General features: G+C 71.0%; 42 protein-coding genes and 1 pseudogene (1 of these 43 running past the window's edge). 29 read left to right on the plus strand and 14 right to left on the minus strand.

Annotated elements, in window-relative coordinates; translation table 11 throughout:
- Window positions 1-137: 137 nt before the first annotated feature.
- Complete coding sequence (locus tag ACFYMP_RS11450; protein ID WP_388854331.1) at window positions 138-419, minus strand: HPr family phosphocarrier protein; 282 nt, start codon at window positions 417-419, stop codon at window positions 138-140.
- Between the two features lie 170 nt (window positions 420-589).
- On the opposite strand from ACFYMP_RS11450, the gene ACFYMP_RS11455 reads away from it, so the two are divergent.
- The 4 genes from ACFYMP_RS11455 (at window position 590) to ACFYMP_RS11470 (ending at window position 6,172) form a co-directional block, all read left to right on the plus strand.
- Window positions 590-3,517, plus strand: coding sequence for a GNAT family N-acetyltransferase (locus tag ACFYMP_RS11455; RefSeq protein ID WP_388854334.1), 2,928 nt, complete (start codon window positions 590-592; stop codon window positions 3,515-3,517).
- Between the two features lie 71 nt (window positions 3,518-3,588).
- The gene (locus ACFYMP_RS11460) at window positions 3,589-4,215 is read left to right on the plus strand and encodes a DUF5998 family protein (RefSeq protein ID WP_388854337.1); all 627 of its coding nucleotides are present in this window, start codon (window positions 3,589-3,591) and stop codon (window positions 4,213-4,215) included.
- Window positions 4,215-5,408, plus strand: a complete 1,194-nt coding sequence (locus ACFYMP_RS11465; RefSeq protein WP_388854340.1) for an alkaline phosphatase family protein — start codon at window positions 4,215-4,217, stop codon at window positions 5,406-5,408. Before ACFYMP_RS11460 ends, ACFYMP_RS11465 begins: the two co-directional genes overlap by 1 nt.
- Before the next feature lie 113 nt (window positions 5,409-5,521).
- Window positions 5,522-6,172, plus strand: a complete 651-nt coding sequence (locus ACFYMP_RS11470) for a thymidine kinase (RefSeq protein ID WP_388854343.1) — start codon at window positions 5,522-5,524, stop codon at window positions 6,170-6,172.
- Window positions 6,173-6,211: 39 nt separating this feature from the next.
- Here the strand turns inward: ACFYMP_RS11470 and ACFYMP_RS11475 are convergent, their stop codons facing one another.
- On the minus strand, window positions 6,212-6,931 hold the full coding sequence (locus ACFYMP_RS11475) for a VOC family protein (protein WP_388855139.1): 720 nt from the start codon (window positions 6,929-6,931) through the stop codon (window positions 6,212-6,214).
- 300 nt (window positions 6,932-7,231) lie between these two features.
- On the opposite strand from ACFYMP_RS11475, the gene ACFYMP_RS11480 reads away from it, so the two are divergent.
- Window positions 7,232-8,059, plus strand: coding sequence for a sulfurtransferase (locus ACFYMP_RS11480; protein WP_388854346.1), 828 nt, complete (start codon window positions 7,232-7,234; stop codon window positions 8,057-8,059).
- Window positions 8,060-8,231: 172 nt separating this feature from the next.
- Here ACFYMP_RS11480 and sepH read toward each other — a convergent pair whose 3' ends face one another.
- Window positions 8,232-9,299: a septation protein SepH gene (gene sepH, locus ACFYMP_RS11485; RefSeq protein WP_388854349.1), complete on the minus strand. Its 1,068-nt coding sequence runs from the start codon at window positions 9,297-9,299 to the stop codon at window positions 8,232-8,234.
- A gap of 606 nt (window positions 9,300-9,905) precedes the next feature.
- On the opposite strand from sepH, the gene ACFYMP_RS11490 reads away from it, so the two are divergent.
- Entirely contained in the window at window positions 9,906-11,189 is a 1,284-nt protein-coding gene (locus ACFYMP_RS11490; protein WP_388854352.1) for a hypothetical protein, read from the plus strand.
- 145 nt (window positions 11,190-11,334) lie between these two features.
- Here ACFYMP_RS11490 and ACFYMP_RS11495 read toward each other — a convergent pair whose 3' ends face one another.
- Both ACFYMP_RS11495 and ACFYMP_RS11500 read right to left on the minus strand, forming a co-directional pair.
- Window positions 11,335-12,657 carry a D-arabinono-1,4-lactone oxidase gene (locus ACFYMP_RS11495; protein WP_388854355.1) on the minus strand — a complete coding sequence of 441 codons (1,323 nt, stop codon included), beginning with the start codon at window positions 12,655-12,657 and terminating at the stop codon, window positions 11,335-11,337.
- Window positions 12,614-13,912, minus strand: a complete 1,299-nt coding sequence (locus ACFYMP_RS11500; protein WP_388854358.1) for an MFS transporter — start codon at window positions 13,910-13,912, stop codon at window positions 12,614-12,616. Before ACFYMP_RS11500 ends, ACFYMP_RS11495 begins: the two co-directional genes overlap by 44 nt.
- Before the next feature lie 307 nt (window positions 13,913-14,219).
- On the opposite strand from ACFYMP_RS11500, the gene ACFYMP_RS11505 reads away from it, so the two are divergent.
- Together ACFYMP_RS11505 and ACFYMP_RS11510 are read left to right on the plus strand one after the other, a co-directional pair.
- Window positions 14,220-15,332 carry a ferrochelatase gene (locus ACFYMP_RS11505; protein WP_388854361.1) on the plus strand — a complete coding sequence of 371 codons (1,113 nt, stop codon included), beginning with the start codon at window positions 14,220-14,222 and terminating at the stop codon, window positions 15,330-15,332.
- Window positions 15,333-15,391: 59 nt separating this feature from the next.
- Complete coding sequence (locus ACFYMP_RS11510) at window positions 15,392-16,192, plus strand: inositol monophosphatase family protein (protein WP_388854364.1); 801 nt, start codon at window positions 15,392-15,394, stop codon at window positions 16,190-16,192.
- Between the two features lie 153 nt (window positions 16,193-16,345).
- Here the strand turns inward: ACFYMP_RS11510 and ACFYMP_RS11515 are convergent, their stop codons facing one another.
- Complete coding sequence (locus ACFYMP_RS11515; RefSeq protein WP_388854367.1) at window positions 16,346-16,543, minus strand: hypothetical protein; 198 nt, start codon at window positions 16,541-16,543, stop codon at window positions 16,346-16,348.
- Between the two features lie 412 nt (window positions 16,544-16,955).
- Between ACFYMP_RS11515 and ACFYMP_RS11520 the strand changes: the two genes are divergently transcribed.
- The 4 genes from ACFYMP_RS11520 to ACFYMP_RS11535 all read left to right on the plus strand — a co-directional run bounded on the left by ACFYMP_RS11520 (window position 16,956) and on the right by ACFYMP_RS11535 (window position 20,510).
- Window positions 16,956-17,609: a response regulator transcription factor gene (locus tag ACFYMP_RS11520; RefSeq protein WP_388854370.1), complete on the plus strand. Its 654-nt coding sequence runs from the start codon at window positions 16,956-16,958 to the stop codon at window positions 17,607-17,609.
- A 2-nt stretch (window positions 17,610-17,611) separates the two neighbouring features.
- Window positions 17,612-18,889 carry a sensor histidine kinase gene (locus tag ACFYMP_RS11525; RefSeq protein ID WP_388854372.1) on the plus strand — a complete coding sequence of 426 codons (1,278 nt, stop codon included), beginning with the start codon at window positions 17,612-17,614 and terminating at the stop codon, window positions 18,887-18,889.
- A gap of 394 nt (window positions 18,890-19,283) precedes the next feature.
- The gene (locus ACFYMP_RS11530; RefSeq protein WP_077970787.1) at window positions 19,284-19,580 is read left to right on the plus strand and encodes a DUF4193 domain-containing protein; all 297 of its coding nucleotides are present in this window, start codon (window positions 19,284-19,286) and stop codon (window positions 19,578-19,580) included.
- Between the two features lie 12 nt (window positions 19,581-19,592).
- A complete protein-coding gene (locus tag ACFYMP_RS11535) occupies window positions 19,593-20,510 on the plus strand; it encodes a hypothetical protein (protein ID WP_388854375.1) in 918 nt (305 codons plus the stop codon).
- Between the two features lie 20 nt (window positions 20,511-20,530).
- Here the strand turns inward: ACFYMP_RS11535 and ACFYMP_RS11540 are convergent, their stop codons facing one another.
- Window positions 20,531-20,989, minus strand: coding sequence for a DUF3093 domain-containing protein (locus tag ACFYMP_RS11540; RefSeq protein ID WP_388854378.1), 459 nt, complete (start codon window positions 20,987-20,989; stop codon window positions 20,531-20,533).
- A 109-nt stretch (window positions 20,990-21,098) separates the two neighbouring features.
- Here ACFYMP_RS11540 and dut point away from each other — a divergent pair, with 109 nt between their 5' ends.
- From dut to ACFYMP_RS11580, 8 genes are all read left to right on the plus strand, one after another.
- Window positions 21,099-21,614 (plus strand): dUTP diphosphatase, encoded by a 516-nt coding sequence (dut, locus tag ACFYMP_RS11545; RefSeq protein WP_388854381.1) that lies wholly within the window; start codon window positions 21,099-21,101, stop codon window positions 21,612-21,614.
- 1 nt (window position 21,615) lies between these two features.
- Window positions 21,616-22,380, plus strand: a complete 765-nt coding sequence (locus tag ACFYMP_RS11550; protein ID WP_388854384.1) for a DUF3710 domain-containing protein — start codon at window positions 21,616-21,618, stop codon at window positions 22,378-22,380.
- Window positions 22,381-22,649: 269 nt separating this feature from the next.
- A complete protein-coding gene (locus tag ACFYMP_RS11555; protein ID WP_388854387.1) occupies window positions 22,650-23,354 on the plus strand; it encodes a TetR family transcriptional regulator in 705 nt (234 codons plus the stop codon).
- A 7-nt stretch (window positions 23,355-23,361) separates the two neighbouring features.
- Window positions 23,362-24,132 carry an SDR family NAD(P)-dependent oxidoreductase gene (locus ACFYMP_RS11560; protein ID WP_388854389.1) on the plus strand — a complete coding sequence of 257 codons (771 nt, stop codon included), beginning with the start codon at window positions 23,362-23,364 and terminating at the stop codon, window positions 24,130-24,132.
- A 276-nt stretch (window positions 24,133-24,408) separates the two neighbouring features.
- Window positions 24,409-26,991 (plus strand): ATP-binding protein, encoded by a 2,583-nt coding sequence (locus ACFYMP_RS11565; RefSeq protein WP_388854392.1) that lies wholly within the window; start codon window positions 24,409-24,411, stop codon window positions 26,989-26,991.
- Complete coding sequence (locus ACFYMP_RS11570) at window positions 26,988-27,671, plus strand: response regulator (RefSeq protein WP_388854395.1); 684 nt, start codon at window positions 26,988-26,990, stop codon at window positions 27,669-27,671. The genes ACFYMP_RS11565 and ACFYMP_RS11570 overlap by 4 nt, the downstream gene beginning before the upstream one ends.
- A 127-nt stretch (window positions 27,672-27,798) precedes the next feature.
- A complete protein-coding gene (locus tag ACFYMP_RS11575; protein ID WP_363146369.1) occupies window positions 27,799-28,200 on the plus strand; it encodes an OB-fold nucleic acid binding domain-containing protein in 402 nt (133 codons plus the stop codon).
- 5 nt (window positions 28,201-28,205) lie between these two features.
- Window positions 28,206-29,015, plus strand: a complete 810-nt coding sequence (locus ACFYMP_RS11580; RefSeq protein ID WP_388854399.1) for a DUF3159 domain-containing protein — start codon at window positions 28,206-28,208, stop codon at window positions 29,013-29,015.
- A gap of 171 nt (window positions 29,016-29,186) precedes the next feature.
- On the opposite strand, the gene ACFYMP_RS11585 is transcribed toward ACFYMP_RS11580, so the two are convergent.
- On the minus strand, window positions 29,187-29,882 hold the full coding sequence (locus tag ACFYMP_RS11585) for a potassium channel family protein (protein ID WP_388854402.1): 696 nt from the start codon (window positions 29,880-29,882) through the stop codon (window positions 29,187-29,189).
- Window positions 29,882-30,550 carry a potassium channel family protein gene (locus tag ACFYMP_RS11590; protein WP_388854405.1) on the minus strand — a complete coding sequence of 223 codons (669 nt, stop codon included), beginning with the start codon at window positions 30,548-30,550 and terminating at the stop codon, window positions 29,882-29,884. The genes ACFYMP_RS11585 and ACFYMP_RS11590 overlap by 1 nt, the downstream gene beginning before the upstream one ends.
- Before the next feature lie 250 nt (window positions 30,551-30,800).
- Between ACFYMP_RS11590 and ACFYMP_RS11595 the strand changes: the two genes are divergently transcribed.
- The gene (locus ACFYMP_RS11595; protein ID WP_388854408.1) at window positions 30,801-32,876 is read left to right on the plus strand and encodes an APC family permease; all 2,076 of its coding nucleotides are present in this window, start codon (window positions 30,801-30,803) and stop codon (window positions 32,874-32,876) included.
- Between the two features lie 297 nt (window positions 32,877-33,173).
- On the plus strand, window positions 33,174-34,517 hold the full coding sequence (locus ACFYMP_RS11600; RefSeq protein ID WP_388854411.1) for a class I SAM-dependent RNA methyltransferase: 1,344 nt from the start codon (window positions 33,174-33,176) through the stop codon (window positions 34,515-34,517).
- Between the two features lie 3,549 nt (window positions 34,518-38,066).
- On the opposite strand, the gene ACFYMP_RS11605 is transcribed toward ACFYMP_RS11600, so the two are convergent.
- The 4 genes from ACFYMP_RS11605 to cas7u are packed head-to-tail and all read right to left on the minus strand — an operon-like array spanning window position 38,067 to window position 44,848.
- Window positions 38,067-39,143 (minus strand): hypothetical protein, encoded by a 1,077-nt coding sequence (locus tag ACFYMP_RS11605; protein ID WP_388854414.1) that lies wholly within the window; start codon window positions 39,141-39,143, stop codon window positions 38,067-38,069.
- Window positions 39,144-39,145: 2 nt separating this feature from the next.
- Entirely contained in the window at window positions 39,146-42,181 is a 3,036-nt protein-coding gene (cas3u, locus tag ACFYMP_RS11610) for a type I-U CRISPR-associated helicase/endonuclease Cas3 (RefSeq protein ID WP_388854417.1), read from the minus strand.
- Window positions 42,178-43,650, minus strand: coding sequence for a type I-U CRISPR-associated protein Csb2 (gene csb2 / locus ACFYMP_RS11615; RefSeq protein WP_388854420.1), 1,473 nt, complete (start codon window positions 43,648-43,650; stop codon window positions 42,178-42,180). The genes cas3u and csb2 overlap by 4 nt, the downstream gene beginning before the upstream one ends.
- A gap of 4 nt (window positions 43,651-43,654) precedes the next feature.
- Window positions 43,655-44,848 (minus strand): type I-U CRISPR-associated RAMP protein Csb1/Cas7u, encoded by a 1,194-nt coding sequence (gene cas7u, locus ACFYMP_RS11620; RefSeq protein WP_359967531.1) that lies wholly within the window; start codon window positions 44,846-44,848, stop codon window positions 43,655-43,657.
- Between the two features lie 507 nt (window positions 44,849-45,355).
- Between cas7u and ACFYMP_RS11625 the strand changes: the two are divergent.
- The 6 genes and pseudogenes from ACFYMP_RS11625 to ACFYMP_RS11650 all read left to right on the plus strand — a co-directional run.
- Window positions 45,356-45,906 (plus strand): annotated as a pseudogene (locus ACFYMP_RS11625) (transporter); the annotation flags it as partial.
- A gap of 12 nt (window positions 45,907-45,918) precedes the next feature.
- Window positions 45,919-47,226: a UvrD-helicase domain-containing protein gene (locus ACFYMP_RS11630; RefSeq protein ID WP_388855142.1), complete on the plus strand. Its 1,308-nt coding sequence runs from the start codon at window positions 45,919-45,921 to the stop codon at window positions 47,224-47,226.
- A gap of 830 nt (window positions 47,227-48,056) precedes the next feature.
- The gene (locus ACFYMP_RS11635; protein WP_359967525.1) at window positions 48,057-48,560 is read left to right on the plus strand and encodes a hypothetical protein; all 504 of its coding nucleotides are present in this window, start codon (window positions 48,057-48,059) and stop codon (window positions 48,558-48,560) included.
- Window positions 48,561-48,629: 69 nt separating this feature from the next.
- Window positions 48,630-49,778: a helix-turn-helix domain-containing protein gene (locus ACFYMP_RS11640; protein WP_388854425.1), complete on the plus strand. Its 1,149-nt coding sequence runs from the start codon at window positions 48,630-48,632 to the stop codon at window positions 49,776-49,778.
- A gap of 1,000 nt (window positions 49,779-50,778) precedes the next feature.
- Window positions 50,779-51,651 carry a hypothetical protein gene (locus ACFYMP_RS11645; RefSeq protein WP_388854428.1) on the plus strand — a complete coding sequence of 291 codons (873 nt, stop codon included), beginning with the start codon at window positions 50,779-50,781 and terminating at the stop codon, window positions 51,649-51,651.
- Window positions 51,636-55,142, plus strand: a complete 3,507-nt coding sequence (locus ACFYMP_RS11650; RefSeq protein WP_388854430.1) for a DEAD/DEAH box helicase — start codon at window positions 51,636-51,638, stop codon at window positions 55,140-55,142. Before ACFYMP_RS11645 ends, ACFYMP_RS11650 begins: the two co-directional genes overlap by 16 nt.
- Window positions 55,143-55,657: 515 nt before the next feature.
- Here ACFYMP_RS11650 and ACFYMP_RS11655 read toward each other — a convergent pair.
- The gene (locus ACFYMP_RS11655; protein ID WP_388854433.1) at window positions 55,658-56,437 is read right to left on the minus strand and encodes a hypothetical protein; all 780 of its coding nucleotides are present in this window, start codon (window positions 56,435-56,437) and stop codon (window positions 55,658-55,660) included.
- A gap of 689 nt (window positions 56,438-57,126) precedes the next feature.
- On the opposite strand from ACFYMP_RS11655, the gene ACFYMP_RS11660 reads away from it, so the two are divergent.
- A protein-coding gene (locus tag ACFYMP_RS11660) for a tyrosine-type recombinase/integrase (RefSeq protein ID WP_388854436.1) crosses the window boundary here: on the plus strand, window positions 57,127-57,671 show its 5' portion. Its footprint extends 88 nt past the window's final position; only the first 545 of its 633 coding nucleotides appear in the window; it begins with the start codon at window positions 57,127-57,129; its stop codon lies beyond the right edge, outside the window.

Raw genomic sequence — 57,671 nt, forward strand, 5'->3', positions numbered from 1 at the left:
GGCTGTGGGGCGGGGGGGGCGCCCCGCCGACCTAAAGAACCCGCTACATGGGCGGCCCCGCGGCGGGGCGCCGGGGGGGGGGGCGCCCGCCCCCCCCCCCCCCCCCCACGGCGTCTCCCGAAGCGCGCGCCGCCCGCTCAGACCGTCTCGGGCAGTTCGTCCAGACCCTCGGTGACGAGTCTGGCGAGCCGGTCGAGGGCGGCCTCGGCCCCCTCCGCGTCGGCGTGGAGCGTGATCTCCTGGCCGCCCTCGACCCCGAGGCCCAGGACGGCGAGCATCGAGGCGGCGTTCACCGGCTGCCCCCCGTCCTTGGCGATGGTCACCGGGATTCCGGCGGCCGTGGCCGCGCGGACGAAGATGGAGGCGGGACGGGCGTGGAGGCCCTCTGCCCAGCCGACGTTGACGCGACGTTCAGCCATGTTGCAGCCCTTCAGAATCCGGGTCGTCAGGAACCCTCGTTTGTCTAGACCAATCGCCCCATGGTGGCACAGGGCCTCGCCCGGCGGCACGGTCTCGCCGGTACTCCCCGCTCACACTGCTCCCCGCCCGGCGCGCCCGCTACTCGCACAGGCGGTCGTACGCTGACCTCATGGAGACCCCGGAGGACCGGCATGGCTACCCCGCGCACTGGGAGGCCGATGTGGTGCTGCGCGACGGAGGCACCGCCCGGATCAGGCCGATCACCACGCAGGACGCCGATCGGCTGGTCAGTTTCTACGAGCAGGTCTCGGACGAGTCGAAGTACTACCGATTCTTCGCGCCCTACCCGAAGCTGTCCGACAAGGACGTCCACCGCTTCACCCACCACGACTACGTCGACCGGGTGGGACTCGCGGCGACCGCGGCCGGGGAGTTCATCGCCACCGTCCGCTTCGACCGCGTCGACTCCCGGGGCGTGCCCGCCTCCGCCCCGGCCGACGAGGCCGAGGTCGCCTTCCTCGTCCAGGACGGCCACCAGGGGCGCGGTGTGGCCTCCGCCCTGCTCGAACACATCGCGGCCGTCGCGCGCGAGCGCGGCATCCGGCGGTTCGGCGCCGAGGTGCTGCCCGCCAACACCAAGATGATCAAAGTGTTCACCGACGCCGGGTACCAGCAGGAACGCAGCTTCGAGGACGGGGTCGTCCACCTCACCCTCGACCTGGAGCCCACCGACCGCTCGCTCGCCGTCCAGTACGCCCGCGAGCAGCGCGCCGAGGGCCGCTCGGTGCAGCGGCTGCTCGCCCCCGCCTCCGTCGCCGTGATCGGCGCGGGCCGTACGGACGGCGGCGTCGGCCGCAGCGTCCTGCGCAACCTGCTGAGCGGCGGCTTCGCGGGCGGCCTGTACGCCGTCAACAGCAACTTCCCCGAGGACCAGCACACCCTGGACGGGGTCCCCGCCTTCCGGACCGTCGCCGGGATCGGCCTGCCGGTGGACCTCGCCGTGCTCGCCGTCCCCGCCGACCGGGTGCCCGAGGCCGTCGCCGAGTGCGGGGAGCACGGGGTGCGCGGGCTCGTCGTCATCAGCGCCGGGTACGGCGAGAGCGCGGAGGCGGGCCGGGCCAGGCAGCGCCGGCTGGTCCGGCAGGCCCGCACCTACGGGATGCGGCTGTTCGGGCCCAACGCCTTCGGCCTCGTCAACACCGCCCCCGAGGTCCGGCTCAACGCCTCGCTCGCCCCCGAACTGCCCCGCGCGGGCCGCATCGGCCTGTTCACCCAGTCCGGTGCCATCGGCATCGCCCTGCTCTCCGAACTGCACGGCCGGGGCGCCGGACTGTCCACCTTCGTCTCGGCCGGCAACCGCGCCGACGTCTCGGGCAACGACGTCCTCCAGTACTGGTACGACGACCCGGACACCGACGTCGCCCTCATGTACCTGGAGTCCATCGGCAACCCCCGCAAGTTCACCCGCCTCGCGCGCCGCGCCGCGACCGCCAAGCCCCTCGTCGTGGTCCAGGGCGCCCGGCACAGCGCCACCACCCCGCCGCTGCACGCCGTGACCGGGACCCGGCTGCCGCACGCCACCGTCTCCGCGCTGCTCGGCCAGGCCGGGGTGGTCCGCGTCGACACCGTGACCGATCTCGTCGACGCCGGGGTGCTGCTCGCCGACCAGCCGCTGCCCGCCGGACCGCGCGTCGCGATCCTCGGCAACTCCGAGTCCCTCGGCCTGCTCACCTACGACGCGTGCCTGTCCGAGGGGCTGCGGCCGCGCACCCCGCTCGACCTCACGACCGCGGCCGCCCCCGCCGACTTCCGTCGCGCCCTGAAGGAGGCGCTCGCCTCCGACACGAGCGACGCCGTCGTCGTCACCGCGATCCCGTGGATCGGCGGCGAGGGCGCCATGGAGTGGCCCGAGGGCGAGGAACTGGGCACCGCGCTGCGCGAGACGGTCGCCGCCGCCCCCGTACGCAAACCGGTCGTCGTCGTCCACGTGGAGCTCGGCGGCCTCGCCGACGCGCTCTCCGCCGCGAGCGCGACCCTGCCGGCCGCCGCCGGGGCCCGCACTCCTGGCGGCGCCGTGCGCGCGAACCTCCCGCGCACCGGCGGGGCCCCGGCCGCCCCGCACACGCACACCGGTCCCTCCGTCCCCGCGAACCGCCCGGCCGCCCCCGGCGCGAAGGACCCGGCGGGAGCGACGCGGGACGAGGCCCCCGCCGCCCCCGCCTCCACGCGTATCCCCGCCTACCCCGCGCCGGAGCGCGCCGTACGGGCCCTGGCCCGCGCCGTGCAGCACGGCCAGTGGCGCAGGGACGCCGCCGACCCCGGGAAGGTCCCCGAGTTCGATGACATCGACGAGAAGGGCACCGCCCGGCGCGTCGCCGAGCTCCTCGACGCCCTCCCGCACACGGCGCGCGGCACGAGTCCCGGGGCCGCGGACACCGAGGACCTGCTGCGCCGCTACGGCATCCCGACCCTGACCGCCCTGCCCGCCCCCGACGCCGACCGGGCCGTCGAGGCGGCCGCCCGGCTCGGCTACCCCGTCGCCCTCAAGATCACCGCGCCCCACCTGCGGCACCGCCCCGACCTCGGCGGGGTCCGGCTCGACCTCGCCGACGAGGCCGATCTGCGCCGCGCCTACGCCGAACTCACCGCCCTCCTCGGCACCCCCGCCGAACTGCACCCGGTCGTGCAGTCGATGGCACCGCGCGGCGTGGACACCGTCGTACGCGCCGTCCTCGACCCGGCGGCCGGGGCCGTCCTGTCCTTCGGCCTGGCCGGGGCCCCCTCCGAACTGCTCGGCGACACCGCGCACCGGCTCGTCCCCGTCACCGACAAGGACGCCGCCTCGATCGTGCGCTCCATCCGCACCGCGCCCCTCCTCTTCGGCTGGCGCGGGGCCGCCCCCGTCGACACCGCCGCCCTCCAGGAGCTGCTGCAACGCGTGTCCCGGCTCGTGGACGACCACCCGGAGGTGGTCGCCCTCTCCCTCGAACCCGTCGTCGTCTCGCAGTCCTCGGTGTGCGTCCTCGGCGCCTCCCTGCGGCTCGCGCCCGCCCCCGTCCAGGGCACGCTCGGCCCGCGGCGGCTGCCCGTCTACTGATCGCCGCCCGGCCCGGCGCCGACGGCGTACGGCGTCCTCGGCAGGGGGCGGGCGGCCGTAGGATGGACGGCATGGCAAAGACCGGTACGACGACCCAGGGGCTGCGCGCGGCGATCGAGCGCAGCGGCTACTACCCGGCCCTCGTGGCCGAGGCGGTGGAGGCCGCGGTCGGCGGCGAACCCGTCGTCGCGTATCTGGTCCACCAGGAGACCACCTTCGACGCCAACGAGGTGCGCCGCCACGTCACCGTCCTGGTCCTCACCGACCAGCGGTTCATCGTCAGCCACACCGACGAGCAGGCCGCCGACGACACCTCGCCCACCCCGTACGCGACGACCTCGACCGAGTCCGTGAAGATCCACCGGATCTCCTCGGTCGTCCTCAGCCGTGTCGTCGCGAACCCCGAGTCGTACACCCCCGGCACCCTGCCGCGTGAGGTCGTGCTGACCATCGGCTGGGGCGCCGTCTCCCGCATCGACCTCGAACCGGCGGCCTGCGGCGACCCCAACTGCGAGGCCGACCACGGCTACACCGGCAGTTCGACCGCCGACGACCTGAGCCTGCGGGTCAGCGAGGCCGGAGACGGTCCCGAGACGGTCCGCCAGACCCTCGACTTCGCGCAGGCCCTCTCCGAGGCGACCGCGGCCGCCCCCGCCGCCGAGGCAGGACCGCAGGGCACCGCCGGAGCCGGCCACTGATGGCGCAGCCCGCCTGGGAAGAACCAGCGATCCTGCCGCTCGGCTCGGCACCCCTCCCGCAGTACGGGCACGGCTCGCTCGCCGACCTTCTGCCGACCCTCGCCGCCGGATGGGCGGTCCCCGGGTACCGGGCCGCGCTCAGCGGACTGGCCCCGGCCGACCGCGCCTGCGTCTTCCTGATCGATGGCCTCGGCTGGGAGCAGCTGCGCGCCCACCCCGCGGAGGCGCCCTTCCTCACCTCGCTGATCGCCGGTTCACGCGGCGGCAGCGGGCAGCCGCTCACCTCCGGCTTCCCCTCCACCACGGCGACCTCCCTCGCCTCGGTGGGCACCGGCACCGTTCCCGGGCAGCACGGGCTGCTCGGCTACACCGTGCGCAATCCCGCCACCGGCGACCTCATGAACCAGCTCCGCTGGCAGCCCTGGACCTCCCCGGGCGCCTGGCAGCCGTACGAGACGGTCTTCCGCGCCGCCGACGCCGCCGGGGTGCACACCGCGCAGGTCTCCGCCCCGCACTTCCGGGAGACCCCGCTCACCCAGGTCGCGCTCAGCGGCGGCACCTTCCACGGCCGCCTCACCGGCGAGGACCGCATGGACCGCGCGGCCCTCGAACTCGCCGCCGGGGACCGCTCGCTGGTCTACACGTACTACAGCGAGGTCGACGCGAGCGGCCACCGCTACGGCGTGGACTCCGACGCCTGGCGCGGGCAGCTCATGCACGTCGACCGTCTCGCCCAGCGCCTCGCCGAGCAACTGCCGCCGCGCAGCGTCCTCTACGTCACCGCGGACCACGGCATGGTCGACATCCCGCAGGACGAGCCCTCCCGGATCGACTTCGACGAGGACTGGGAACTGGGCGCCGGTGTGGCCCTGCTGGGCGGCGAGGGCCGGGCCCGGCACGTCTACGCGGTGCCCGGCGCCGCCGCCGACGTCCTGACCGTGTGGCGCGAGGTCCTCGGCGAGCAGTTCTGGGTCGCGAGCCGCGAGGAGGCTGTCGAGGCCGGCTGGTTCGGGCCGCCCGGCGCCCTCGACACCCGGGTGCTGCCCCGTATCGGTGACGTCCTCGCCGCCGCCCACGACCGGGTCGCCGTCGTCGCCACCCGTCGCGAGCCGCGCGAGTCGGAGCTGATCGGGATGCACGGCTCACTCACCCCCGAGGAGCAACTCGTCCCCCTGCTCGAAGTGCGCACCTGACCGGGGGCGTACGCTCCCCGCGCGACCGCCCCGACTTCGAGACCGCCCCGCCGGGCCCCGGCACGCCCGCGCCCGCCGACCGCCCCGACCCCGTACGAAAGGCTCCCGCCCCCATGCCTGAGCTTGTGTTCTTCTCCGGAACCATGGACTGCGGAAAGAGCACCCTGGCGCTCCAGATCGGGCACAACCGCTCGGCCCGGGGCCTGCGCGGAGTGATCTTCACGCGGGACGACCGGGCGGGGGAGGGGAAGCTCTCCTCCCGCCTGGGCCTGGTCACCGACGCCGTCGAGGCGCACGAGCGGATGGACCTCTACGGCTATCTCGTCGATCACCTCTCGCGCGGCGGCAGGGCCGACTACGTCATCGTCGACGAGGCGCAGTTCCTCGCCCCCGAGCAGATAGACCAGCTCGCCCGCGTCGTGGACGATCTCGGGCTCGACGTCTTCGCCTTCGGCATCACGACTGACTTCCGCACCCGGCTCTTCCCCGGCTCGCAGCGGCTGATCGAACTGGCCGACCGCATCGAGGCGCTCCAGGTCGAGGCGCTGTGCTGGTGCGGGGCCAAGGCCACCCACAACGCCCGCACGGTCGGCGGGATCATGGTGGTCGAGGGGGAGCAGGTCGTCGTCGGCGACGTCAACGAGAACTCCGCGGAGGTCGGCTACGAGGTGCTGTGCCGCCGCCACCACCGGCGCAGGCTGACCAGCGCCGCCGCCGGAGCGGGCACCCTGTCCCCGGACGTCCTGCCGGTCACCGCCGACTGAGCGGGGACGGGCGGCCACGCGCCCCGTCGGCCCGCGCCCTCACCCCCGCGTCCGCACCAGGACGAAGACGGCACCCTCCGGGTCGGCCACGGTCGCCTGGGGGCCCAGCGGCCCCTCCCGCGGGGCGCGCAGCACCTCGCCCCCCAGGGAGGCGACGCGCGCCGCCGACTCCGGTACGTCGTCCACCTCGAAGTACGTCAGCCACCGGGGCCCCTGCTCGTGCGACAGCGCACCGCCCACCCCGTGCAGGGCCGCGACCGGCCGCCCGTCCAGGAAAAGCGTCAGGTGGTCGAGATCGGCCGAGACCACCGGCTCGGCGGTGAAACCGAAGACGCGCCGGTAGAACGGGCCCACCGACGCGGTGTCCCGCGTGACCAGCTCGACCCAGGACTGCGCCCCCGCCACCCCCGTCACGGCGAAGCCCCGGTGCTCCGCCGCCTGCCACAGCCCGAAAACCGCGCCCGTCGGATCGATGGCGAGCGCCATCCGGCCCGCGTGCGGCGAGTCCAGCGGCCCGACCCCGACGGTGCCCCCGCAGGCGCGTACCGTCTCCGCGAGCCGGTCGGCGTTCTCCGCCGCGAAGTACGGCGTCCAGGCCACGGGCAGCCCGGACCCGGCGGGCAGCCGGCCGATGCCCGCGACCTCCCGCCCGTCCAGCAGCGCCCGCTCGTAGGGGCCGAGCTGCCGCGGCCCGCTCCGGAACTCCCAGCCGAACAGGGCCCCGTAGAAGCGGTGCGCCGCCGCCGGGTCGCGCACCATCAGGCTCACCCAGCACGGTGACCCGGGCGCGTGCGGCGGGGTTCCCCCGTCCGGGGTGTCGCCGGGTCGGTCCCCGCGGGACGCGCCCACCCCGCCCGCGCCCGCCTCCCCGGTCGTGCCCGTACCGGCGGCTGTGTCCCCGTCGGCCGTCCACCGCCCCTCAGCCATCGCCACTGTCCCTCGGACTCCCTTCGTGTACCGGGTCGCGCACGTTGCGTACCCGATTGTGCACCCTTGGTGGGAAAGGTCCCACGCCGGGAGGGGCCGACCGGGCGGCGGCCGGTGCGCGAGGATGACCCCATGACGACGACACCGCTGATCTCCGCACCCGAACTCGCCGAGGCCCTCGACGCGCCCGAGCCCCCGGTGCTGCTCGACATCCGCTACCAGCTCGGCACCCCCAGCAAACGCCCCGAGTACCTCGAAGGCCACCTGCCCGGAGCGGTGTTCGTCGACCTGGACGCCGAACTCGCGGCCCCGCCCGGCCCCAAAGGACGCCACCCCCTGCCCCCGGTCGAGGAGTTCACGCGGTCCCTGCGCGCGGCCGGGGTGCGCGGCGACCGGGGCGTCGTCGTCTACGACGGCGGCCAGGGCTGGTCCGCCGCCCGCGCCTGGTGGCTGCTGACCTGGGCCGGACACCCGGACGTGCGGGTGCTCGACGGGGGACTGCCCGCCTGGACCGGGCCCATCCAGACCGGCGCGCCGGCCCCGGAACCGGGTGACTTCACCCCGCGCCCCGGCGCGCTGCCGACCCTCGACGCGGACGCCGCCGCGGCCCTCGCCGGGAGCGGGGTCCTGCTGGACGCGCGGGCGGGGGAGCGGTACCGCGGGGAGGTCGAGCCGATCGACCCGGTGGCCGGGCACATCCCCGGCGCCCTCTCCGCGCCGACCGGCGAGAACCTGGACGCCTCGGGCCGCTTCCGGCCCGCCGCCGAACTCGCCGAGCGGTTCCGGGCGCTGGGGGTCCGCGAGGGAACCCCGGTCGGCGTGTACTGCGGCTCGGGGGTCTCCGCCGCCCAGGAGATCCTGGCCCTGCGCGTCGCGGGCTTCGAGGCGGCGCTCTACCCCGGTTCCTGGTCCGAGTGGAGCGCCGACCCGGAGCGGCCCGTGGCCACGGGAGCCGCCTAGGGCCTGTCGTCACCTTCGCGTCGTCGCCCGAAGGACGGCCGTGCGGGTGACGACGGGAACGAGCAGACACGCCCCGCCGTCAGCCGCCGGGGCGGACGGCTCCGCGCGAGCACGCGTGGGGGCCGCCCGTCCGCCGGGGCGGCCCCCACGCGTGTCCACACCGGTCCGGCCGCTACTCCTGCTTCTTGCGGCGCGTGCCGAAGACGATCTCGTCCCAGCTGGGGACGGCGGCGCGGCGGCCGGGACGTACGCCGTCGGCCTCCGCCTGACGGTCCGTCGAGCCGATCAGCCGGTCGCGGTGGCTGGTCACGGCGCGCGGCATCAGTACGTCCGCGTACGCCGAGCCGGCCGAGGCCGCCGGGGCCGGAGGCTCCTCGACCTCGGGTTCCTGGTCCGGCTCGTCCTGCACGGGGCGGTCCGCGGAGGGGCGCTCGGGGACCACCATGTCGCCCCGGAAGCTCGGCACCGCTTCCAGCAGACTCGTCAGCGAGTCCCGGCCCTGGTCCGAGGAGGACGCCGTGAGCGCCTGCTCCTCCTCGTCCTCGGCGGCGGCCGGGGGCACGGCGGGGCGCTCCGGGGACGGCCGCTCGAAACGGTCCAGCGGACGGTCCCTGGGCAGCCGCGCGATCCTCGGCACGAAGGGGAAGCTCGGTTCGGGCGCTGCCAGTTCGTCGGACTCGCCGATCAGCGAACGCGCCTCGTCGTCCACCGCCTGCACGAGCCGGCGCGGCGGGTCGTAGGTCCAGCTCGCCGAGTGCGGTTCACCCGCGACCAGATAGACGAGCAGGACCTCCCAGGTCCCGTCGTCGCGACGCCACGAGTCCCACTGCACGGTCTCCTTGTCGGCCCCGCGCATCAACAGGCGCTCCTGCACGGCCTCGCCGAGCTGCGGACCGGCCGTCTCGCCGGGCCGGCGCACCGGGGTCTTCCTGGCCCGCTCCGCCATGAAGGCGCGTTCGGCCAGGACGGGGCCCTCGAAACGGCGTACCCGGTCCACGGGGATGCCGGCCAGCTGGGCGACTTCCTCCGCGCTGGCGCCGGCTCGTATCCGCGCCTGGATGTCCCGCGGCCGCAGGTGGCTCTCGACCTCGATCTCGATCTGGCCGAGGCGGGGACGGTCGCCGCGCACGGCGGCACGCAGCCGCTCGTCGATGGCGAGGGTGTACTCCGTGTTGTCGGCAGCCTTCAGCACCAGCCGTGTGCCGTCGTTGCTGACGGCCACGACACGCAGTTCGGGCATGGGAACCTCCCGGGTGGTGCCTGCCGACGTCACGTGCGTCGCTGCTTCCGCTAGTCGAGTGTGGCCTGCCCGGGTGCAGCCTGCCACAACCTTGCCGAGTTGCCCGGCGTGTCGGGGGCGGGCCCTGACGCTCCGTTATGGCACGGTTACTCATTTGCAACGCTGAGTGACCACCCGGCCGCCCATGCGTCGCGAGGACCGCCCCGCCGGAGTCGACCGCCCCGGTGCGACGGGCTTCGGACACCCTGACAGGAGACCGGACCCAGGGCTCGCAACAGTACTCCATTCGGGCCACCGGGGTGGACGTCGTTCCGCCGAACTTTGCTCCACGCGGGGGAGTTGTCCTACGGAAGGAGTCATTCCAGGGGCACTTCGGGGCAGGCGACGCAGAGCGGGGGCGAGCCGGGTGGCGCGCTTCACAAAATCCACGGAACCGGAACCATTCGATTCGCCCGTTAGTCAATCCGTGCGGCAAGGTGGATGAAAGGCGATGTAAGGCTGGAGATGCTCAAGGAAGACGTAAAGCGTGGCGAAAGCAGCGAACTTGACATACCGGGTGAACCGGACGGAAAGGGTGAAGGTTCGTCCAAGCGTATTGAGCTGAGCGTGGCGCAGGTCGCGGGCTCGGCCGTCGCGTCCGTGGCCGCCGCGATCGCCGCCTCCCAGCTCGGTGTCTACGGGACCATCCTCGGCGCGGGCGTCATGAGCATCGTGGCGACCACCGGCGGCACCGTCTTCCAGCACCTGTTCCGCCGTACCGGGGAGCAGATCCGTGAGGCCGCCGTGCAGGTCAAGCCCCGGGGGCACGCCATCCCCGTGGCGGGCGACGGGATGCCCGTCGCCTCGACCTTCCTCGCCCACCCCGAAGACCGCGAGGACCTCGCGGTGCTGGAGGGCGCCGTCCCGCCGGAGGGCCCCGAGACGCGGATGATGCCCGCGCTGCCCGTGGACGCGGACCCGACCCGGCCGTCGGTGCGGGTGGGCCGGGAGGACGAGCCGACCCGGCTGCTCCCCGGGGCGCGCCGGGGTGAGGACGCGACCCGGCTGTCGCGGCAGCCGGAGAGCCCGGAGAGCCCGGAGAACCGGGAGCGCCCGGAGCACCCCGGGAACGAGGACCGGGCGACCCGGCTGCTGGGGCGGCCGGAGCGTGAGGAGCAGGCGACCAGGGCACTGCGGCAGACGGGCGCGGACGACGCGGCCACCCGGCTGCTGCGCGCCGCCGATTCCGCGGGCCCCACGCCGGGAGGCGCCACCGCGGGCCCTCCCACCGGCTCCGGTACGGGTGCCGTGCTGCCCGAGGGGCTCTCCCAGGAGTTCGGCGAGGCCGTGACCCACGGCCGCCGGGTGCGCGGCTGGCGCAAACCGCTGATCACCGCCGCCGCCGTGTTCGGTGTCTCCATGGCCGGGATCACCGGGTACGAACTGCTCGCGGGGCACTCGCTCAGCGGCGGGCACGGCCCGACGATCAGTCACATCGGCGGGTCCGGCGGAGGCTCCTCCCGGCACGACGGCCCGGCGACCGACCCGGGCGTCACCCCCTCGCAGGGGGAGCGGCCCGGAGCCGGTCCCTCCGGACCGGGGGAGGGGACGGAGTCCCCCGGCGGGCACACCAGCCCCTCGCCCGGCACGAGCGACACGGACAAGAAGAAGGATCAGGACACCGGCAAGAGGAGCGACGAGCCCACCGGTTCGTCCGGGACCGGGAAGAGCGAGGGGCCCGGCCAGAGCGGCGAGGGCTCCCCGGCCGCGCCGACCCCGACGCCCTCGCCGTCCACCCCGCCGCAGACCGGCGGGGACGGCGCGGGGAACGCAACCGGCCAGGACGGCTCGGGCCAGGGCGGCGTGGAACGCGACGTACAGCCCGAGCAGGACGCCACCCAGGCGCCCTGAGGCCGAACGCGGACACGGACGAGGCCCGTCCCCGGCGTACCGACGCCGGGGACGGGCCTCCTCGCTGTCCCGGTGGGCCGGGCACGTCTCACCGGCCCGGACGCCGGCCGCCGCCCCCCCGTGACCCGGCGCCCGCGCCCGCGCCTCAGGAGCCGAGGACCCGGCGCAGGTACGGGTTGGTGAACAGCCGGTCCGGGTCGAGCCGGTCGCGCACCGCGGTGAACTCGGCGAAGCGCGGATAGACCTCCGAGAGGTACGCGGCGTCCCGCGTGTGCACCTTGCCCCAGTGCGGCCGCCCCCCGTGCGCCGTGAAGACCGCCTCCGCCGCCGTGAAGTACTCGCGGTACGGAGTGCCCCGGTACAGGTGGACCGCCACGTAGCCGGAGGCGCGGCCGGAGGCCGTGGACAGCGGGATGTCGTCGGCGGGCGCCGTGCGCACCTCCACCGGGAAGCTCACACGCAGCCCTGAACGCTCGACCGCGGCCCGCAGTTCGCGCAGGGCCGCCGGTATCTCCGCCAGCGGGAGCGCGTACTCCATCTCCACGAAGCGCACGCGGCGCGGGCTCGTGTACACCTTGTACGGGATGTCCGTGTACGTCCGGGCGGACAGCGCCCTGCTGGAGACCCGGGCCACCGCGGGGATCGTCGCGGGCACCGCGCGGCCCAGCGTGTTGACCGCCTGGAACAGGCCGTTGGAGAGGAACTCGTCCTCGAACCAGCCGCCGAGCCGGCCGAGCGGGGCGGCCGGTCCCTGACTGCGGTTGTTGCGCTTGGTGTTGCACCGGCCGGTGTGCGGGAACCAGTAGAACTCGAAGTGCTCGTTCTCGGTGACCAGCTCGTCGAACTCACCGAGCACCCGCGCCAGCGGCATGGGTTCCTCACGGGCGGTCAGCAAGAAGACCGGTTCGACGGCGAAGGTGACCGAGGTGAGCACGCCGAGCGCGCCGAGACCGATCCGCGCCGCCGCGAAGACCTCCGCGTTCTCCTGCCGCGAGCAGCGCAGCAGCGTGCCGTCCGCCGTGAGCAGTTCGAGTCCCACGATCTGCGCGGCGATCGAGGCGGAGTCGCGGCCGGTGCCGTGCGTACCGGTGCTGACCGCGCCCGCGACGGTCTGCTCCATGATGTCGCCCATGTTGGTCAGGGAGAGCCCCTCCCGGGCCAGCGCGAGGTTCAGCCGCTTGAGCGGGGTGCCGGCCGCCACGGTGACCGTCCCCGCCTCACGGTCGATCTCCCGCACCCCGGTCAGCAGGTCGGGGCGGATCAGCACCCCCTCCGTGGCCGATATCGCCGTGAAGGAGTGGCCGGTGCCCGCCGCCTTGACGGTCAGTCCGTCCTCGGCGGCCCGGCGCAGCGCCGCCGCCAGCTCCTCGACCGAGGCGGGCGCCGCCTCCCGGGCCGGCCGGGCGCTGATGTTCCCGCCCCAGTTACGCCACGTCCCGCTCCCGGTCCTGCCCGGCCTCGGGAGCAAGCCCCGGCGTCCCGGCCACCCCGTCGTCCGTGGCCCTGCCTGTGTCCTGTTCATCGGCCCCTCCCCGCTGCGGTGCCGGCCTCGACAGCCGGCGATACCCCAGGAACGCGACCACGACCGCGACCGCCCCGGCAACCCCCGGGACCGCGTAGCCCGCGGCGGCCCCCCGGGCGTCGATGACCCAGCCCGCGACGGAGGAACCGAGCGCGACGCCGACGGCCAGACCCGTACTCACCCAGGTCATGCCCTCGGTCAGCTTCGCGCGGGGTACGTGCTGCTCGACGAGGGCCATCGTCGTGATCATCGTGGGAGCGATCGTGAGGCCCGCGAGGAACAGCGCCACGGCCAGAAACGGAAGGTTCCCGACCAGTTGGAGGGGGATCATACTCACGCCCACCGCGCACACCCCGATCACCCAGCGCCGGGCCGGCGGCCGCGCGAAGTGGAACAGCCCGAACACGACCCCCGCCAGGCAGGAGCCGAGCGCGTAGACCGCCAGCACCAGGCTCGCCGCGCTCTTGTGCCCCTGCTCCTCGGCGAAGGCCACCGTGACCACGTCGATCGCACCGAAGATCGCGCCCGTGGAGACGAAGGTGACCACCAGGACCTGAAGCCCCACCGAGCGCAGCGCACTGCCTCCGCCGTGCTGCTCGACCGGGTGGGCCGCCGGTTCCGTCGCCCGCTGCGCGGTCAGCCAGAAGACGCCCACCGCCAGGAAGATCCCGGCGAGCAGCGGTCCGGCCTCCGGGAACCACACCGTGCACAGACCGATCGAGATGATCGGCCCGAAGATGAAGCACACCTCGTCGATCACCGACTCGAAGGAGTACGCGGTGTGCAGCATGCGGGGCTCGTTGCGGTACAGCGCCGCCCACCGGGACCGGATCATCGAGCCGATGCTCGGCACGCTCCCGATCCCGGCGGCGAAGACGAACAGCGTCCAGTCCGGCCACTCCCACACCGTCGCCAGCAGCAGCCCCGCCGTCGCGGCCAGCGCGACCAGCGTGGCCGGCCTCAGCACCCGGCGCTGACCGTGCCGGTCCACGAGCCGGGAGATCTGGGGACCGAGCGCCGCCGAGGCCAGCGCGACCGTCGCCGAGAGCCCGCCCGCGAGCCCGTAACGGCCGGTGAGCTGCGAGATCATCGTGACGATGCCGATGCCCATCATCGCGAGCGGCAGCCGTCCGAGCAGCCCCGCGAGCGAGAAGGAACGGCTGCCGGGCGCGGCGAAGATGGCGCGGTAGGGGCTGGGCAAGGAGGTCTCCGGGCGTACGGCCGAGGGCACGCGACGGCCCGGGGGAGGGCGCCGCGCGGACGGGGGCGAGGGCAGAGGGGTAATGAGTGAACCTAGCCGATAAAGCTTACGCAGCCGTACGTGTTTCCGCAGCGGCGGTACGCAGATCCGCAGCGGCGGTACGCAGATCCACGCCGCCCTCCCGGGACGGTCTCAGGAGGGCGCCACGCCGTCCCGCTAGGGAGCGTCACCGCGCCGCCGCGACGCGGGGCCCCACCGAGCCCGGGGGTGTTTCCCGGCCTCCCGGGCCAGGTGGCAGGATCGAAACATGGCCGAAGCTCTCGAACCCACCCCCTACGACGCCCTGCTGCTGCTGTCCTTCGGCGGCCCCGAAGGGCCGGACGACGTCGTCCCCTTCCTGGAGAACGTCACGCGCGGCCGGGGCATCCCCAGGGAACGGCTCAAAGAAGTCGGGAAGCACTACTTCCTCTTCGGCGGGGTCAGCCCCATCAACGAGCAGAACCGCGCCCTGCTCGACGCCCTGCGCGAGGACTTCGCCGCGCACGGCCTCGACCTGCCCGTCTACTGGGGCAACCGCAACTGGGCGCCCTACCTCGTCGACACCCTGCGCGATCTCGTCCGCGACGGGCGCCGCCGTGTCGCCGTCCTCGCGACCAGCGCCTACGCCTCGTACTCCGGCTGTCGGCAGTACCGCGAGAACCTGGCCGACGCGCTCGCCCAGCTGGAGGCCGAGGGCCTCACCCCGCCCCGCGTCGACAAGCTGCGCCACTACTTCAACCACCCCGGCTTCGTCGAGCCGATGGTCGACGGCGTGCTGCGCTCCCTCGCCGAGCTGCCCGAGGACGTACGCGAGGGCGCGCACCTGGCCTTCACCACGCACTCGATCCCCGTCTCGGCCGCCGACACCTCGGGACCCGCCGAGGCGCACGGCGAGGGCGGCGCCTACGTCGCCGAGCACCTGGACGTGGCCGCCCTGATCCACGCCGCCGTCCTGGAGCGCACCGGGATCGACCACCCCTACCGCCTCGTCTACCAGTCGCGCAGCGGCGCCCCGCACATCCCGTGGCTGGAGCCCGACATCTGCGACCACCTGGAGGAGCTGCACGGGAAGGGCGTCCCGGCCGTCGTCATGGCCCCGATCGGTTTCGTCTCGGACCACATGGAGGTGCTGTACGACCTCGACACGGAGGCCCGCGACAAGGCCGCCGAACTCGGGCTGCCGGTACGGCGTTCGGCCACCGTCGGCGCCGACCCCCGGTTCGCCGCGGCCGTACGCGATCTGGTGCTGGAGCGGGCCGCGACCGAGCGCGGGCAGCGGCCGGCGCGCTGCGCCCTCGGCGCCCTCGGCCCGAGCCACGACCTGTGCCCGGCCGGCTGCTGCCCGGCGCGCACCCCGCGTCCGGCCGCGGCCGGCGCCTGAGCGGTGCCCCACCCCCCTTGTTGTCCTCAGCACCCCGACCGTGAGCCCACAGGAGCGCCGTGACCGACCAGCTGACCGCAGAACTGCTCGACCTCGCCCTGGAGGCGGCCTCCCGGGCCGGCGCCCTCCTGCGCGACGGACGCCCCGCCGACCTCGGAGTGGCCGCCACCAAGTCCAGCTCGGTCGACGTGGTCACCGAGATGGATCTCGCCTCCGAGAAGCTGATCACCGACTTCCTGGCCGAGCACCGGCCCGAGGACGGACTGCTCGGCGAGGAGGGCTCCGCCACCGAGGGCACGAGCGGGGTGCAGTGGGTCATCGACCCCCTCGACGGCACCGTCAACTACCTGTACGGCCTGCCGAGCTGGTGCGTGTCCATCGCGGCCCGCAAGGACGGGGAGACGGTGGTCGGCGTCGTCGACGCCCCGATGCGCGGTGAGGTGTACCGCGCGACGCTGGGCGGCGGCGCCCACGTCGGTGACCGCGCGCTGCGGGTGCGGCCCGCCCCGCCCCTGGAGAAGACCCTGCTCGGTACCGGCTTCGGCTACCTCGCCGAACGCCGCGCCCACCAGGCGGACGTCGTACGGGCCCTGATCACCGAGGTCAGGGACATCCGCCGGGGCGGCTCCGCGGCGATCGACCTGTGCGACGTCGCGGCGGGGCGACTGGACGGCTACTACGAGCGCGGGCTCAACCCCTGGGACTACGCGGCCGGCGATCTCGTCGCGCGTGAGGCGGGGGCCGCGACCGGTGGCCGCCCCGGAGCGCCGGTCAGCACCGAGCTGACCGTCGCCGCCCCGCCCGGACTCTTCGAGCCGCTCCAGGCGCGGCTGGAGGAACTGGGCGCCTGGCACGACTGACCGCCCCCGCCGCGTACGGCGGGACACGGTGAAGGGCCCCGGCATCGAGCAGCGATGCCGGGGCCCTTCACCGTGCGGTACGGCTCGTGCGGTCCCGCGTGGGTCCGGCGCCGGTCGAGCGGCCGGAAGCGCGGGGACGCCCTGCTCCTCGGCTCAGGCGTGCTGAACGGTCTGGCGGGCGCCGGCCACGGCGCTCACCTCGACGCCGTGCTCCGCCGCGAGGCGGCGCAGGTCGTCCAGTTCGGACTCCTCGACGTCGACCAGAAAGTCGTCGCCGCTCTCGCGGGCCCTGGTCAGGTCGGACTCGGTGCTCTTTATGCGCTGCAGCAGTCCTGCGGTGAATGCGTCCATGGTGCGCCCCCTCGTCATGGGTCGTGGGTCGGCGGCACGGGGGTGTGCCTGGGGAGGGAGCGATCGTGCCGGCGCCGCTCTGCGGAAGCGGCCGGCGGCCCGCCTGGACGGCGGACCACATGCCAAACGTGATCGCGGGTGTTCTGGGGTCTTCCCCCGGCCCGATCCCGTGGAAACCTCAACCATCGCGCCGAATCGGCGATTCCCGGTTCCGGCGGCTTTCGCAGCTCCCGCACGCGCGGGCCCGGTGAACGCCTTACAGCCGGTTTATGGCCGAAAGGGGCAGGATGGAGCCCCCGGAACCGCGCCCCCGTGTGCCCGCACCCCCGCCAGGGGTGCCTGGGCCCCGGCCGTTCCGGGACACCCACATCCCGCGCCCCCGCCCGGGGCGCCCCGAGAAAGGACGGACGACGTGCGCGTACTCGTCGTCGAGGACGAGCAGCTGCTCGCCGATGCGGTGGCCACCGGACTGCGCCGGGAGGCCATGGCGGTCGACGTCGTGTACGACGGCGCCGCCGCCCTCGAACGGATCGGGGTCAACGACTACGACGTCGTGGTCCTCGACCGGGACCTGCCCCTCGTGCACGGTGACGACGTGTGCCGCCGCATCGTCGAGCTGGGCATGCCCACCCGCGTCCTGATGCTCACCGCCTCCGGCGACGTGAGCGACCGGGTCGAGGGCCTGGAGATCGGCGCGGACGACTACCTGCCCAAGCCCTTCGCCTTCACCGAGCTGATCGCCCGGGTGCGGGCCCTGGGCCGGCGCACGAGTGTGCCGCTGCCCCCCGTGCTGGAGCGCGCCGGGATCAAGCTCGACCCGAACCGCCGCGAGGTGTTCCGGGACAGCAGGGAGATCCAGCTCGCCCCCAAGGAGTTCGCCGTCCTCGAAGTACTCATGCGCAGCGAGGGAGCCGTCGTCTCCGCCGAGCAGCTCCTGGAGAAGGCCTGGGACGAGAACACCGACCCCTTCACCAACGTGGTGCGTGTCACTGTCATGACCCTGCGCCGCAAGCTGGGGGAGCCGGCCGTCATCGTCACCGTGCCCGGCTCCGGCTACCGGATCTGAGCATGGCAGCGTCCCCCTCTCCCTCCCCGCCCCCGGCCCGGCCCACCGCTCCCGCGCCCGTACCGCCCAAACCGCACTGGGCCCCGCACGGCGCCGAACCGCCCTTCCCGTGGCTGCGGCCGACCATCCGCATAAGGCTCACCCTGCTGTACGGCGGCATGTTCCTGATCGCCGGCATCCTGTTGCTCTCGATCATCTACCTGCTCGCGGTGCAGGCCGTCGGAGTCGGCCAGAAACTGCCCTTCCAGGTCGTCTCCGGGCAGGTCCGGGTCTCCAGCGACGTGTGCCCGAATCTGAGCACCCTGCATGACTCCACGGTCTTCAACGACGCCCTCAACGACTGTGTCGGACAGCAGCGGCAGCGCGCCCTCGACCGCTTGTTGAGCCGTTCCCTGATGGCCCTGCTCGGGCTGAGCGTCATCGCCTTCGCCTTCGGGTACGCGATGGCCGGCCGGGTGCTCTCCCCGCTCGGCAGGATCACCAGGACCGCCCGGCAGGTGGCCGGTTCCGATCTCTCGCGCAGGATCAAGCTGGACGGCCCGGACGACGAACTGAAGGAACTCGCCGACACCTTCGACGAGATGCTGGAACGGCTGGAGCGGGCCTTCACCGCGCAGCAGCGCTTCGTCGGCAACGCCTCCCACGAACTGCGCACCCCGCTCGCGATCAACCGCACGCTCCTGGAGGTCCAGCTCTCCGATCCCGGGGCACCCCCCGAACTGCAACAGCTCGGCAAGACCCTGCTCGCCACCAACGAGCGCAGCGAACAGCTCGTCGAGGGGCTGCTGCTGCTCGCCCGCAGCGACAACCAGATCGTGGAGCGCGGGCCGGTGGACCTCGCGGAGGTCGCCGGCCGGGCCATCGATCAGGTCAGGTCGGAGGCCGCCGACCGCGCGGTGGAGCTGCGCGGGGAGCGGGCCCCCGTCGTCGTCGAGGGCAACGGGGTCCTGCTGGAGAGGGTCGCGCTCAACCTCGTGCAGAACGCCGTGCGCTACAACCTGCCGGCCGGTGAGGGCGGCTGGGTCTCCGTCGACACCGAGGCCCAGCACGGGCAGGCGGTCCTGGTCGTGGCCAACACGGGCCCCGTCGTCCCCGCGTACGAGATCGACAACCTCTTCGAGCCCTTCCGCCGGCTGCGCACCGAGCGGACCGGCAGCGACAAGGGAGCGGGGCTCGGGCTGTCCATCGTCCGCTCGGTGGTCCGGGCCCACGGGGCACGTATTCACGCCGAACCCCGAGAGGGCGGTGGGCTCGTGATGCGTGTCACTCTGACGTTGTGACGACACACCGAGAGCGACCAGTCTGTTCGCTTTAAGGGGAATTTTCTGGACCTGTGGACCCGTTCCTCCTGTGTGATCGATCACAGGAACAGATATTCAGACATTCACTCTGGGTGATCCCTGCGGTCTGCGAAACGCCTGGAAAATGGGGGTTTTCGGGGGTGCGCCTCACGGGAAGTACACGGGGGGACGGTGGTCCGGTGCGACATTCGCACCGGTTACCGTTCGCACCGGCACTCGGCCCACTCCCTGTTCACGGGGCTGGTACAGGTGTCGATTGAGTAACAGACCTTGATGTGAGGCAAAATCTCCGCCTCAGGTCGGGCACAAGTCCGGCCTCTCACGCGTTACGAGCGCTGAGACACCGCATAGACACCCAGAGGGGGAGAGCGACATGGCTACGGATTACGACACTCCACGCAAGACGGACGACGACCTCAACGAGGACAGCCTCGAAGAACTCAAGGCCCGTCGTAACGACAAGTCCACCTCGACCGTCGACGTCGACGAGTTCGAGGCCGCCGAGGGGCTGGAGCTGCCCGGCGCGGACCTGTCCAACGAGGAACTGGCCGTCCGGGTCCTGCCCAAGCAGCAGGACGAGTTCACCTGCATGAGCTGCTTCCTGGTCCACCACAGGAGCCAGCTCGCCCGTGAGAAGAACGGCCAGCCCATCTGCCGCGACTGCGACTGAGGGCGGGCGGCCGTGACAGGCTCGACCCCACCCCGGAAGCACCGCTTCCGGAAGTCGGCAGCCGACGGCGGCCCCGGCCAGGGTGAACGCGTGGACGAGCGGGGCCCTGCGGCCTCGCTCGAAGGCCCGCGGGCCGAACCACGCCTCCCGGCCCCCGCGGGCCCGCAGGACGCCGCTGACGGCCCTGGAGCACCGCGCACGGCCGGCGGCCGGATCGCCTCCGTGCGCGGCGGCATACGCAACGGGGTACTGAGGGGCGGACAGGGCGCCCGCGCCGCGCTCGCCCTCGTCGCCGACCGCGTCATCGAGACCGCGCCACGCGTCCCCGTGCGCGATCTCGCCACCCTCCGCGCGCAGTTCCCCGGTCTCGGCCCCGAGGAGCTGGCGGACAAACTCGTCGCGGGAGCCGCCGCCGCGGCCTCCGCGGTCGGCGCCGGTGTGGGCGCCGCGGCGATGATGCCGGTACCGCCGGCGATGCCGGCGGAACTGGCCGCCGAGATCACCGCGGTCGCGGCCGTCGAGCTCAAGCTCGTCGCCGAACTGCACGAGGTCTACGGGCGTCGCCCCGAGGGCGCGCTCAGACAGCGCAGCACCGCCTATCTGACCTCCTGGACGCAGGAGCGGGGCATCGACCTCGCCAAGCCCGCCTCCGTCAACCTGGGGCTCAGCGGGCACGTCCGGAAGGAACTGCGGCAACAGGTCATGAAGCGCATGGTGCGCAACCTGCCCAACCTGATGCCCTTCATGATCGGCGCGGCCGTCGGCGCCTACCTCAACCGGCGCGACACCCGCAGACTCGCCGAGCACATCCGCGCCGACCTGCGCCGGCACGCGATCGCCTGGGACGAACTGCCCGCACTGCCCCCGCTGGAGCAGCCGAAGTCCCCCGAGCTCCTGCCGGGCCCCGTCGATCCCTCGCCGGAGCCCTGACCGGCCGGAGCGCGCCCGCCTCAGGCGGCCGGTGCCGCGGCGCGGGCCTCGGCCACCGCGTCCAGCAGCCGCTGCGGATCGCGGGTCGAGAGGTACAGATACGGCGTCGGGTCCTCGGGGTCGGTGACCGGGATGCGCACGGCCGTCCCGATGTAGGCCCGCAGCAGCATGAACGCCCGGGTGTCCGCCTTCCACGTGCGCCAGGCCTGGGCCTCCTCCCGGTCCAGGATCTCGCCCTCGCCCAGCGCCGAGACGGGAAGCCGGGCCTCGCCGGCGATCAGCGCGTCGCCCACGACCCGGATCCGCATCGATCCGTACGAGCTGGTCACGACCGCGGAGACGGCGACCCCCGCGACCAGGGCGCCCAGCATCGGCAGGACGCCGATCGGCAGCGCGATGAGCGCGCACGCGACGCCGATCAGGAAGCACACCAGCCACCAGGAACGGGGCGCGGTCAGACGTTCTTCGTAAGGCTGCATGAATCCAAGCTTGGCACGACCCCGTCCGGCCGCCGACGTCGCGGGTAAGGTCGGGCGCCGGACACCGGCCGTGAGCAAGCCGTACCTTTCGCGTCACCCGGAGTGAACAGTGCATCGAGAGCCCCTGACCGTCCAGCTGCGGAGGGTCGACCCCGACGTGCCCCTCCCCGCCTACGGGCACCCCGGCGACGCGGGGGCCGACCTCGTGACCACCGAGACGGCCGAACTCGCCCCCGGGGAGCGGGCCGTGCTGCCCACCGGGGTGGCCCTCGCGCTGCCCGAGGGCTACGCCGCCTTCGTGCACCCCCGTTCCGGCCTCGCCGCCCGCTGCGGTGTGGCCCTCGTGAATGCCCCCGGGACGGTTGATGCCGGGTACCGTGGGGAGATCAAGGTGATCGTGGTGAATCTCGATCCGCGCGAGCGCGTGCGGTTCGAGCGCTTCGACCGGATTGCCCAACTGGTCGTCCAGCGGGTCGAGAGGGTCAGCTTCGAGGAAGTCGGTGAACTTCCCGGCTCGCAGCGGGCCGAGGGGGGCTTCGGGTCCACCGGCGGGCACATTTCCGTGGGCGGCCGCGAGGGTGGGAACAGCTACGCTTCGGTCGTATCCGACCGGGAAGGACAGTGACGTGTTCGGACGTCGCAAGAACAGTAGTGCCGCCGACGACGCGGCGAGCGAGACCGAGCAGGTCGGCGACGACGCGCGGGCCGCTACGGACGCCGACGACGGACCGCGGCGCGGCAACCTTCCGCCGGCCCCTCGGCCCGACGGGCCCTGGGACGTCTCCGAGCTGCGCGAACCCGGCGACGGCCGGGTCGACCTCGGTGGCCTGTTCGTGCCCGGCGTCGAGGGGATGGAGCTGCGGGTCGAGGTCGCGGGCGACGCGATCGTCGCGGCGACCGTCGTCCTCGGCGACAGCGCCGTGCAGCTCCAGGCCTTCGCCGCGCCCAAGCGCGAGGGCATCTGGGGCGAGGTCCGCGAGGAGATCGCGACCGGCATCACCCGTCAGGGCGGGATCATCGACGAGGTCGAGGGCCCGCTCGGCTGGGAGCTGCGCGCCCAGGTCCCGATCCAGCTGCCGGACGGCAAGAGCGGCCATCAGGTGGTCCGCTTCGTCGGCGTGGACGGGCCGCGCTGGTTCCTGCGCGGTGTGATCTCCGGCCAGGGCGCCGTCCAGCCGCAGGCCGCCGGGGTGCTGGAGCAGATCCTGCGGGACACCGTGGTCGTCCGCGGCGAGGGCCCGATGGCCCCGCGCGACCCGATCGTCCTGAAGCTGCCCGACGACGCCCAGATGGTTCCCGAGGGCGTCCAGCAGGAGAGCCAGTCCGGTTCCCGGTTCTCCGGGGACCTGGGCCAGCTCGCCCGCGGACCGGAGATCTCCGAGATCCGCTGAGCGTCCGCGGCGGCGGTGCCGCGAAGAGCGCGGCACCGGCAGTACCCGCAGCACGCAGAACGCGCGCCGGCCCGGTAGGGCCCGCGCACCGTACGGCCGAGGGGCCGCACCCGTTTCCGGGGTGCGGCCCCTCGGCCGTACCCGTTCCTGCCGGGCGGCCCGTCGGGCGGGTCCCGGTGGAGCGGTCCGGGCGGGGACCCTCCCGGCAGAGAAAAAGTCCCCGGGGGACACATGTCCCGTCGGGACACGAGAGGAGTACGGTGGAGAACATGCAGGCGAGCGGAGCGGACGCGAGGACCTCCGGGGGCAGCCCCCAGGAGGACCGGAGGCAGCGCAAGGCACGGCGAACCCGTGCGGCGCTGGCCGCCGCCGCCATGGAACTCGTCCTCGAACAGGGGCTCGCCGAGGTCACCGTCGAGGAGATAGCCGAGCGGGCCGACGTCACGCGCCGCACCTTCAGCCGGTACTTCTCGGGCAAGGAGGACGCGGCCCTCGACTTCGTCCGCACCGACGTGGGGCGCATCAACGCCGCGCTGCGCGCGCGCCCCGCCGGGGAGGCACCCCTGCTCGCCTACCGCAGGGCGGTCGCCGACTGGCTGGCCGACCCGGAGCGGCCCGGCTGGGAAGGGCGCCCGGACGTCGCCGCGATGCTCACGCTCGTCGACCGCGAACCGTCCATGTTCGCCGCCTACGAGCGCGTGCGCGTCGAGGCCCAGGCCGAATCCGTCCGCATCCTCGCCGAGCGGCTCGACGTCGACCCGGAGCGCGATCTGCGCCCCGCCACGGTCGTCGGCGCCGCCGCCGGCGTGCTCACCGCCGCCCTGCGCCTCTGGACGCGCGGCGGGCGCGCGGGCGCCGAGACCCTTCCGGAACTGATGGAACGGGCCTACGACGCCCTGACCTCGGAGTCCGTCCTCGCGGACTCCGTACTGCACCACCCCACGGCTCCACCACGGGCCCACCACGGAAAGTGAACGCACCATGAGCACCACGACCGACTACAGCACCGAGTTCGCCGGCCAGTCCGCCTTCGTCACGGGCGGCGCCTCCGGGATCGGTCTCGCCACCGCCCGCCGTCTCGGGCAGGCCGGAGCCAGGGTCGTCCTCGCCGACTACAACAAGGACGGCGCCGAACAGGCCGCCGCGACCCTCAAGGGCGAGGGCGTCGAGGCCGCCGCCGTCGCCGTGGACGTGACCGACGCCGCCTCCGTCGAGGCCGCCGTCCGCTTCACCGTCGACACCTTCGGCGGGCTCGACCTCGCGGTCAACAACGCCGGCATCAGCGGCGACAGCCGGCCCACCGGCGAGTACCCCGTCGAGGGCTGGGACCGGGTCGTGGCCACCAACCTCAGCGGCGTCTTCTACGGGCTGCGGTACGAGATCCCGGTCATGGAGGCCGCCGGTCGCGGGGCGATCGTCAACACGGCCTCGATCCTCGGCTCCGTCGGCTTCCCCCAGGCCGCCGCGTACAGCGCCGCCAAGCACGGCGTCATCGGCCTGACCAAGACGGCCGCGCTGGAGTACGCCGCCAAGGGCGTCCGGATCAACGCCGTCGGCCCCGGCTTCATCGAGACCCCGCTGCTCAAGAACATGGACCAGGCCGCCTACGACGGCCTCGTGGGCCTCCACCCGGCCGGTCGCCTCGGCACCGGCGAGGAGGTCGCCGAACTGATCGCCTTCCTGCTCTCCGACCGCGCCTCCTTCATCCACGGCAGCTACCACTTGGTGGACGGCGCCTACACCGCGCGCTGACCCCGCCGGCTGTCCTGCCGCCCCGGGCGCCGCCTCCGCGCGGCGCCCGAGCCGTGCCCGCGCCCTGTCGCGCACCTGGCCCCGTGCGGGAGCCGCGTCGCGTGACCCCGTCAGGGGGCGTGAAGGCGCATCAGGGTTGCGTAAAGGAGCGCTCCGCGCCCGTCGTGCGCCCGGAATATCCGTATCCCCGGCGGTAGGTTCGGCAACGGACGCGAGGGGCGGCGCCCCGCGTGAGCGCGGTGGGCCCCGCGCGGCCGAGCGGAAGACAATGAGGCCATGGGACGCGGAAAGCTTCGAATCTACCTGGGGGCGGCCCCCGGCGTGGGCAAGACCTACGCCCTGCTCGCCGAGGCCCACCGCCGCGTCGAACGCGGTACCGACCTCGTGGTCGCCCTCGTCGAGCACCACGGCCGGCCCCGCACCGAGAACCTGCTGCACGGCCTGGAACAGGTACCGCGAGCCACCCACGCGCACCGCGGCGCCCGCTTCGAGGAGATGGACGTGGCAGCGGTCCTCGCCCGCGCGCCCGCCGTCGCCCTCGTCGACGAACTCGCGCACACCAACGTCCCCGGCGCCCGCAACGCCAAACGCTGGCAGGACGTCGAGGAACTGCTCGGCGCGGGTATCGACGTGGTCTCGACCGTCAACATCCAGCACCTGGAGTCCCTCGGCGACGTCGTCGAGTCCATCACCGGCGTACGGCAGCGCGAGACCGTCCCGGACGAGGTGGTGCGCCGCGCCGACCAGATCGAACTGGTCGACATGTCGCCCCAGGCGCTGCGCCGCCGTATGGCGCACGGGAACGTCTACGCCCCCGACAAGGTCGACGCCGCCCTCGCCAACTACTTCCGCCCCGGCAACCTCACCGCCCTGCGCGAACTCGCCCTCCTGTGGGTCGCCGACCGCGCCGACGAGTACCTCCAGCAGTACCGCGGCGAGCACGGCATCCGCTCCACCTGGCAGGCCAGGGAACGCATCGTCGTCGGCATCACCGGCGGCCCCGAGGGGCGCACCCTCATCCGCCGCGCCGCCCGCATGGCCGCCAAGGGCTCGGGCAGCGAGATCCTCGCCGTCTACATCGCCCGCAGCGACGGACTGACCTCCGCCTCGCCCAAGGAGCTCGCGCTCCAGCGCACCCTCGTGGAGGACCTCGGCGGCACCTTCCACCACGTCATAGGGGACGACATACCCGTCGCCCTGCTCGACTTCGCGCGCGGGATCAACGCCACCCAGATCGTCCTCGGCTCCTCGCGCCGCAAGAGCTGGCAGTACGTCTTCGGGCCCGGTGTCGGCGCGACCGTGGCCCGCGAGTCCGGGCCCGACCTCGACGTCCACATCGTCACCCACGAGGCCGTCGCCAAGGGGCGGGGGCTGCCCGTGGCCCGCGGCGCGCGGCTGGGCCGCTCCCGGATCATCGCCGGCTGGGTCGTCGGTGTCGGCGGGACCGCCTTGCTGGCCGCCGTCCTCACCCGCGTCGACCACGGGCCGGGCCTCGCCAACGACGTCCTGCTGTTCCTGTCCCTCACCGTCGGCGCCGCCCTGCTCGGCGGACTGCTGCCCGCGCTCGCCTCGGCCGCCGCCGGATCGATTCTGCTGAACTTCTACTTCACCCCGCCTACCCGCACCCTCACCGTCAGCGACCCCTCCAACATCGTCGCGATCGTCGTGTTCTTCTCGGTCGCCCTCTCGGTGGCCTCCGTCGTGGACCTCGCCGCCCGCCGCACCCACCAGGCGGCCCGGCTGCGCGCCGAGTCCGAGATCCTGTCCTTCCTCGCGGGCAGCGTCCTGCGCGGAGAGACGACCCTGGACGCCCTGCTGGAGCGGGTGCGCGAGACCTTCGGCATGGACTCGGTGGCGCTCCTGGAGCGGGCCGGCGACCTCGAACCCTGGACCCCGGCGGGCACCGTCGGCCCGCGGCCGGCCCAGCGGCCCGAGGAGGCGGACGTGGACATGCCGGTCGGCGACCACATGGCGCTCGCCCTGTCCGGCCGTGTCCTGCCCGCCGCCGACCGCCGCGTCCTCGCCGCCTTCGCCGCGCAGGCCGCCGTCGTCCTCGACCGGCAGCGCCTCCAGGACGAGGCGGACCGGGCCCGCGCCCTCGCCGAGGGCAACCGGATACGCACCGCCCTGCTCGCCGCCGTCAGCCACGACCTGCGCACCCCGCTCGCCGCGATCAAGGCGGCCGTCACCTCGCTGCGCTCCGAGGACGTCGCGTGGTCGCCCGCGGACCGCGCCGAGTTCCTCGAAGGGATCGAGGACGGCGCCGACCGCCTCGACCACCTCGTCGGCAACCTCCTCGACATGTCCCGCCTCCAGACCGGCACCGTGACCCCGCTGATCCGCGAGATCGACCTCGACGAGGTCGTCCCGATGGCCCTCGGCGGCATCCCGCCGGACGCCCACGTCGACCTCGACGTCCCCGAGACCCTGCCGATGACGGCCGTCGACCCCGGGCTGCTGGAACGGGCCGTCGCCAACGTCGTGGAGAACGCCGTCAAGTACAGCCCTCCCGGGACCCCCGTACTGGTGACGGCGAGCACCCTCGGTGACCGTGTGGAGCTGCGCGTCGTCGACCGCGGCCCCGGGGTCCCCGACGAGGCCAAGGACCGCATCTTCGCGCCCTTCCAGCGCTACGGGGACGCCCCGCGCGGCACCGGCGTGGGACTCGGCCTCGCCGTCGCCCGGGGCTTCACCGAGGCCATGGGCGGCACCCTCGGCGCCGAGGACACCCCCGGCGGCGGACTCACCATGGTGCTGACGCTGCCCGTGGCCACCCCGGCGGACCCGGCCCCCGCCGAACCGGCCGTACGACACGTACGAGCCGCAGCACACGACGAAGGAAAGGCGGCCCGCCCATGACCCGGGTCCTGGTGGTGGACGACGAGCCGCAGCTCGTGCGCGCCCTCGTGATCAACCTCAAGGCACGCCAGTACGAGGTGGACGCCGCCCCCGACGGGGCGAGCGCCCTCCAGCTCGCCGCCGCCCGCCACCCCGACGTCGTCGTCCTCGACCTGGGACTGCCCGACATGGACGGCGTCGAGGTCATCAGGGGACTGCGCGGCTGGACCAGGGTGCCGATCCTCGTCCTGTCCGCCCGGCACAGCTCCGACGAGAAGGTCGAGGCGCTCGACGCGGGCGCCGACGACTACGTCACCAAGCCCTTCGGCATGGACGAACTCCTCGCCCGGCTGCGCGCCGCCGTACGCCGGGCCGAACCCACCGCCGCCGACGAGGGCGGCCTCGTCGTCGAGACCGCCGCCTTCACCGTCGACCTCGCCGCGAAGAAGGTGCAGCGCGAGGGCCGCGACGTGCGGCTCACCCCCACCGAATGGCACCTCCTGGAGGTCCTGGTGCGCGACGCCGGCCGCCTGGTGGGCCAGAAGCAGCTGCTCCAGGAGGTGTGGGGCCCCTCCTACGGCACGGAGACCAACTACCTGCGTGTGTACATGGCCCAGTTGCGGCGCAAACTGGAACTCGACCCCGCCCACCCGCGTCACTTCGTCACCGAACCGGGCATGGGCTACCGCTTCGAGAAGTGAGCGGCCACTTCCCGGGTATCCGAGCGGGGTGTCGCGTACGTGCGGGGCTCCACGCCCCGCCCCGTGTCAGGTCCGCGAGCCGACGGCCCCGGACGCCCCGCCCCCCATCCCGGTTAGGCTTCGTCGTATGAGCGCAACTCCTCGTCCCGAGAAGACGGCCGGCCGGTTCCGCCGGATGCTGGACCGTCTCTCCACGTCCCAGGAGGACCTGGAGTCCGAAGAGCTCCAGGAGGACGCCGAGACCACCACCGGCTGCACCCGCATCGACGCGGCCCGCGACCGGCAGCTCGTCACGGTAACTGGTACCTTGCGCACGGTCACCCTGCGGCCACGGGCCGGAGTCCCGGCCCTGGAGGCGGAACTCTTCGACGGGACCGCCCCGCTGGACGTGGTGTGGCTCGGCAGGCGCTCCATCGTCGGGATCGAACCGGGGCGCAAGCTGATCGCCTCCGGCCGTATCTGCATGAGCCACGGCCGACGGGTGCTGTTCAATCCGAAGTACGAACTCAAGCCCCTCGGACGGGAGTAAACCCGGTGACGTCCCTCGACAAGCCGACCAGCCACCGGAAGAAGGACGGGCCGCCCGCCGCCCGTGAAGAAGCCCAGGCCCCCCAGACCACGGACGCGGCCTCCCGAGCGGTGACCGAGGCCGCCCTCTTCGAGGCGTTCGGCGGCCTGCGCGGCATGGTCGAGACGATGCTGCCGGGACTGCTCTTCGTCACCGTCTTCACGATCAACAAGAACCTCCACGTCTCCGCGATCGCCGCGCTCGCCGTGTCGCTCGTGCTGGGCGTGGCCCGCCTCGTGCAGCGCGGCACCGTCAAGCACGCCTTCAGCGGGGTCTTCGGGGTCGCCTTCGGCGTCGTGTTCGCCCTCTTCACCGGCAACGCGAAGGACTTCTACCTGCCGGGGATGCTGTACACGCTGGGCCTGGCCCTCGCCTACATCGTCACGACCCTCGCGGGCGTGCCCCTGATCGGCGTGATCCTCGGCCCGATCTTCAAGGAGAACCTCTCCTGGCGCACCCGCAACCCGGGCCGCAAGAAGGCGTACGCGCGCTCCAGCTGGGCCTGGGGCCTGATCCTGCTCGCCAAGTGCGCGATCCTCTTCCCGCTGTACTGGTGGGCCGACACGGCCTCGCTCGGCTGGATCCTCGTCTCGCTGAAGATCCCGCCGTTCCTGCTCGCGGTCTGGCTCACCTGGATCTTCCTGGCCAAGGCGCCCGCGCCCATCGACGTGTTCGCGGAGCTGGAGGAGCGCGAACGCGCCGAGGAGGAGCGGAAGGCCGCGAACGCGGCCGGCGCCCCGGCCGCGGAGGGCGAGGAGCGGCCGCCGGGCCACTGACCGGCGGCCGCGGCACGGCCGCGACTACGCGCCGCCGGGGACACGCCGCGAGGACACGTCGCGGGGACACGAAAGAGTGGGCGGGCGCCTTCGCGGGCGCCCGCCCACTCTTTCGTGTGCCGGGGCTCTTTCCTGTGCTTGCCGGGACCGCTCAGGAGGCCGGGGGCGGGATCAGTCCTCGCCCCCGGCCGGGCCCTCGGCCTCGTCCCGGCGTACGGACAGCAGGTCCTCCAACTGCTCCTCCCGGGCCTGGGCCGCGACGAAGAGGAGTTCGTCACCGGCCTCCAGGGAGTCCTCCACCGTCGGCGCGAGCACCCGGGTGCCCCGGATGATCGTGACCAGGGAGGTGTCCTCGGGCCAGCGCACGTCCCCGACCTGCGTCCCCGCGAGCGCGGACTCCGGAGGCAGGGTCAGCTCCACGAGGTTGGCGTCGCCGTGGCTGAAGCGCAGCAGCCGTACGAGATCGCCGACGCTCACCGCCTCCTCCACCAGCGCCGACATCAGGCGAGGCGTCGAGACCGCGACGTCCACGCCCCAGGAGTCGTTGAACAGCCACTCGTTCTTCGGGTTGTTGACCCGCGCGACGACCCGCGGCACCGCGTACTCCGTCTTGGCGAGCAGCGAGACGACGAGGTTGACCTTGTCGTCCCCGGTCGCCGCGATCACGACGTTGCAGCGTTGCAACGCCGCCTCGTCCAGCGAGGTGATCTCGCACGCGTCGGCCAGCAGCCACTCCGCCTGCGGCACCCGCTCGACCGAGATCGCCGTCGGCGTCTTGTCGATGAGCAGGACCTCGTGCCCGTTCTCCAGCAGCTCACCCGCGATGGAACGGCCCACCGCGCCGGCCCCGGCGATAGCGATCCTCATCACTGACCGCCTTCCCGCGGACCCTCGGCGAAGGCCGCCTCGACACGCTGGACGTCCCCGGTCCGCATCATGACGTGGACGAGGTCCCCGTCCTGCACGACGGTCTGTGACGTCGGCAGCATCGCCTCACCCAGACGTGTGAGAAACGCGACGCGCACCCCGGTCTCCTCCTGCAACCTGCTCACCTTGTGACCGACCCACGCCTCGGTCGCGTACACCTCCGCGAGCTGCACCGCGCCCGTGGGGTCGCGCCACAGCGGCTCCGCCCCCGAGGGCAGCAGCCGCCGCAGCATCTGGTCGGCCGTCCAGCGGACCGTGGCCACCGTCGGGATGCCCAGGCGCTGGTACACCTCGGCGCGGCGCGGGTCGTAGATGCGGGCGGCGACGTGCTCGATGCCGAACATCTCCCGGGCGACCCGGGCGGCGATGATGTTCGAGTTGTCGCCGCTGCTCACCGCGGCGAAGGCACCGGCCTCCTCGATCCCCGCCTCACGCAGAGTGTCCTGGTCGAAGCCGATCCCGGTCACGCGGCGCCCGCCGAAGCCGGAGCCCAGACGGCGGAAGGCCGTGGGGTCCCGGTCGATCACGGCGACCGTGTGCCCCTGCTGCTCCAAGGTCTGCGCGAGAGCGGAACCCACTCTCCCGCATCCCATAATGACGATGTGCACGACCGTCCTTCCGGCTTGCTTCGCGGTGTCCCCGACGCGTGGCGGGGCGGAGTCCCGCACCCGGGCGCCGAGTCCCCACAGGATCTCAGACAGGGGGCCAAGCTACACACGTGCGCCCGCCGCCGTGCGGGCGCCCGGCGACACGCCGCCCCGGGCGACACCGGCGACACGCCGCCCAAGGCGTTAGGAGTTCGCCAGGACTGGGGTGGTGGGTGGGCGCCCCCGCGTTCGAACCCTTACGATCCTCTCCGTGTCCAAACTGACCGACGTGCCCAAACGCCTTCTTATCGGGCGCGCGCTCCGCAGCGACAAGCTGGGAGAAACGCTCCTACCCAAGCGCATCGCCCTCCCTGTCTTCGCCTCCGACCCGCTGTCCTCCGTGGCCTACGCCCCGGGCGAGGTGCTGCTTGTCCTGTCGATCGCCGGCGTGTCGGCGTACCACTTCAGCCCGTGGATCGCGGTCGCGGTCGTCGTCCTGATGTTCACGGTCGTCGCCTCCTACCGGCAGAACGTCCACGCCTACCCGAGCGGGGGAGGCGACTACGAGGTCGCGACCACCAACCTCGGCCCGAAAGCCGGTCTGACCGTCGCGAGCGCCCTGCTCGTCGACTACGTGATGACCGTGGCGGTGTCCATCGCCTCGGGCGTCGAGAACCTCGGCTCCGCCATCCCCTTCGTCGTGCAGCACAAGGTGCTGTGCGCGGTCGTGGTCGTCGCCCTGCTCACCGTGATGAACCTGCGCGGGGTGCGCGAGTCCGGCAAGCTCTTCGCCATCCCCACGTACATCTTCGTCGGCGGCGTCTTCCTCATGATCATCTGGGGGGTCGTGCGCGGTCTCCTGCTGAACGAGACCCTCGCCTCACCGACCGCCGACTACACCATCAAGCCCGAGCACAAGGGGCTCGCCGGCTTCGCGCTCGTCTTCCTCCTGCTGCGCGCCTTCTCCTCGGGCTGCGCGGCGCTCACCGGGGTCGAGGCCATCAGCAACGGCGTCCCCGCCTTCCGCAAGCCCAAGAGCAGGAACGCCGCGACGACCCTCGCCCTCATGGGCGGCCTGGCCGTCACCATGTTCTGCGGGATCATCGGCCTCGCCGCCGCCTCCGACGTGCACATGGCGGAGAACCCCGCGAAGGACCTGTTCCGGGACGGCTCCCCGGTGGGCGGCGACTACGTGCAGAACCCGGTGATCACCCAGGTCGCCTCCGCCGTCTTCGGCGACGGCACCTTCTTCTTCGTGGTGCTCGCCGCCGCCACGGCGCTCGTCCTCTTCCTCGCCGCGAACACCGCGTACAACGGATTCCCGCTGCTCGGCTCGATCCTCGCCCAGGACCGCTACCTGCCCCGCCAGCTGCACACCCGCGGCGACCGCCTCGCCTTCTCCAACGGCATCGTGCTGCTGGCCGGGGCCGCCGTCCTGCTGCTCGCGATCTACGGGGCGGACTCCACGCGCCTGATCCAGCTCTACATCGTCGGCGTCTTCGTGTCCTTCACGCTCAGCCAGATCGGCATGGTCCGGCACTGGAACCGGCACCTCACCACCGAACGCGACCAGGCCAAGCGCCGGCACATGATCCGCTCCCGCGCGATCAACGCCTTCGGCGCCTTCCTGACCGGCATGGTGCTCGTCATCGTCCTGCTCACCAAGTTCACCCACGGGGCCTGGGTCGCCGTCCTCGGCATGGTCATCTTCTACGGGACGATGACCGCGATCCGCAAGCACTACGACCGGGTCTCCGAGGAGATCGCCCTCGCCGACGAACCCAGCCGCGAGGACATCGTCCGCCCCTCCCGGGTCCACTCCATCGTCCTCGTCTCGCGCCTGCACCGCCCCACCATGCGCGCCCTGGGCTACGCGAAGATCATGCGCTCCGACTCCCTCGAAGCGCTCAGCATCATGGTGGACCCGGAGGAGACGAAGGCGCTGCGCGCCGAATGGGACCGGCGCGGCATCGAGGTCCCGCTCAAGATCCTCGACTCCCCGTACCGCGAGATCACCCGCCCCGTCATGGAGTACGTGAAGCGGCTGCGCAAGGAGAACCCGCGCGACATCGTGAGCGTGATCATCCCCGAGTACGTCGTCGGCCACTGGTACGAACACCTGCTGCACAACCAGAGCGCCCTGCGCCTCAAGGGCCGCCTGCTGTTCACCCCCGGCGTCATGGTGACCTCCGTCGCCTACCAGCTGGAGTCCTCCGAGGTGGCCAAGCGCCGCGTCCGCAGGCGCCAGAACTGGACGGCGCCCGGAGCGGTACGACGAGGCCCGGTGGAACGCCGGCCGAAGGAGAAGGAGCCGACCGGGAAGGGCGGCGGCCACAGCGGGGACTGAGCGGCTCACGCACCGCCGCGACGGGGCGGAAGTCCGGGAGTCCGGGAGATGCGGGAGGGCCCCGTGGTCGATGTGAGGCTGAGGCCCGGGAGGGCGTGAGTCCCACGGAGGCCGTGTGGCCCGGGGAGGCCGTAAGGGAAGAGGCCCCCGCGGTCTCTGGGTCCCCGGTCTCCCGGCCCCCGGTCTCCCGGTGCTTTACGGTCGGTAAGAGGTGTCCGCGCGGAGCCGTAGACTGGACGGCTGTTGTCCCGCCGCCGCGGCGCACGCACCCCCAAGCACTCTGGAGTCACCCCACCCATGCAGGCAGAACCGAGGAAACCGCAGGCCGGGGACGAACTGGTGGGGGAGGAGTACGAGGTCGAGGTCGGCCCCGTCGCCCACGGCGGCCACTGTGTCGCCCGCACCGAGGGCGGGCGGGTCCTGTTCGTCCGGCACGCGCTGCCCGGGGAGCGCGTCGTGGCCCGCGTCACCGAGGGCGGAGAGGACTCCCGCTTCCTGCGCGCCGACGCGGTCGAGATCCTCGACCCCTCCAAGGACCGCGTCCCCGCGCCCTGCCCCTACGCCGGCCCCGGCCGCTGCGGAGGCTGCGACTGGCAGCACGCGAAGCCGGGTGCGCAGCGCCGCCTCAAGGGCGAGGTCATCGCGGAACAACTGGAACGCCTCGCCGGTCTCACCCCCGAGCAGGCCGGCTGGGACGGCACCGTGATGCCGGCCGAGGGCGACAAACTCCCCGCCGGACAGGTGCCCGCCTGGCGCACCCGCGTCCAGTACGCGATCGACGCCGACGGCAACGCGGGCCTGCGCAAGCACCGTTCGCACGAGGTCGAGCCGGTCGAGCACTGCATGATCGCCGCCGAGGGCGTGAGTGAACTCGGCATCGAGAGCCGCGACTGGTCCGGAATGGACACCGTCGAGGCCATCGCCGCCTCCGGTTCGAGTGACCGCCAGGTCGTCCTCACCCCGAGGCCCGGCGCACGGCTGCCCCTCGTCGAGCTCGACCGGCCGGTCTCCGTCCTGCGGGTCGAGGAACACGACGGCGGCGTCCACCGCGTCCACGGCCGCGCCTTCGTCCGCGAACGCGCCGCCGAGCACACCTGGCGCGTCGGCAACGGCGGCTTCTGGCAGGTCCACCCGAAGGCCGCCGACACCCTGGTGCTCGCCGCGATGCAGGGCCTCATGCCGCGCAAGGGCGAGACGGCGCTCGACCTGTACTGCGGCGTCGGCCTGTTCGCCGGAGCGCTGGCCGACCGGGTCGGCGAGAAGGGCGCCGTCCTCGGCATCGAAACCTCCAAGCGCGCCGTCGAGGACGCCCGCCACAACCTCCGCGACTTCGACCGCGTCCGCATCGAACAGGGCAAGGTCGATCAGGTCCTCCCGCGCACCGGAATCACCGAGGCCGACCTCGTCGTCCTCGACCCGCCCCGCGCGGGCGCCGGCAAACAGACAGTCCGCCACCTCACCACCCTCGGCGCCCGCCGCATCGCCTACATCGCCTGCGACCCGGCCGCCCTGGCCCGCGACCTCGCCTACTTCAAGGACGGCGGCTACAAGGTCCGCACCCTGCGGGCCTTCGACCTCTTTCCGATGACGCACCATGTCGAGTGCGTCGCCATCCTTGAACCGGCCGCAAAGTGCTCTTGACCTGCGGTTTTGCCCGTGCGCATTATGTGCGGTGTGGGCGTTACGGGCGATATCTTGACGCTGAAATGACGCTCGTGACGCTCATTTGACGCTCGTTCTGATGGGATGTCAGGTGCGCATTGGGCAGGTCAGGTGGCGTCAAAGGTGCGAGCGACGATGTGACGCCGAGGGCTGGTGACGCTCAATGCGGGGCCCGCCGGATCGTGCAGATCAGATGTCCCGGAAGAGACCAGCGAGTGCGGTGACCTGCCGCGATGAGCGGTTGGCGGTCGCTGACCTGCGCGAATGACCTTTCGGCTATTTCACGTTCGTGCCGCTTGATGGGGCCGGAAGTCCCAGAAAAGTCCCAGGGGACTCCCACAACTGACGGATGTCTTTCGGCTCTGTACAGGTGCTTGGAAGGAAGCGTCCAGTTTCCGTCCCGTAGCTGTTCGCGCCGTAGTGGAATCCGGAGCGCTGGGAACGACGTCCTGGTGTTCGCCATCTGAGTGCGGGAGCCGACCCGGACGCCCATCGGTCGGACGGCCAGGCAGCCGCAGTGATGCTCCGGACGGAATCCGGAGTGCTGGACCGGCGGGGGTGATCCCCTCGAAGTCGATTACCACCCCGCAGTGGTGCTCCGGACGGAATCCGGAGTGCTGGAGGAGCAGCGCGAGGAGGCCAAGCGCCTGCACGCCCCCGCAGTGGTGCTCCGGACGGAATCCGGAGTGCTGGCACGGCATCGTAGTCGCCGGTCGCGACACGGGCGATGCCGCAGTGGTGCTCCGGGGGAAACCCGGAGTGTCGGCGCGATCGCCTGTACGAGCGACATCTCTGTCTTGCCGCCGCAGTGGTGCTCGGGAGGAAACCCGGAGTGTTGGCGCATCCGGGGCAATGCCTTCGGTCGGCCTGGGCCGCCGCAGTGGTGCTCCGGACGAATCCGGAGTGGTGGGGGATGTATGCCTCTCCGCCAGTGGGCGGCTCGGCGCCGCAGTGGTGCTCCGGACGGGACCCGGAGTGTTGGGCAGGACCCCGCGCGCGTACGACTGCAACGTCTGGACGCCGCAGTGGTGCTCCGGCCAGGATCCGGAGTGTTGGACAACGTCGCCGCTACGATCTTTCCCACCCCGATAGCCGCAGTGGTGCTCCGACCGGGAGCCGGGTGTTGGAAGCTCTCGTAGCGCTGGCGCCATGAGGGAATCGAAGCCGTAGTGGTGCTCCGGAGGCAATCCGGAGTGTCGGTGTCTTTCCGGTCCTGTACTGCCTCGACGTCGAGGATCCGCAGTAGTGCTCCGGACGGGATCCAGAGTGTTGGTGTCGTGGTCCCGGCAGTAATGGTCAAGGAGTCGCTGCCGTAGTGGTGCTCCGGACGGATCCGGAGTGTTGGCAAGCTGTCCGGCATCGTCGTCCACCTTGCTGACCTGCCGCAATGGTGCTCCGGGACGGGATCCGGAGTGTTGGGCTCGCCCCGTCGCGGCAGGGCAATTCCATTATCCTGCCGAAGTGGTGCTCCGGAGGGAACCCGGAGTGTCGGTCGCGGATTCCGTTCCCAGGACTCGGACGATCGCGCCGCCGTGGTGGTGCTGCGGTCGGAACCCGGAGTGTCGGCAGGGATAGCTGGCTGGTCCCCGTCGCCCGCCCGCAGTGTTGCTCCGGTTAAACCCCGGAGCGCCGGAACCCGGCTGCGGGCTTGCTTCACCTGTCCGTAGTCCCCGCAGTGGTGCTCCGGTCAGACCCCGGAGTGTCAGTCTGCCCACGCCATCACCGCCGTGACGATCATCCTCCCGCAGTGGTGCTCCAGACGGAATCCGGAGTGCTGAAACGGTTGGCCGGCAAACCAGCCCGTCAGGTAGCAGCCGCGGTGGTGCTCCGGACGGAATCCGGAGTGCTGGCAGGAGATCGAGAACCACATCCTCCTAAACCTGTGGCCGCTGTGGTGCTCCGGACGGGGTCCGGAGTGTTGGGTCCGGCGTGGACGTCTCCACGAGCGGGGTGACCGTGCCGCAGTGGTGCTCCGGACGGGATCCGGCGGCTGGGGTCCGGGCCGACGTCGCCAGGCTTGGTGTCGAGGTCGCCGCGGTGGTGCTCCGGTCGGAATCCGGAGTGTTGGCGGGGCTCAGCTCTGGTCGAACGAATTGCCGGATGGGCGGGGGATTTGATCTCCGGGCTCCGCCGATTGCGCTGCCGCAGTGGCGCTTTACGCGAAGTTGGGGTGTTGGCCTCTTTCCGGCTCTGTACCCCCTGGACGTCAAGGAGCTGTAGCGGTGCACCGGAGGAAACCCGGAGTGTTAGTGGTGGATCAAGGGCGACGGCACCTACCTCATGAGGCCGTAGTGGTGCTCCGGAGGTGATCCGGAGTGCTGGCAGCGTCGCGGGGTCGTCGTACTCGACGAACACATAGCCGCAGTGATGCTTCGGACGGAATCCGGAGTGCTGGGACGGTTTGGGGAGTTGCTGACCGGCAAGCGACGGGCCGCAGTGGTGCTCTGGATGAAATCCGGAGTGCTGGCGTCCTGGTCCGGTGGACTGCTTCCGGCAGTCGCGACGCCGCAGTGGTGCTCCGGACAGAATCCGGAGGGTTGGGGTGGAATGTCATCAGCGATATCGCGCTGATCGACGTGCCGAAGTGGTGCTCCGGACGCGATCCGGAGTGTTGGAAGACCGGAGCACATGGGCGTGGCCAGGGCGTCGCCGCAGTAGGGCTCTGGTCGGGCCCCCGGAGTGTTGGTCGCCTTGGGTTTGATGGTCCCCGGCTTGCCAGACTTGCCGCAGTGGCGCTCCGGACGGAACCCGGAGCGTTGGACCGGGGTGTGCTGTACGCCGCGTACGGGCTCACACCGCGGGGTGTCCGGGCGCACCCCGGAGGTTTGGGACGGCCTTGATCGCGGTGCCCTTGCGCCAGACAGTGCCGAAGTAGTGCTCCGGTTGCAACCCGGAGTATTGGCCGTTCGACTGCAAGCTCAACCCGGCCAACCGGTGGCCGGAGATGTGCTCCGGTCGGAGTCCGGAGTGGTTGACGAATGCTGGCGTGGGCCACACCGCTGGGACGCTGCCGCAGTGGTGCTCCGGAGGGAAACCGGGAGTGCTGGTGCGCGAGGGTGACGCGTAGCCTCCGCAAGCGCAAGCCGCAGTGGTGCTCCGGGGGAAACCTGAAGTGTTGGCGCGATCGCCTGTACGAGCGACATCTCTGTCTCGCCACCGTAGTGGTGCTCCGGATGGTCTCCGGAGTGTTGGAGCGCCATGCCTTGCCGCAACTCGAAAGTCGTAGTGCCGTACTGGTGCTCCAGTCGCCACCCGAAGTGTTGGTGAACGGCGCGAAGCGGGCCAGACACGACCAGGCCGCCGTAGTGGTGCTCCGGTCGGAACCCGGAGTGTCAGTAACTTTACCGGTGGCCTGGGTGACGTGACTAACGTGCCGCAGTGGTGCTCCGGACGGAATCCGGAGTGTTGCTCTGGAGGTGCGCACAGATGTGCCGGACGACGTCGCCGCAGTGGTGCTCCGGACGGAGTCCGGGGTGTTGGCCCGCCCAGCCTGCAACGCTCCGGGGGAGCGAACCGGGCCGACCATGATCATGGATGCATGGTATAGGCATTTCGGTCATTTCGCTTCGGAGTGGTGGCGCATCTCGTGGGGTGCCTGTGGTTCCGAGATCTGTGGGTGACGCGCTGTCCTGGGGAGAGCGGTCCGTCGCCTTGGAGGAGACGGGTGCGTTGTGCGGTGTAGATCGCGGTGACGCCTAGGTTTTCGAGGACCGCTGGTTTGGAGGGGGTGCGGATGGCTGAGTGTTCGAGGAGGGTGGTGAGTGCGGTGGTGGTGAGGGGCGGGTGCCAGGTGGGCCATGTGAAGGCGTTAGTGGTGGTGTTCCAGCTTGTGGCTTGGGGGTGGTTGGTGTTGCCGATGAGGCGGATGGCGGCGAAGCCGTGGAGGGCGAGCCAGGTTGCTCCGGGGACGCCTTGTTGGGTGGGTTTGCCGTGGCTGACCATGTGGGCGTCGCCGAGGGAGCTGTGGTCGAGGTTGGCGCCGGCGTAGCCGTCGACTCGCTTCCAGTTGGTGAGGGCTGCGTGGAGGTGGTTGGGGTTGTTGATGCAGTGTTGGGCGGCGGTGGCCCAGCTGCTCGGGAGGGTCATGCGGCCGGTCCGCCCGAAGAGCGGGGTTGTACGGGTGTAGAGGGCCTGGGAGCTGTCTTTCGTTGTCCTCTTCGGTGCGGTGGTGTCTTCGGTTTTGCCGGGGCTGGCGCTGAGCGTGTTGATCAGCGAGGTGAACCAGTGGGCGTGGTTGTCGTTGTGGTCGCGTTCCGCCTGGGCGTGGGCGCGGAGGTGAGCGAGGGCTTCGGGGAGGGGCATGCGGAGGGGGTCGTTGGGTGCGCCCGGGCCGGATGAACGGGGCTGGTCGAGGATGCCGGGGGCGAGGGCCAGGGCGTCCTTCTCGGGCTGGATGGGCAGTTGGGTTGCCAGGAGGTCGGCGAGGCTGTCGTGGGTGAGGGGCTGGTGTGTGTGGAGGATGGCTGGTGCGTCCGGGCCAGCCCAGGAGAGTTGCGGGGCTTGATCGAGCATGTGGTGGGTGAGGTGGAGGGTGCCGAGAGCGGCGAGGAACCCGAGGGGTGAGCTGCCGTAGAGGGCGGGGAGTTCGAGGGAATGGCGGGTCATGGTCAGGTTCCTTCCTCGGAGCAGGCCATGTCGGCGAGACGGAGGGTGGCTTCGAGCAGGGCCAGTCCCCAGGGCCCGTAGCGGCGGTTGAGTGTGTGGAACCGGTCGGGGCCGGTCCAGTCGGTGCCCATGTCGGCGCTGTCGACGATGACCTGTTGTTGGTCGGGCATGGTGCACGTCACCTTCTCCGGGGCGGGGTCGGTCATGGGGGGAAGGAGCGGGCGGGCGTGGCCGTGGTGTGCGGCGACGAGGTGGAGCACCAGGTGGTCGTCGTCACCCCGGGGGTGGTCGGGGCGGGTGTCCAGCCAGGCGGTGACGGCGAGCGCGCTGATCGCTTCGTGTCGCATGTCTGGATTCCACTGCGCGAGTTGGGCTGCGCGGCGGCGCGCGTGGTGATCGGCGGGGTCCATCCCGGATTTCGCGCGGGGTTCGTCCAGGATTTCGGCCAGGAGTCTGTCTCCGGCGCAGAGCATGCATTGGAACCGGCGGTGTGATTTTCCACAGTCGTGGGCGTGTCCTGCGGCCCGGAGGGCGTCGATGAGCGGGGGAGGCAGGCGCAGGGCCGTGGCGAAGGCGCCGGCGCGTTCGGCGACGGCGACGCTGTGTTGTGACAGCGAAACGGGGCGGGTCAGCGAGCTTGCGTCGGAGGCGTCGTCGGCGATGCCTGGGGTCCGTTCGCGCTGTCCGCGTGGCGGCCGTGCAGGGATGAGGACGAGGCGGCAGAGGTCTTCTGGGTCGAGGACAACATGCCCTTGTTCCTCGGTGCGGCCGGTGGGTGCCGTGGTCCACCGCTCGACAGTGCGCAGGCGGTGCAGACGGTTCTGGGCCAGGTCGGCATACGGCCCACCGAGGAGGGAAACCGGGGCGGCGAGGAGGACGTCCAGGAGTTCGTTGACGATGCCGGTGGTCTCATCCGGGTCCTCAACGCGCAGCCGTTGGGCTGCGTGGGCGGTCGCTGTCGTGAGGCGGACGGTGACCGAGTCTTCGCCGGTGGTTCGGGGAGTGAGGACGTGGGCGTCGATTCGGGTGGGCGCGGTGTCCGTGGTGGGGTAGTCGCCGAGGTCGGTGACCGGTTGGTCGCGAGTGCCGGTCCAGCCGTAGGCGTCATGGCCTCCGTAGCGTGCGGGCAGGACTACGGTGCTACCGGGCCGGATTTCGCGGGGCTCGGTGGCTGGCAGCCACTGGTTCTCGCGGTCGTCGTAACGCAGCACCGGCGACATAGTGGGTGCCGGTTGCCTCTGGGCCGTGGGAGCCGTGTCGAGGGTGGGCGTCGTGCCTTCGAGGTCGCTGGTGTCGTCGTCGGCGGGGGCGCAGGTGAGGAAGCGGCGCAGTTGCCGGGCGGGGATCGCGACTGTTTCGCCGGCGTGGGGCGGGGTCTGGCTCATGCGGGTGGCCCATTGTGCGAAGTCGGGCTGTCCGTCGGTCTCGTGAAGGTCGGCGCGCCAGAGCACGAGGACGTCTTCGGGTGAGGTGTCCAGGCCATGGAGGAACGGGGCTGGCGCCTGGTCGGGGACTGGGGCGGGGCTGGTGCGGGTCCAGGAGTCGACGAGGGTGCGATGGACTACAGGGATGAGGGGCGGCTCCACGTTGAGGACGCTGGTGTCCACGTCCGCGAGCAGCGCGGGCAGGGTTACAGGATTGACGAGCAGGCCCTCGGCAAGAACTCCGGCCAGTGAAGGAGCCTTGAGTCCGGACATTATGACGGTGGGCGCCTTCTCCGTCAGATGCGCCCAGGTGCGTTCGGCGGACTCACCGTAGACGGGGATGGTGCTCTGCTTGGTCTGTGTGCTGGTGCGCAGGACGATGGCGGGTGCGAGGTTCAGGTCGCCGGTGCGGTCCAGACGGCCGAGGCGCTGGATGAGTGCCGCGAGGGAGGCGTTCTCGGTGACCATGCCGGCGAAGGAGATGTCGATGCCGACCTCGACGGTCTGGGTGGCGATGACGATCAGCGGCCGTTCGCGGTCGGGTTGCACGCTGGCGAGGAGTTCGGTGACCAGCGGGTGGGCCAGGAGACGCTCGCGGTCGAGGGGGCGTGTGCGGCCGGTCAGCAGCACGGTGTCGGCGTCCTCGCGCTGGGCCAGCAGGTGATGGGTGGCGCGGGCGGCGCGGATGGTATTGGCGATCACGCCGATCACCGGTCGCTCGATCACCGGAAGCAGGGATTCGACCGCCAGCGCGGCAGCCTGCGCGAAGGCTGCCGCCGTGTCCTTCACGTTCGGCGAGGCATCCAGGAGCGTGAGGCGGCGCTGCGCGTTCAAGCGCCGGCTGGCCACAGGGTGGGCACGGTCGGCGTCGGTGATCGAGTGCCGGGGCCGGTCCGCGGCGGCCGAAGCGGTCGCGGAGAGGCTGACGACCTGGACGGCACGGCCGGCGAAGTCCGGTTGGGAGGCAGTGGCCTGGTAAGCGGCGCAGTCGGTGGCCGTGCGCAGCAGCGGCAGCGCGATGTGAGCCTCGTCCACGGCGAGGAGGGCGTCCATGCCGCACAGAGCGGCGTCGATGGGGCGCATGCGCGGGCTGGTGTGATAGCCGCGGAACAGCAGACGACTGCCGTACTGATCGACGGTGCTGGAGATGACGGCGGGCTGAGCCGGGGAGCGCAGCCAGCGGGAGCTCCAGTCGGCGCCGCCCCGCATGCGCACGCTCTCCATGGCGGTGTCGCTCGCGCCAAGTTCACGCAGCGCCTGGGCGACACGGCCGGTCACCGTAGTGGCACCGCTGTCGTGGAGCGCCCGTTGAAGGGAGCTGGCGCTTTCGTGTGCCTGGTCGACGACCAGGCGTCGGTCCACAGCGAAGAACAGCCGTACAGGCACGGTCCGCCGGGCCCCGCTGGAGTGCTGCCAGGCCAGGAGGAAGCACCAGATGTCGATGGTGCTGGTCTTGCCGAGGCCGGTGGGGATGTCGAGGTCGGCCCAGATGCCGCTTTCCGCGACCCGGTTCAGGTATGCGGTCTGCCAGGGAAAGGGCCGGTGTCCTCGGACTTCCTGGACGAAGTCGGAGAACTCCTCCAGATGCAGGGCGCCTTCAAGGGGGATGGTCATGCCGTTCCTTCTCGCGCGGGGACCGGAATGCACAGGCCAAGGCCGTAGCTCTTTTTGCTGCCCAGGATGATCGGCCCGGTGACCGGCTCGGCGAACCGCAGGCGGACGTGGCGGCTCAGGAGAGGCCGCTCGCCGGCCTTGCGGCGCAGCGCATACGGGGGGAGTTCCGGCGCGCCGGGTACGTATGCGCCTCGGTGCAGGACCTCGACCGATCGCGGCTCGGGGAATCCGGCCAGGACGCAGCTGGTCGCCACTGATGTCTCGATCCCGTTCGGGGTTCTTCTGGGAAAGTGGTCCAGGACCATCGGCAGGGCCGTCGTCCACTGGGTGGACGGGGTGGTCCATCGCTCCGCGCGCACTGCTTGCAGCGTGCTCTGCACGGTGTCGCCCGCACCGGCGTATGACAGGGGAACGGGGCGGGACAGCGTCGGCACGGACAGCTTGCGCAGCCCGCCACCGAGACGGAGGAGAACCGCGAGCAGCGCCTTGCGGTGCGCCGGGTCGAGATCTCGGGGCAACGCGATGCCCACGCCGCGCAGTCGGCCGTCCGCGTGGCGATGTCCGACGAACGGCAGCGCCACGAAGGCGCAGACGTGCCGCTGGTCCCCGGCAGGTTTGTGCCCGTGCACCGCGATCATCTGGTCCACGTCGTGCCCTGCCGCAGAGAGCATGCCGCTGACCTTCGACCGCAACGAGGAAGTGACCTTGAGGGTGAGGGACGGGTCGAGGGAAACCCCAGAGGGGAACGCGAAGGGGAGCAGATCGACGTACGGGCCTTCCACCACCATGTCCTTCGGCACCGCAGGCTCGATGCCGACGAGCTGATAGGCGAGGGGCCGAGCCTGCTGGAACGCTCGCTGCCCCTCGGCATGTGCGCGGCGCAGACGTGTGAGGAATCCCGGATAGGGAGCACGTAGAAACTCAACGCTCCTGGCCTCACGGGAAGCGGGAGACCACTCATGCCACCCTTCGCCCACGGGCGTCACCTCCTCATCGCCGACCCTGACGGCGGTGAGAAGCGCGTGCCCGCTGGCCCGGCCGAAGTAGCCGATGCGGGACAGCAGGAGCGCAAGCACCGCATGGACACCCGGGGACGGGCACTGCGGCCAGATGAAGCTCACCATCGGCTCCGCGAGATTGCGCTGGGGCCATTGCTTCGGCTGCCCACCGGAGATCCGTCCGGGAAGCACCGCGTGCCCAGGCTTCTTCCGCTCCACCGCATTGGTCGGCACCCACGCCCGACGCGCCTCGGCGGCCTCCACCGCCCGAGCCGGAACCCGGACCGTGGGAGGAGGCTGCTCCTCCAACCACGTCAGCGCCGCGTTCTGGACCGGGTCATCCTCATCGGCCACCGATACCAGAGCACAGAACAGCCGATAGGGATGTGGCGGCCACTCCGCACCGGAACGATCCAGCGTTGAGGCATGGTACGAACTGTCCAGCAGATGCACGTCAAGACGGAACGGCACGAGGTCACTCCTCTTCGGCCGCGCCGATTCCGGCGATCTCGTAGGACTTTTCGATCGCGCGCTGCAGACTCGCGTTCGGGCGGACATGGACCGGCTCAACCGGCCACTCCAGCCCGGACTTACGGGCCCGTTCCACAGCGATCTCGAACAGCGCCAGCGCATCGCGGGACGTCGTGCACTCCATCGGCTCCCTCTCCGGCACCCCGCCCCGCCCCCGCTGCACCCATTCCACCTGCTCCGAAACGACGACAAGGTCGCAGCCCGAACGCAGGTGCAGAGCCGACGCACCGAAGGCCAGCCGGTCCCCCAGGAGCGCGATGGACGCGAGCAACGCCCGGCCCGCGGCCGTGAACTCCTTGGTGACGTTCCCGAAGTGCAGCGAGGACAGCTGCGCCAGGGACACCGTCGCCTGCCGGTGCACCGCCTTGACCGAGACCCCGCCGATACCTTCGGAGGGCGGGATCATGCCGTGTCCCAGCTCCGACATCCTTGCGGACGCGACGCCGCGGGGCGGCTTCGCACCATCCAGCGGAGACCACCCCGTCTCGGTGACCGCGACAGTGTCACCAGCCAGGTTCAGCCGGTCCACGCGCCCGGCCGCCCGCACACCCACGAGCGGGGAGACGCCGTACATCTCCGAGGTGTAGGCGCGGGGGACCTTAACCTGGATCCGGCGCTTACGGTGCGAGTCCCACACGCCATACACCAGGTCCGCCGGCGACTGATCCAGATAGGCACCGAGGTCTGCTGCTCCCGCCCGTCGCAGCGCGGCCCCGACCTCGGTCTCGTCGAATGCTGTTCCCCCCTCGTCCTGGGAGTCGCGGAAGTAGGCGTCGCAGGACCGGTGCGGCGCCTCCAGGCTCGTGATAGATACGGCCGTCCCCCCGGCCTCCGTCGTCAGCTCCAGGTGGGGAAGGAACAGGTCTTCACGGCGTACCGCGCCCAGGAGCGCTTGTTCGCACCGGTTCGCCTGGGACTGACGCTGATCTAGGAGCACCACCCTGACCTCATCGCCCTCCACGTAGCGGGGCTCGATCAGATAGCCGGCCGCGTCAGTGGACTTGACCTTCACCGTCGGCGGGAAGATCCTGCCGCCCGGGCCGCTGGTCGGTTCATACGCGGCCCGGACCCGGATTGCACTGTCCTCCGACAATGCGTTGGCTGCCGCATGCAGCCGTTCGTACAGCGCCTCGATCACGATCGACCTCCCAGAATCGGCTGAGCGCGGAGGACGTGATAGCTGGTCAACGTCCATCTGATACAGCCCAGTTCGGCAATTGGGAACATCGAAGCATCGGGAAAATAGGCATGCAAATTAGTTGAATGGTGAAGGATGGGGCTTTGTCAGTGGCTGCCGATAGGGTCCTTCGTCCTTCGGTGACCGGCCTCGTACGGCCGCTGGACGCAGCGTGCCGACGGCCGTTGCCCTTTCGGGCGTCCAGGCTTCCAGCGTGGCTGGCCCGCAGGCCAACATCGCTCACTCTTCGCGGAGTTGACTGGAGCCACAAAGGGCACTCGTTCGAGGGACAGGCAAATGGGGGATGGGCCTTCGGAGTCCGGCGGACCAGGCCGTTCGAGCTTCGGCGCTCCGTGCAACGTGACGTCGTTGTGGTTGCCGCCGGTCAGGGTGGCGGCGAGCGGAATGCCGGATCCTTCTGGCGGGGCAGAGCTTCGGCGGCATTCCCCCTGGCTTGGGAGACCTTGTCTGACGGCCGCGTCCCAGATCCTGTGGAGCGGTCCACGCCTCATCTGCGTCGCCGGTGACTACAGCCGCTACGACGTGCATGCCGTGCGCGAGCGCCGACGCTCGATCAACCTGGTCCGCTACCGGTACTTCGGCAGCGACCTGCTCCGCCTTGAGAACGTAGCCTTCGTGAGCGGCGGCATGCAGGCAGCACGCCGGGCGCGGCGCCGGTCTGCGCCCAGGCGACGAAGGACGTTCAGGGCGCGGCGATGCTGGAGTTGGCCGGCGCGGTTGAAGAGGTTCTTCTCGGGCTCGGGCACGGCGTGAACCGCGTGGAGCGCGAGACCCACCGGGCGTTTCAGCGGCTGCGGAACTTCGCCTGCCTGTGCCCGCCGCAGCGCACCAAGCTGCTGGTCTACCTGAAGATCGACCCGGAGAAGGTTGAGCTCGCGCCGGGCTTAACGCGGGACATGTCCGGGCTCCGTCACCACGGTACGGGCGACCTGGAGGTGCAGCTGCGCACCGAACGGGACCTGGAGCGTGCTCAGCATCTTTTCCGGCCGAGCTACGCGGGGGGAAAGCAACTGGACCACCTCAAACGGACTCTGGCACGCCGGGGCGTCTTCCGCTTCCAGGACATGTACGCCATCGCCCAGGAGTATCTCGCCCGACATCCGGGTATTGCCGCGGCGGTCACCACGCGCTTCCCGTTTGTTCTCCTCGACGAAACGCAGGACACCAGCGCCACCCAGCACGAACTGCTGGACCTCGTGTTCGCTTCCTCATCCACCGTCGTGCAGCGGGTGGGTTACACCAACCAGGGCATCTATAGCGACGCGGCCTCCGCAGGAGGGCCCGCCTCCCTGTTCCCGCTGCCGGGGGCCCCGGAGCTGCCGGTCAGCCGCCGCTTCGGGCCGCAGATCGCGGCCGTGGCCAGCCGCCTGGCCGTCCGGCGACCCCAGCAGGTCCGCGGAGTCGGCCCCGACGGCCAGGTGGCGGTTCTGCTGTTCGACGAGACCACGGTGTCCGACGTCGTACCGACCTTCGAGCGCATGGCCGCTGTGACCGTCCCCGAGGACGTCCTCATGCGGCGTCCACCGCGTGTACTGGGCGCGCGACAGAACCCGAAAACCTCACCCGTCTACCCGCAGTCGATCTCCTGCTACCTGCCCGGATACACCCCGACCAGCACCCCGACGGCTCACCGCACCCTGATCGGCGCGGCCCGCGCGGCAAGCGCCCGGTGGAAAACGGGCCCGGACAGCTACGAAGCGGCCACCGAGTTGTGGAACGCCGTGCGCGCGTCCGTCTCGTCACCGACCGGCGACGGGCTCCCGGCCCTCAGCCGCCTGGAGAGGTCAATAGCGACGACCGGAGGCAGGGTGCGGATCCTGCTGGGTGAACTCCTCCTCAACGCGGACGAATTCGACGCAGCGAGCTGGGGAGAGGCCACCGAGCAGCTGACCATCCAGCTGAAGCTCCTCGACGGCTGCCAACTACGCCAGGATGTAATGGAATTCACCCCCGCTGCTACGGTAGGCGCGGCCCCCGGGCCCGCTCCCGCGGCCGTCGCCGCAGTACCGGCGGCGCGGGCCGTACCCGGGACCATCCAGAGCGCGAAGGGCGAGACCCACGCGGCAACACTGATCCTGGAGTGCCTGGAGAAGACAGGCCGGAAGTTCGACGTGACCGAAGCGATGCGCATGATCGCCGAGAGTAGCGACCCGCTGCGGGAACTGAAGAGCGTCCAGGCCGCCGTGCAGCTCGTCTTCGTCGGAGCGACACGCCCCACTCACCTGCTGGTGCTCGCCACCCACCGCGACCGCAGCAAGAAGTATGCGGACGCAATGACCGGCGCTGGCTGGGACATCCGGGACCTCACCGAGCACTGACCGCATCTGCCCCGCCGTCCCTCCCGGCGTGCGGAGATCGTCTCTGCCGTTCCACGCCCAGTTCGGGGCGTGAGGGAGCGCTTCGTGAACGGCTGCGAATGTCCGCCGGGCGGCAGCCGGGTTGAGGGTTGGACGAGCGGCCTGCGACTGATCCCGGGGGACCTTCGTACGGACGGCTGCCTCCGAGGAGGAGCGCGTCATCTACGACGAGGACGGCAAACGGCTCGCTTCGCGGGTGGCTGCCTGTTCATCTCTCACATCAATAACGTCCCAGGTGGGAAGGGAAATAACCTCGTCCAATGGGGCGGAGGGGGACCCGGCACGCGATCTCCGAGGAAGGCGTGCGGGAGTCAGCTGAACGGCAGAAGGAGCGGTTCAGAACCCATCGGGTGTCCGACGTCAGGTAGTCGCCGAAGGCGTGATCGGGTCTTCCTCGTCCGGCGACGGCACCTCTATCTCGGGCGCATGGGCACCGCTGCCCTCCGCCGTGGCGGGGAGGGCACAGGTTCGCGAAAGGCAGGTCGCGGGTGGTCACTTCGCTCGCAACCAGTGACGCAGTCCGTAACGATGAAGCTGCAGGATCTTATAAGGATGGGCCCTTGTTTGAGGTAGGGTCTCCATCAGTCAACTGCCGTGTATCGGAGGTCCTCTTGCCGTTCTCCCTGTCGATGTCCCCCTGGGAGCCCGACGATGTTCGGGCTCAACTTGGCGGAATGGGGACAAGGTTGGAGTACCTGCACGACGTTCTGCGCGTGGGCGAGGCGGCGCGGCGAACAGCAGTCCCCAACGACCCGATGGGGACTGGGGGGCGGAGGGCCTATGAGGCCCACGTGCGCACCATTCGAGAGCTGCATATCGAGCGCGAGGGGTGGGCCCGGCTCGTGCACGGCCGCTTGGAGCTGGTCTGCAACGCTGATCGGTCGATGGCGATGGGCGTCATGGTCGGTGACGCGGCCACCGGCCAGGCGAGCCTGTTCCCGAAGAACGGGCGCCGCCGGGGCACCGCCACCGGACAGGTCACTCAAGCCAACGAGGGCGAGGGGGTGGCACACGTCCAGACCGCTCTGTTCGTGGCGGGCGCAGGGCCCAGGGGCGTGTCGCTCAGCGAGGAGGAAGCCGCCGCGCTGAAGACATGGTTTCTTCTGTCGTACCGCACGAAGGTCGGGGACGCGGTACGCGTCGACTGCGAGCTGTCGCGGCCTAAGAGGTTCGTGGACGGATTCGTGGTCGAATGGGGAAGACGGATTCCGCTTCCCGCGCTCACGATGGACGGAATCGAACCTTTGAACGATGATGGACCTGGGGAGATCGACATCCCTGTCGATTTCCGCTGAGTCCGATGGTGGGGGCGTCGGAGTCCGCCGCCCCCACCAGGCACCACCGATAGCTGAGGCAGCCCCCACATGGTGACCCCGTCCCGCATCGCACTGGCACGCAAGCGCAGAGGGATGACCCTCGCCCAGTTGTCGGACCGGTCTGGAATCTCGCTGCAAAGCCTGTCGAACTACGAAACCGGGCGAACCGCTCCGCGCTCCACCACCCTGAACAAGCTGGCATCCTCCCTGGACTTCCCCGCAGCCTTCTTCCAAGGGCCGCCACTGGAGGAACTCCCCGCCGAAGGAATCTCGTGGCGGGCACGCAGCAAGACCTCACCACGGGTGCTGGATGCCGCCCGCGCCGCAGGAACGCTCGGTGCGACGCTTTACGCCTGGATCGCCGAGAGCTTCCGCCTTCCAACCGTGGACGTGCCATCTCTGGGCAGGCCGGATCCGGAAACGGCCGCCGCGATGGTCCGCACACGCTGGGAGCTGGGGGAAGCGCCGGCACCCAATATGGTGCACCTTCTGGAAGCCCACGGAGTGCGCGTGTTCTCCCTGGACCCTGATCACGCCGAGGTCGACGCGTTCGCTGTCTGGCGTGAAGGTGTGCCCTTCGTATTCCTCAACACCCTGAAATCGGCCGAACGAGGCCGCTTCGACGCCGCTCACGAACTCGGGCACCTCGTGATGCATGGGAGCGAGCACGCCTGCTCGGGTCCCGAAGCCGAACGCCAGGCGAACACCTTCGCATCCGCGTTCCTCATGCCCAGAGCAAGCGTTCTAGGCCACATGCCGTCGGGTGCCCACGTCGACCAGATCATCCGCGGCAAGCGGATCTGGAAGGTCTCCGCTATGGCCCTGACGTACCGACTGCACGATTTGAGCCTGCTCACGGACTGGCAGTACAGGTCGACTTGCGCGGAACTGAGCCGGTTGGGATATCGCTCCGCCGAACCCGAGAGCATGGGAGAGCGGGAAACATCGCAAGTGCTGACCAAGGTATTCGCGGCGCTGCGCACAAAGGGTGTGAAGCCTTCCGCCGTAGCTGCGGAACTGGGGCTGACAAGCGAGGAGATGAACAGACTTCTGTTCGGCCTCACGCTCACAACCGTCGCCGGCGGTGGACAGCAAACCGCACCCACTCCCACGCGACACCTGGCCGCAGTCAGCTCTCCTCCTTCCGTAGCCGCTCGTCCACCGTCGAATCCCGCACGGGCGTTCGCTAGGCCCTGAGTTCGCCGCTTGGACAGGTCAGTCCTCTAGTCGGGCTTGGAGGCATCGACGCCCCATCCCGTCCGGTGCTGATTGCGTTCTCATGTGCCTCCGGTTCTAGCTCCGTAGTCCAGCGAGGCGCGTCCGCTGCGTTCCGGTCGACGTGCTCTGCCAAGTCGGGCGGGCCGAAGTCCATTTGGTCGTGGGAGCGCATGACCAAGGCCCAGCCACACGACCTGGCCTTCAGCAGCGCGTTCAAGGCGGCAACCAGCCGGTACTGGCTACACGCCTTCGTTCGTGCACCCTCATGGTGGCCGAGCCCTGAGCACCTCTCTACGTCCCCATCGGCCACTTCGCCCCCGGCCCCGCCGAGGTGATTGGTTCCGTCTTCTCCGCCAAGTCCGGTGCGTTCTGCCCGGCCCGAAGCCCAAACCGGGTGTCCCTCAGAGAAGCAGTCGGGCATCACAAAAGGTTAGCGGCGGTGGAGGGCGCTCACTCTACGCGGTTCCTGGACAGGGAATCCTCAAGGTGAATGTGGAGCGTTGGCCAGGCCGTTCACCTGCCCAGGCCGCAGATCTCCTGCAGAGATTCGCCCCATGTTGCCCAGTGCGCCAGCTCCTGGTTGCCGACGGGACGATGTCGTGTTGCCGAGCGAACTTCAATGCGGGTTTGGTGAACTCGCGGCTGGTGACGGCCACGACGAAATCCGCGCCGTGTACCGGACACGCAGTGCCGTTCAACACGTACAGGACGCCCCTTCGACGCGTCGAGAGGTCGTGATGAGCTTGCACTGCGCGACTAGCTTCTCGCCGGTGGGCGCGACCGCTATGACGTCGGCGCCGAGGTCGCCTGCTCCGCTGTGTCTTTGCAGGACGTTGAATCCCGCCCGGACAGCCGCGCCCGCAGCAGGCCCACGGCTACGCTCACGCAGAAGCCGCCCTCGCAGACCAGAGCTTGCTGGGTAGGGTGATCCGTGTTGCCGCAGGACTCGGCACCGACTCAGGAGCGAGGGTGGGGACGGGTGGCGATACCCGCACTGCAGGCCATGGAGCGCGCCCGGGCCGCCGGCGGGCGCCTCGTGGACTTCACTCAGCGAGAGAGCCAAGGGATCGGACAGGTGTGTCCGTGGGACTTGGTGGTAACAATTGGGCCTGAACCCGAGGACCGTGATGCGGCAGCTTGGATCATCGCCGACGAGATCATGCGAGCTCGCGCCGACCTGGACGACCTCGCCTACCGGCTTTGGCGCGACAGTGCCCTGGCCGGCACCCAGCTGACCGGCCCCGATCGCGCGCACGTCCTGCTCTACGCCGGCCCGGTATTCGAGGCCAACGATCCCACCGGCGTCACCGGCTACGTGGGCGAATGGCTGTGGTACCTCTCCACCCGCGACCTTCCCCCCGAGCCGGGGCTCAGCGTGGAGTTTCTGGACCCGCCCTCATCGACGGTGACGGACAGTGGGCCGGACGGGCTGGTGATCCACCGAGTGCCTGGCAGCGAGCTGGGGTTCGTCTTCCGGTTGTGGGAGATGAAGAAATTCACCGCGGAAAAGACGAAGCCGAGCGACACGATTCGCAAGGCATGGCAGCAGTTGAACACCTGGGGGGCGCGGTACCTGGGCCAGATCTCGTGGGGAGGCCGGGAGCTGGCCCCCGACACCCGGGAGTTCGTCGCCTCAATGGCCCGACAATGGGTGGACGCGAAGGCGTCGGGGAACGGCGGGGTCAGTATCGCGCTCGACGCCGCATACACCCCGGACACGGCCTTCGATCGCTCGCACCAGCACTTCACCACCCACACCCACCCGGGCGCGCTGCAGGGCGTGGTGGTAGCGATCGACGATCTTGAAGACTTTGCCAAGGACGTGAGGAGGTACGTGTGGAGCGCACTCTAGACCTGGAGGTACTCGCGTCCGCGCTCGGCGAGCACCGGCCGGGCGGGGTGCTGCCCAGCGCACAGGACCTGCTGGCGACGATGACCGAGCTAGAGGTCGCGGCCTTCCGCGGTGAGCCGGAGATCGAGGACGTGACCCTCGCCACGGCGTGGTACCTGCACGGGCTCGCCGCGCTCGCCCCGGAGACCCCTGGCTACGACGCGGTGCGGGTGCGGCGAGCCTTCGCCACAAGCGCGCACCTGATGGACCTCGCCCTGGGCGACGAACGCAGACCCGAGGCTGAGCGGCTCCAGATCGCCTTCGCCGCCCAAGCCGGGTACCGGCGCAGCGAGCAGGACCCGAACGCCACCGCCGTCTACCAGCAGGTCCACGCTCTCGTCGACATCACCGGTGAACTGCGCGGGCACATCGGCACCCTGGCAGTAGAGGCTGGCGTCGTTTTCCTCGGCTTCGACCGCCCGGAGCTGGGCCGGGCGCTGCGTGCGTGGAGGCGGCAGCTGCGTGGGGTGCGGGCAATGATGCGCCGCGAGTCCCTGGCGGGGACCATGTACGGGCCCGCAGAGGCCGTCGTGGAGGCCGTCTTCCACCTGTACCAGTTCCTGGGGTTCGGCGAGGCGCGGGATCTGCTGGCGGCGCAGCGGCTGCTGCGGGACGTGATGACGCAGACGGCCGGCCGAGGCGACCGGCTGGCGCGGTGGGTTGCCGCGCACCTGTTCCAGCTGAGCGGGGAGATGGCGGCCAGCAGTCTGTACCAGCTGCTCCCCCCGGGAACTCCCCCGGAAGTGGCGCGGAGTTTCGCGCTGTCGAAGCCGCCAGTGATGACGCTCTGGCCGCCGCAGCGCCAGCTCCTGAAGCTTGAGCGTGGCAACCCGCTCGACCCGACGACGTCACGAAGCCTGATCAGCGTACCGACCAGCGCGGGCAAGACACTGATGGCCCAGCTGGTGATCTGCTCGCACCTGGCGCAGCGCCCCGGGCGCGTGGTGTATGTGTCGCCGATGCGCAGCCTGGGGCGGGAGATGCGCGGGACGCTGCGAGGTCGGCTGCGGGTGCTTGGGCGGCGCCTGGCCGCGGAGCAGCCGGAGTTCCCGCTAGGCCCATGGGCGTCCTCGGCCGAGCCAGACGGTGGGGACGTGGAGATCGTCACCCCAGAGCGGCTCATGCACATGATTCGCAACAACCCCGAAGCACTGGCGGAGGTCGGGCTGGTCGTCGTCGACGAGGCCCACCACCTGGGCCAGGGGCGGCGCGGCTTCGTGCTGGAGAGCCTGCTCACGCTGCTGCATGCGCGCAGGGACATCCGACTCGTGCTGTTGTCCGCGGCGGTCGGCAACAAGGGCGACATCGCCTCGTGGCTCGACCCGCAGCGCCCCGAACGGGAGGTCTACTTCACCGACACCTGGCGAGGCCCGCGTCGGATGCACGGGCTCATGTACCCGAACCTCATGGCGGAGCACGCCGAGCTGTCGGAGCGACGGCCGACCGCGAAGCATGCCTCGCCGGTGCTCGCCACCGTGCCCGTCGAGACCCTCCTCGATGTCCGGCCGACCGCCTCGTCCGCCATCGCGCGACTGACTACCGGAGAGGTGGGCACCCGGCGTTTCGCCGGCTCCGGAGGCCGGTGGAACGCGCGGACCCGTCTGCCAGGCGGGATCGCCGACTACCAGGTCTTTGCCGCTGGCGCCGCGGAACTCACCGCGGCCGGCAGCGTGCTGATGGTCGTCGGCACCCGGCGGGCAGCCCGTGACGCGGCACTCGCCATCGCCGAGTGCCTGCCCGAGCGGTCCGAAGCCGAGGCCCTGACCGACTACCTCGCCGATACTCTCGGCACGGAACACCCGCTAGTGCGCTGCACCCGGCACGGCGTCGCCTACCACCACGGCGCCCTGCCCGAGGATGTTCTGCACGCCGTCGAGGGCGCGCTGCGCCGCAACGAGCTCCTGGCGATCGCCAGCACAAGTACCCTCACCGACGGCGTCAACCTGCCCGTGCGCACCGTCATCGTCCACCACAAGGTCGACGGCGACCCTCTCACCTACGACGGCCAGCGCGCTCTGTCCCCCGCCGAACTCCTCAACGCCATCGGCCGCGCCGGGCGGGCCGGCCGCGAAAGCGAGGGATGGATCTTCCTGACTCGCCCCTACCCGCCCCGCCCCGCCGAGTTCGACTCCCTCAACCCCGACCCGGAGCGGTTGCGTCTCGTCTCCGCGCTGCTGACCGACGAGGCCCTGACCGCACTCGCCGACGCCGAGGACACCCTGCGACAGGACGCGGACGGAGTCTTCGCGCTAGCGGACGATATCGCCGCAGACTTCGCCTCGTTCGTCTGGCTCGTCCTGCAGCTCCACGCTTCCTCGCCAGCGCCGCAGGGCAATCCCATCGACGCCCTGGACGCACTGTTCGCCCTGTCCCAGAGAGGCAACGGGCGGCACACCAGCCGGTGGCTCACCCTCGCGGACAAGGTCGCCACCGTGTTCGAGATCACCGACCCGGCCCAGGCCGGCCGGTGGGCCGCCACCGGCACCAGCCTGGGGTCGGCCCGCTACCTTGACTGGCTCGCGAACCAGTTGGCCGTGCTGCTCGACCGGCACACGGTGGACGACGCCACTGGAGGCGACCGACTCGCCGAGCCGGAGGAATGGTCGCTGCGACGCACCCTCGACTTCCTCACCGAGCACCAGGTCTTCGACCGTCTACTCGACCACGTCCCAGAGGTCACCAAGACCTGGAGCTTCAAGGACAAGGAGACGCGGGGCACGCAGATGAACGTCCCGATCGCCCCCGCGCTCCGCGAGTGGATCTCCGGCAGCACGATGCCCGACCTCGCCCTTTCCTGGCAGCCCGGCGTCGCTGCCGGGTGGGCGCTCGAACAGGCGGTACGCAACATCAGCACCGCCTTCGGGCACGCCCTGAGCTGGACCGTCGGCGCCCTGATCAACCTGGTCAACACCAGCCCCGCGCTGTCTCCCGGCGCGCCCAGGCTCAACACACACACTGCCTGGCACATCCGCCACGGAGTCGACACCGAGCAGGCCCTGACCCTGCTCACCTCCGGCATCACCTCCCGACGCATCGCCCACCTCCTCGGTCGCGACGCCGCCCGTCTCGGGCACCGGTCGGCCGGCCTGCGGCAGTGGACCGCCCAGCACCACATCGGCGGCTGGACGCAGCAGTATGGGGCGAGCGACTATGAGATCCAGGATCTCCTCGACTACGTCCGCACTCCCTCCGACCCGATCAACCAGCTTCTCGAGAACCGCGCCGCCACCACTCCGCTGACCTGGCTGATAGAAGGGACACCTGACGGCCCGGTCAATGTCGCACGGCCCAGCGAGCGTCACCCGACCATCCGCGTTGCCCGCGACCGCCGCCGGGTGGCGACCGTGCCGGCCGACCGCCACCTCGATGTCCTTGCGATGCTCGACAGCGGGCTCGACCTCGACCACCGTCTCCACAACGGCCAACTCGTCACCACCCGGCGCACCCGGTAGCGCCTGGCCCTGTCGCAGGGAACCGAGCGCGGGACTGCGGCTCAACAGGAGGGCGATGCACCGCAGAGTTACCGACTTGCCGCCGCCCGTGGAGGCGTTGACACGGACGCACGGGGACTCCGCGCCCAGGTTGACTGAGACGACCGCCCGGCGGAGCCGATCCAGGTGATGGGCGCGGACTCCTTGGCGGCTGCCACCATCTCGCGCGCCCTGGGGTTCTACCTTCGCCGGTCTCATCGGGTTCGGCATCGCCCGCCTGGTCAAGGCGCCGGGGGGACGAGGCGATCGGTTGGGGCAGCATCGCGGCCCTCAGCTTGATGACGCTGCGCATCGCGCTGTTGGACGGGGTCATCAAGCTGAGGGCGACGTGATCCGCTGGAGGCACGGCCCCCTGATCGATCGCAGGGCCCGCTGACCGTGCCGCACACGCTGGGCCCGGTCCTTCCGGCGGAGGGCCGGACCCAACAGTCTCCGAGTGCCCGACAAACATGCGGGACGGAGTCGAGTACGGACGGCTAATGTGTGCGCAGCCGCTTGAGGAACGTTCTGACCAGGGCGTCCAGGTCAGAGTCCTTGGCCGTCTCTTCCACCAGGATTCGTTCGATGTGAACGAACCCGCTGTTCCGCCAGTGCCGATCCCTGGTCCCGTCAGCCGCCAGTCGGCCGCGGTGATGGGGTCCGTCGACCTCGATCAGGCCCGCTCTGCCTTCGCGAACGACTAGGAAGTCGGGTGTCCATGTGTTGCCGACTCCTACGCGTCCCAGCGGCAGAGGAAAGATGGAGATGGTGGCATCGGCGGGGAGGGCAGCCTGGGCGCGCTTGAGCGCCTCATAGACCCGTACCTCCGCGCGGGAGTCAAAAACGAATCCGTCGCGTCGCAGTTCCGGTTTCGGATCGGTGACACGCGCGGCGTGGTTCGTTGTGGTGTCGGCGGTGAGCCGCCCCTGAAGAGCTGACCTCCAGTCCGCGGCCACGTCTGGTAGCGCTGGCCCGACGTAGACAGAGTGTGCTTCGACGCCGTTCCGTTCAGCGATCGGCAGGAGGGCGTCCCGGATCCGCGCAAGCAAGTCCTCAGAGAACCGGTCCATCAGCCATCCGGGAACCAGAAGGCGGGCATCCATCCAGTCGCCGAACCTGTTGCCGGGAGACCACTCGATTCCTTCAACATCCAGTAGAAGGGCTGCCGCCTGAACGTCTCCTCGCTCATGAAGGAACCAGGCAGTCTGCCCGAGGATGGTCTCCTCTACAGATAGTGCTGCCTCTTCGCTTGAGACCTTGCTGACGTCTGAAGTCACCGTTCCACACTAAAACCTCGGTCTGACAGTCGAACCCCGTTGACCAGAATGATCGCGGCGACATCGCCGCCCCCGGTCCGCCTTTTACCGTGGGGCCGTGACGACGCCCTCCGGCGACACTGCCGGGACCGGCCAGGGCACGGGCCGTACGGTCAGGAGCGTGTTGCGCGCGATTGGGACTGTAAGACGTTCGGCCCTGACCCGTAGTCGGTGGTGACGCCGCAGCAGATCACGACTTCCGTTCGTCGCCCATCGGCGACCCCGGTACAGGGTGTCGAAGCGCTGTCTGGACGGCGGTCTGTGCCGACCCGATCGCTGAATAGGAAGGAGCAGGTGCTTAGAAGGCACCTGCTCTATTCGTTCATCCGGGGTGCCTATTTGTTCCGTTTTGGCGCGCTTTGCGCAGTGAATGCTGCTTCCAGGGATGGTTCGCCGACGGCAGACGTATTGGGTCGGCAACGGACTGGATTAGTGCGGCTGGTTCAAGTGAACCTAGGTGTAGGCGGGTTAGCCGCGGGTGCGTCTAGTCGGTGTGGAGTGACGGCAAATCCCGCACGGGTTGATGGGCGGACCCCTGCCTTTGTAGCACGGGATCCCCGGTTACCGAAACCGGGGATCGTGTGGACGATTGTTGTTGTCGAGCGATCCGCGTGCGACAGATCCCTTATTCCCGCAAGGAGTTCACTGCTGTGCTGGTCGATGCATTGGATGAAGAATGGATACTTTCCGAGGGGCAAGTTCTTTCGCTATTGGATTGGATACGCCAGCAGGCGGGCGGCGGTCGCTCGGTATATCCCTTCCTGGTCACCCTGGCCGAGGGGGCACTCCGTCCGAGTGAAGCGCGATCCCTGCGTGTTCGCGATGTGGTACTTCGTTCGGGTGGTTCTGGTGAGCTGACGGCTTGCTATCGAGGGCGGGCTCGAGTGGTTCCGCTGCGACCGGGGTTCGCCATGTTCCTGCGGGGGTGGATCAACGATGCCGGTCTCCAAAAGGATGATCTGTTGTTCCCCGGCACGCGTGGTGGGCGACTCTCGATAGATGCATACATGGGGCTGTGGGAACAGGCGCAAGAGGCCGTGCTGCCCCATGACGAGCTGCTTGCCTGGCGGTTGGGGGAGCCCGTCGACATCCTGCGGGAGTCTTCCCTAGTGCGATGGCTGAGGCTGGGCATCGATGTCGCCACGGTGGCCGAGCTCGCTGGAGTGTCTCCGGCCTGGCTGGCGCTTCGCTATCC

It is taken from the genome of Streptomyces sp. NPDC007088 (genome assembly GCF_042869355.1).
Taxonomy (GTDB): Bacteria; Actinomycetota; Actinomycetes; order Streptomycetales; family Streptomycetaceae; genus Streptomyces.

Coding starts and splice junctions, on each gene's coding strand:
- ACFYMP_RS11450 (WP_388854331.1), bottom strand. CDS start 419: ATGGCTGAACGTCGCGTCAACGTCGGCTGGGCAGAGGGCCTCCACGCC.
- ACFYMP_RS11455 (WP_388854334.1), top strand. CDS start 590: ATGGAGACCCCGGAGGACCGGCATGGCTACCCCGCGCACTGGGAGGCC.
- ACFYMP_RS11460 (WP_388854337.1), top strand. CDS start 3,589: ATGGCAAAGACCGGTACGACGACCCAGGGGCTGCGCGCGGCGATCGAG.
- ACFYMP_RS11465 (WP_388854340.1), top strand. CDS start 4,215: ATGGCGCAGCCCGCCTGGGAAGAACCAGCGATCCTGCCGCTCGGCTCG.
- ACFYMP_RS11470 (WP_388854343.1), top strand. CDS start 5,522: ATGCCTGAGCTTGTGTTCTTCTCCGGAACCATGGACTGCGGAAAGAGC.
- ACFYMP_RS11475 (WP_388855139.1), bottom strand. CDS start 6,931: ATGGTGCGCGACCCGGCGGCGGCGCACCGCTTCTACGGGGCCCTGTTC.
- ACFYMP_RS11480 (WP_388854346.1), top strand. CDS start 7,232: ATGACGACGACACCGCTGATCTCCGCACCCGAACTCGCCGAGGCCCTC.
- sepH (WP_388854349.1), bottom strand. CDS start 9,299: ATGCCCGAACTGCGTGTCGTGGCCGTCAGCAACGACGGCACACGGCTG.
- ACFYMP_RS11505 (WP_388854361.1), top strand. CDS start 14,220: ATGGCCGAAGCTCTCGAACCCACCCCCTACGACGCCCTGCTGCTGCTG.
- ACFYMP_RS11515 (WP_388854367.1), bottom strand. CDS start 16,543: ATGGACGCATTCACCGCAGGACTGCTGCAGCGCATAAAGAGCACCGAG.
- ACFYMP_RS11525 (WP_388854372.1), top strand. CDS start 17,612: ATGGCAGCGTCCCCCTCTCCCTCCCCGCCCCCGGCCCGGCCCACCGCT.
- ACFYMP_RS11530 (WP_077970787.1), top strand. CDS start 19,284: ATGGCTACGGATTACGACACTCCACGCAAGACGGACGACGACCTCAAC.
- ACFYMP_RS11540 (WP_388854378.1), bottom strand. CDS start 20,989: ATGCAGCCTTACGAAGAACGTCTGACCGCGCCCCGTTCCTGGTGGCTG.
- ACFYMP_RS11555 (WP_388854387.1), top strand. CDS start 22,650: ATGCAGGCGAGCGGAGCGGACGCGAGGACCTCCGGGGGCAGCCCCCAG.
- ACFYMP_RS11560 (WP_388854389.1), top strand. CDS start 23,362: ATGAGCACCACGACCGACTACAGCACCGAGTTCGCCGGCCAGTCCGCC.
- ACFYMP_RS11565 (WP_388854392.1), top strand. CDS start 24,409: ATGGGACGCGGAAAGCTTCGAATCTACCTGGGGGCGGCCCCCGGCGTG.
- ACFYMP_RS11570 (WP_388854395.1), top strand. CDS start 26,988: ATGACCCGGGTCCTGGTGGTGGACGACGAGCCGCAGCTCGTGCGCGCC.
- ACFYMP_RS11575 (WP_363146369.1), top strand. CDS start 27,799: ATGAGCGCAACTCCTCGTCCCGAGAAGACGGCCGGCCGGTTCCGCCGG.
- ACFYMP_RS11585 (WP_388854402.1), bottom strand. CDS start 29,882: ATGAGGATCGCTATCGCCGGGGCCGGCGCGGTGGGCCGTTCCATCGCG.
- ACFYMP_RS11600 (WP_388854411.1), top strand. CDS start 33,174: ATGCAGGCAGAACCGAGGAAACCGCAGGCCGGGGACGAACTGGTGGGG.
- ACFYMP_RS11605 (WP_388854414.1), bottom strand. CDS start 39,143: ATGACCCGCCATTCCCTCGAACTCCCCGCCCTCTACGGCAGCTCACCC.
- cas3u (WP_388854417.1), bottom strand. CDS start 42,181: ATGACCATCCCCCTTGAAGGCGCCCTGCATCTGGAGGAGTTCTCCGAC.
- ACFYMP_RS11640 (WP_388854425.1), top strand. CDS start 48,630: ATGGTGACCCCGTCCCGCATCGCACTGGCACGCAAGCGCAGAGGGATG.